This is a genomic window from Glutamicibacter sp. BW80, from assembly GCF_002332385.1.
Classification (GTDB): Bacteria; Actinomycetota; Actinomycetes; order Actinomycetales; family Micrococcaceae; genus Glutamicibacter.
Genome location: NZ_NRGV01000031.1, coordinates 317,403 through 374,238, shown reverse-complemented (window position 1 = coordinate 374,238; position 56,836 = coordinate 317,403). Strand labels below are relative to the sequence as shown.

At 62.4% G+C, this 56,836-nt stretch carries 52 protein-coding genes, 1 tRNA gene and 1 pseudogene (2 of these 54 only partly in view); 29 read left to right on the top strand and 25 right to left on the bottom strand.

The window, feature by feature from the left end:
• Nucleotides 1-155, bottom strand: the 5' portion of a protein-coding gene (locus CIK76_RS10105; RefSeq protein ID WP_096285947.1) for a hypothetical protein. The gene continues 511 nt to the left of window position 1, outside the view; the window shows 155 of its 666 coding nt (coding positions 1-155); it begins with the start codon at nt 153-155; its stop codon lies beyond the left edge, outside the window.
• A 315-nt stretch (nt 156-470) separates the two neighbouring features.
• Here CIK76_RS10105 and CIK76_RS10100 point away from each other — a divergent pair.
• Nucleotides 471-546: transfer RNA gene (locus CIK76_RS10100), tRNA-Lys, on the top strand.
• An 83-nt stretch (nt 547-629) separates the two neighbouring features.
• Here CIK76_RS10100 and CIK76_RS10095 read toward each other — a convergent pair.
• From CIK76_RS10095 to CIK76_RS10065, 7 genes are all read right to left on the bottom strand, one after another.
• Nucleotides 630-1,127, bottom strand: a complete 498-nt coding sequence (locus tag CIK76_RS10095; protein ID WP_096285945.1) for a hypothetical protein — start codon at nt 1,125-1,127, stop codon at nt 630-632.
• A gap of 112 nt (nt 1,128-1,239) precedes the next feature.
• A complete protein-coding gene (locus tag CIK76_RS10090) occupies nt 1,240-1,830 on the bottom strand; it encodes a dienelactone hydrolase family protein (RefSeq protein WP_096285943.1) in 591 nt (196 codons plus the stop codon).
• A gap of 73 nt (nt 1,831-1,903) precedes the next feature.
• Nucleotides 1,904-2,155 carry a hypothetical protein gene (locus CIK76_RS10085; protein ID WP_096285941.1) on the bottom strand — a complete coding sequence of 84 codons (252 nt, stop codon included), beginning with the start codon at nt 2,153-2,155 and terminating at the stop codon, nt 1,904-1,906.
• Nucleotides 2,156-2,227: 72 nt separating this feature from the next.
• Nucleotides 2,228-3,835: an ABC-F family ATP-binding cassette domain-containing protein gene (locus CIK76_RS10080; RefSeq protein WP_096285939.1), complete on the bottom strand. Its 1,608-nt coding sequence runs from the start codon at nt 3,833-3,835 to the stop codon at nt 2,228-2,230.
• Between the two features lie 274 nt (nt 3,836-4,109).
• Entirely contained in the window at nt 4,110-4,811 is a 702-nt protein-coding gene (locus CIK76_RS10075; RefSeq protein ID WP_096285937.1) for a demethylmenaquinone methyltransferase, read from the bottom strand.
• A 58-nt stretch (nt 4,812-4,869) separates the two neighbouring features.
• A complete protein-coding gene (locus CIK76_RS10070; protein ID WP_096285935.1) occupies nt 4,870-5,841 on the bottom strand; it encodes an SRPBCC family protein in 972 nt (323 codons plus the stop codon).
• 11 nt (nt 5,842-5,852) lie between these two features.
• Complete coding sequence (locus CIK76_RS10065) at nt 5,853-6,191, bottom strand: helix-turn-helix domain-containing protein (RefSeq protein WP_096285933.1); 339 nt, start codon at nt 6,189-6,191, stop codon at nt 5,853-5,855.
• A gap of 236 nt (nt 6,192-6,427) precedes the next feature.
• Between CIK76_RS10065 and CIK76_RS10060 the strand changes: the two genes are divergently transcribed.
• Complete coding sequence (locus tag CIK76_RS10060; RefSeq protein WP_096285931.1) at nt 6,428-7,648, top strand: transcriptional regulator; 1,221 nt, start codon at nt 6,428-6,430, stop codon at nt 7,646-7,648.
• Nucleotides 7,649-7,657: 9 nt separating this feature from the next.
• On the opposite strand, the gene CIK76_RS10055 is transcribed toward CIK76_RS10060, so the two are convergent.
• Complete coding sequence (locus tag CIK76_RS10055; protein ID WP_096286053.1) at nt 7,658-8,569, bottom strand: LysR family transcriptional regulator; 912 nt, start codon at nt 8,567-8,569, stop codon at nt 7,658-7,660.
• Between the two features lie 84 nt (nt 8,570-8,653).
• On the opposite strand from CIK76_RS10055, the gene CIK76_RS10050 reads away from it, so the two are divergent.
• From CIK76_RS10050 to CIK76_RS10030, 5 genes are all read left to right on the top strand, one after another.
• Entirely contained in the window at nt 8,654-9,565 is a 912-nt protein-coding gene (locus CIK76_RS10050; RefSeq protein WP_255248424.1) for an EamA family transporter, read from the top strand.
• A 127-nt stretch (nt 9,566-9,692) separates the two neighbouring features.
• On the top strand, nt 9,693-11,216 hold the full coding sequence (gene adh / locus CIK76_RS10045) for an aldehyde dehydrogenase (RefSeq protein WP_096285929.1): 1,524 nt from the start codon (nt 9,693-9,695) through the stop codon (nt 11,214-11,216).
• Nucleotides 11,217-11,366: 150 nt separating this feature from the next.
• Nucleotides 11,367-12,395, top strand: coding sequence for an alcohol dehydrogenase AdhP (gene adhP / locus CIK76_RS10040; protein ID WP_096285927.1), 1,029 nt, complete (start codon nt 11,367-11,369; stop codon nt 12,393-12,395).
• A 108-nt stretch (nt 12,396-12,503) separates the two neighbouring features.
• A complete protein-coding gene (locus CIK76_RS10035; protein WP_096285925.1) occupies nt 12,504-12,917 on the top strand; it encodes a DUF779 domain-containing protein in 414 nt (137 codons plus the stop codon).
• Between the two features lie 9 nt (nt 12,918-12,926).
• On the top strand, nt 12,927-13,388 hold the full coding sequence (locus CIK76_RS10030; protein ID WP_096285923.1) for a pyrimidine dimer DNA glycosylase/endonuclease V: 462 nt from the start codon (nt 12,927-12,929) through the stop codon (nt 13,386-13,388).
• A gap of 111 nt (nt 13,389-13,499) precedes the next feature.
• Here CIK76_RS10030 and CIK76_RS10025 read toward each other — a convergent pair whose 3' ends face one another.
• The 3 genes from CIK76_RS10025 to CIK76_RS19390 form a co-directional block, all read right to left on the bottom strand.
• Nucleotides 13,500-13,952, bottom strand: a complete 453-nt coding sequence (locus CIK76_RS10025; RefSeq protein WP_096285921.1) for a hypothetical protein — start codon at nt 13,950-13,952, stop codon at nt 13,500-13,502.
• Between the two features lie 238 nt (nt 13,953-14,190).
• Nucleotides 14,191-15,768, bottom strand: coding sequence for a BCCT family transporter (locus tag CIK76_RS10020; protein WP_096285919.1), 1,578 nt, complete (start codon nt 15,766-15,768; stop codon nt 14,191-14,193).
• 69 nt (nt 15,769-15,837) lie between these two features.
• Nucleotides 15,838-16,008: a hypothetical protein gene (locus CIK76_RS19390; protein ID WP_217990367.1), complete on the bottom strand. Its 171-nt coding sequence runs from the start codon at nt 16,006-16,008 to the stop codon at nt 15,838-15,840.
• Between the two features lie 424 nt (nt 16,009-16,432).
• Here CIK76_RS19390 and CIK76_RS10015 point away from each other — a divergent pair, with 424 nt between their 5' ends.
• The 8 genes and pseudogenes from CIK76_RS10015 to CIK76_RS09980 all read left to right on the top strand — a co-directional run bounded on the left by CIK76_RS10015 (nt 16,433) and on the right by CIK76_RS09980 (nt 22,497).
• Nucleotides 16,433-16,720: an LLM class flavin-dependent oxidoreductase gene (locus tag CIK76_RS10015; protein WP_141393527.1), complete on the top strand. Its 288-nt coding sequence runs from the start codon at nt 16,433-16,435 to the stop codon at nt 16,718-16,720.
• Nucleotides 16,721-17,185: 465 nt separating this feature from the next.
• Complete coding sequence (locus CIK76_RS10010; RefSeq protein ID WP_096285917.1) at nt 17,186-17,488, top strand: urease subunit gamma; 303 nt, start codon at nt 17,186-17,188, stop codon at nt 17,486-17,488.
• 14 nt (nt 17,489-17,502) lie between these two features.
• Nucleotides 17,503-17,799: pseudogene (locus tag CIK76_RS19810) on the top strand (urease subunit beta); the annotation flags it as partial.
• 254 nt (nt 17,800-18,053) lie between these two features.
• The gene (gene ureC, locus CIK76_RS10000) at nt 18,054-19,766 is read left to right on the top strand and encodes an urease subunit alpha (protein WP_096285913.1); all 1,713 of its coding nucleotides are present in this window, start codon (nt 18,054-18,056) and stop codon (nt 19,764-19,766) included.
• Nucleotides 19,767-19,801: 35 nt separating this feature from the next.
• On the top strand, nt 19,802-20,275 hold the full coding sequence (gene ureE, locus CIK76_RS09995; RefSeq protein WP_096285911.1) for an urease accessory protein UreE: 474 nt from the start codon (nt 19,802-19,804) through the stop codon (nt 20,273-20,275).
• Nucleotides 20,256-20,951, top strand: a complete 696-nt coding sequence (locus CIK76_RS09990) for an urease accessory protein UreF (protein ID WP_096285909.1) — start codon at nt 20,256-20,258, stop codon at nt 20,949-20,951. Before ureE ends, CIK76_RS09990 begins: the two co-directional genes overlap by 20 nt.
• Before the next feature lie 47 nt (nt 20,952-20,998).
• Nucleotides 20,999-21,610 (top strand): urease accessory protein UreG, encoded by a 612-nt coding sequence (gene ureG / locus CIK76_RS09985; RefSeq protein WP_096285907.1) that lies wholly within the window; start codon nt 20,999-21,001, stop codon nt 21,608-21,610.
• Entirely contained in the window at nt 21,610-22,497 is an 888-nt protein-coding gene (locus CIK76_RS09980; RefSeq protein ID WP_255248423.1) for an urease accessory protein UreD, read from the top strand. Before ureG ends, CIK76_RS09980 begins: the two co-directional genes overlap by 1 nt.
• Before the next feature lie 12 nt (nt 22,498-22,509).
• Here the strand turns inward: CIK76_RS09980 and CIK76_RS09975 are convergent, their stop codons facing one another.
• From CIK76_RS09975 to CIK76_RS09955, 5 genes are all read right to left on the bottom strand, one after another.
• Complete coding sequence (locus CIK76_RS09975; protein ID WP_096285905.1) at nt 22,510-23,493, bottom strand: diaminopimelate dehydrogenase; 984 nt, start codon at nt 23,491-23,493, stop codon at nt 22,510-22,512.
• Nucleotides 23,494-23,692: 199 nt separating this feature from the next.
• Nucleotides 23,693-24,409 carry an ATP-binding cassette domain-containing protein gene (locus CIK76_RS09970; RefSeq protein WP_096285903.1) on the bottom strand — a complete coding sequence of 239 codons (717 nt, stop codon included), beginning with the start codon at nt 24,407-24,409 and terminating at the stop codon, nt 23,693-23,695.
• Nucleotides 24,406-25,959: an ABC transporter permease subunit gene (locus CIK76_RS19385; RefSeq protein ID WP_176484162.1), complete on the bottom strand. Its 1,554-nt coding sequence runs from the start codon at nt 25,957-25,959 to the stop codon at nt 24,406-24,408. Before CIK76_RS19385 ends, CIK76_RS09970 begins: the two co-directional genes overlap by 4 nt.
• Nucleotides 25,952-26,959, bottom strand: a complete 1,008-nt coding sequence (locus CIK76_RS09960) for an ABC transporter permease (RefSeq protein WP_096286047.1) — start codon at nt 26,957-26,959, stop codon at nt 25,952-25,954. Before CIK76_RS09960 ends, CIK76_RS19385 begins: the two co-directional genes overlap by 8 nt.
• Nucleotides 26,956-28,629 carry an ABC transporter substrate-binding protein gene (locus CIK76_RS09955; protein ID WP_096285901.1) on the bottom strand — a complete coding sequence of 558 codons (1,674 nt, stop codon included), beginning with the start codon at nt 28,627-28,629 and terminating at the stop codon, nt 26,956-26,958. Before CIK76_RS09955 ends, CIK76_RS09960 begins: the two co-directional genes overlap by 4 nt.
• A gap of 60 nt (nt 28,630-28,689) precedes the next feature.
• On the opposite strand from CIK76_RS09955, the gene CIK76_RS09950 reads away from it, so the two are divergent.
• A complete protein-coding gene (locus CIK76_RS09950; RefSeq protein ID WP_255248422.1) occupies nt 28,690-29,049 on the top strand; it encodes a metalloregulator ArsR/SmtB family transcription factor in 360 nt (119 codons plus the stop codon).
• Between the two features lie 51 nt (nt 29,050-29,100).
• Here CIK76_RS09950 and CIK76_RS09945 read toward each other — a convergent pair whose 3' ends face one another.
• On the bottom strand, nt 29,101-29,766 hold the full coding sequence (locus tag CIK76_RS09945) for a GntR family transcriptional regulator (protein ID WP_096285897.1): 666 nt from the start codon (nt 29,764-29,766) through the stop codon (nt 29,101-29,103).
• Nucleotides 29,767-29,893: 127 nt separating this feature from the next.
• Here CIK76_RS09945 and CIK76_RS09940 point away from each other — a divergent pair, with 127 nt between their 5' ends.
• Nucleotides 29,894-32,728, top strand: a complete 2,835-nt coding sequence (locus tag CIK76_RS09940) for an FAD-binding and (Fe-S)-binding domain-containing protein (protein ID WP_096285895.1) — start codon at nt 29,894-29,896, stop codon at nt 32,726-32,728.
• Here CIK76_RS09940 and CIK76_RS09935 read toward each other — a convergent pair.
• The gene (locus tag CIK76_RS09935) at nt 32,725-33,921 is read right to left on the bottom strand and encodes an MFS transporter (protein ID WP_096285893.1); all 1,197 of its coding nucleotides are present in this window, start codon (nt 33,919-33,921) and stop codon (nt 32,725-32,727) included. The genes CIK76_RS09940 and CIK76_RS09935 overlap by 4 nt on opposite strands.
• 675 nt (nt 33,922-34,596) lie before the next feature.
• On the opposite strand from CIK76_RS09935, the gene CIK76_RS09930 reads away from it, so the two are divergent.
• From CIK76_RS09930 to CIK76_RS09920, 3 genes are all read left to right on the top strand, one after another.
• Complete coding sequence (locus CIK76_RS09930; RefSeq protein WP_141393526.1) at nt 34,597-35,640, top strand: ECF transporter S component; 1,044 nt, start codon at nt 34,597-34,599, stop codon at nt 35,638-35,640.
• A gap of 162 nt (nt 35,641-35,802) precedes the next feature.
• Complete coding sequence (locus CIK76_RS09925) at nt 35,803-37,455, top strand: thiamine pyrophosphate-binding protein (RefSeq protein ID WP_096285889.1); 1,653 nt, start codon at nt 35,803-35,805, stop codon at nt 37,453-37,455.
• A gap of 92 nt (nt 37,456-37,547) precedes the next feature.
• On the top strand, nt 37,548-38,582 hold the full coding sequence (locus tag CIK76_RS09920) for a hypothetical protein (protein WP_141393525.1): 1,035 nt from the start codon (nt 37,548-37,550) through the stop codon (nt 38,580-38,582).
• Here CIK76_RS09920 and CIK76_RS19805 read toward each other — a convergent pair.
• On the bottom strand, nt 38,579-38,734 hold the full coding sequence (locus CIK76_RS19805; protein WP_255248430.1) for a D-arabinono-1,4-lactone oxidase: 156 nt from the start codon (nt 38,732-38,734) through the stop codon (nt 38,579-38,581). The genes CIK76_RS09920 and CIK76_RS19805 overlap by 4 nt on opposite strands.
• Before the next feature lie 327 nt (nt 38,735-39,061).
• On the opposite strand from CIK76_RS19805, the gene CIK76_RS09910 reads away from it, so the two are divergent.
• Nucleotides 39,062-39,841: a hypothetical protein gene (locus CIK76_RS09910; RefSeq protein ID WP_096285883.1), complete on the top strand. Its 780-nt coding sequence runs from the start codon at nt 39,062-39,064 to the stop codon at nt 39,839-39,841.
• Here the strand turns inward: CIK76_RS09910 and CIK76_RS09905 are convergent.
• The 4 genes from CIK76_RS09905 to CIK76_RS09890 form a co-directional block, all read right to left on the bottom strand.
• The gene (locus tag CIK76_RS09905; protein WP_176484161.1) at nt 39,798-41,108 is read right to left on the bottom strand and encodes an MFS transporter; all 1,311 of its coding nucleotides are present in this window, start codon (nt 41,106-41,108) and stop codon (nt 39,798-39,800) included. The two genes, CIK76_RS09910 and CIK76_RS09905, sit on opposite strands and share 44 nt — an antisense overlap.
• A gap of 46 nt (nt 41,109-41,154) precedes the next feature.
• The gene (locus CIK76_RS09900; protein WP_096285879.1) at nt 41,155-41,751 is read right to left on the bottom strand and encodes a TetR/AcrR family transcriptional regulator; all 597 of its coding nucleotides are present in this window, start codon (nt 41,749-41,751) and stop codon (nt 41,155-41,157) included.
• Nucleotides 41,752-41,882: 131 nt separating this feature from the next.
• A complete protein-coding gene (locus tag CIK76_RS09895; RefSeq protein ID WP_096285877.1) occupies nt 41,883-43,367 on the bottom strand; it encodes a mannitol dehydrogenase family protein in 1,485 nt (494 codons plus the stop codon).
• Between the two features lie 50 nt (nt 43,368-43,417).
• Complete coding sequence (locus CIK76_RS09890) at nt 43,418-44,755, bottom strand: MFS transporter (protein ID WP_096285875.1); 1,338 nt, start codon at nt 44,753-44,755, stop codon at nt 43,418-43,420.
• 182 nt (nt 44,756-44,937) lie between these two features.
• Here CIK76_RS09890 and CIK76_RS09885 point away from each other — a divergent pair, with 182 nt between their 5' ends.
• Nucleotides 44,938-45,729 (top strand): DeoR/GlpR family DNA-binding transcription regulator, encoded by a 792-nt coding sequence (locus tag CIK76_RS09885; protein WP_096285873.1) that lies wholly within the window; start codon nt 44,938-44,940, stop codon nt 45,727-45,729.
• A 2-nt stretch (nt 45,730-45,731) separates the two neighbouring features.
• On the top strand, nt 45,732-47,120 hold the full coding sequence (xylB, locus tag CIK76_RS09880; protein WP_096285871.1) for a xylulokinase: 1,389 nt from the start codon (nt 45,732-45,734) through the stop codon (nt 47,118-47,120).
• Here xylB and CIK76_RS09875 read toward each other — a convergent pair.
• On the bottom strand, nt 47,117-48,367 hold the full coding sequence (locus CIK76_RS09875; protein ID WP_096285869.1) for a benzoate/H(+) symporter BenE family transporter: 1,251 nt from the start codon (nt 48,365-48,367) through the stop codon (nt 47,117-47,119). The genes xylB and CIK76_RS09875 overlap by 4 nt on opposite strands.
• A gap of 241 nt (nt 48,368-48,608) precedes the next feature.
• On the opposite strand from CIK76_RS09875, the gene benA reads away from it, so the two are divergent.
• From benA to CIK76_RS09845, 6 genes are all read left to right on the top strand, one after another.
• Nucleotides 48,609-49,967 carry a benzoate 1,2-dioxygenase large subunit gene (gene benA / locus CIK76_RS09870; protein WP_096285867.1) on the top strand — a complete coding sequence of 453 codons (1,359 nt, stop codon included), beginning with the start codon at nt 48,609-48,611 and terminating at the stop codon, nt 49,965-49,967.
• Between the two features lie 18 nt (nt 49,968-49,985).
• A complete protein-coding gene (gene benB, locus CIK76_RS09865; RefSeq protein WP_096285865.1) occupies nt 49,986-50,516 on the top strand; it encodes a benzoate 1,2-dioxygenase small subunit in 531 nt (176 codons plus the stop codon).
• A 98-nt stretch (nt 50,517-50,614) separates the two neighbouring features.
• Nucleotides 50,615-52,162: a benzoate 1,2-dioxygenase electron transfer component BenC gene (benC, locus tag CIK76_RS09860; RefSeq protein WP_255248421.1), complete on the top strand. Its 1,548-nt coding sequence runs from the start codon at nt 50,615-50,617 to the stop codon at nt 52,160-52,162.
• On the top strand, nt 52,162-53,001 hold the full coding sequence (locus CIK76_RS09855; RefSeq protein ID WP_255248420.1) for a 1,6-dihydroxycyclohexa-2,4-diene-1-carboxylate dehydrogenase: 840 nt from the start codon (nt 52,162-52,164) through the stop codon (nt 52,999-53,001). The genes benC and CIK76_RS09855 overlap by 1 nt, the downstream gene beginning before the upstream one ends.
• A gap of 190 nt (nt 53,002-53,191) precedes the next feature.
• Nucleotides 53,192-54,559: an aromatic acid/H+ symport family MFS transporter gene (locus CIK76_RS09850; RefSeq protein WP_255248419.1), complete on the top strand. Its 1,368-nt coding sequence runs from the start codon at nt 53,192-53,194 to the stop codon at nt 54,557-54,559.
• Nucleotides 54,560-54,610: 51 nt separating this feature from the next.
• Nucleotides 54,611-56,836, top strand: partial view of a LuxR family transcriptional regulator gene (locus tag CIK76_RS09845; protein WP_096285858.1) — the 5' portion only. Its footprint extends 456 nt past the window's final position; only the first 2,226 of its 2,682 coding nucleotides appear in the window; the start codon lies at nt 54,611-54,613; its stop codon lies off the right edge, out of view.

Genomic DNA, 56,836 nt, shown 5'->3' with positions numbered 1-56,836 from the left:
AAGGCCTGCGCCGAAAGATGAGCTGCTTCCGAGATGCGCGCCGGGTCGGCGCCGCCTTCGTAGGGGTCGAAATCTATGGGAGCGAAGGGCCGTGGCTTGTGATGTCTGAACCCTGCGACTTGGCCAACTTTGGATCCTGCGCGTGCACCTTTCATGGCTTCGAGACTACTCCTCTTTGGTGGACGGCGCCCCATCGGGCTGGGTGTGAAACGACGCATACCAAAATACTGGTTATTCGCGGAAGGCGTCGGGGTTTTCAGCGTGAGAGGGTGCTGGCGGAGAGGAAGCTTGCCCCGATATCTACAATGAATTGCATTCTTCACCGACACTATGAGGGGTCTGCAACTACCTGCGATAGCGCGTTCCAGAGCGGCCGCTGGCCGGCCATGGACCCCTTGCAACGCCACGAAAATTGGCTCGATTAAGGATGAATCGCTACTTCGGGTATTATGGATTTTGGCTTCGGCCGTGCGCCTTTAGCTCAGTTGGTAGAGCACTGGACTTTTAATCCATTGGTCGCGGGTTCGACCCCCGCAGGGCGCACCACATAAGAACCGGGGTCCACTTGCTCAGGCAAGTGGACCCCGGTTCTTTTTCATGTTGAATCAGGCCCGGGGCGGCCTGAGTCTTTACCAGCTCTCTATCTGCGTGAATTCCCGAATGAGGCGGAACGGATTGTCGTAGAAGACGATTTTGTGGGCACGTGTTCCGCCGCGCAGGGCGGGAACGATTTCGCAGCAGCCATATTCCCAAACGACGAGCGTCGTGGGTTGGTCGACCGAGGATTCATCCCAATCCTTCGGGATGGTTGGAGTGTAGATCCATAACTCGCTTTCGACGTCGTTGAGATTATTGGTGACAGATTTCCAGCCTCGACGACCGGCTAAGAGTTCCCCTGGTTCGGCGTTCAGGACGCTGGTAAGCATCTCTTCCTTATCCGGGGCGATCTTCTGCACCCGGCGTAATGCGGCACGGACCTCGTCGTACCCGTCAGCATTGCACAGATCATTGACGGCAACGGTGAAGCGATGTCGGCGATGAGTTGCGCGTTCCTGGACTTCGCAGCGTTCGCGTTGACGGCGCCGCTCGCGGTGGGTGTGCTGATGACGTTTCTTGCTGACGGCCATGGGGTGCTCCTGGAAGCTGAGTGGAAAGTTGCCAGTCCGCTTAGCCTAGAAGCAGCTTCAGAAGTCTGGGGCTACTTCAGAAGATCTGTGGATAACCAGTGCCTAGGTGCCATCATGCCCATGCTGCCAAGAACCCAAGGACGCGTTCCATAACCAGGGCCCGTGCCTTCGGATCGCAGGAACTAAGCGAGCTATCGGTGAAGAGGTGCTGATCTCCCGCGTAGGTGTAGAGTTCAGCGAGGCCGGTTCCGGGCCCCGCAACAAATTTTTGAGCGGCTGCCAGGTCACCTTCCGATGCAAAAAACGGATCGGCGTCCATGCCGTGGATCTGGGCCTTCACAGAGGCTGGCCAAGGTCCGAAACCCCATTCGGCATCCAGATCAACGAATGATTCTAAGAAGACGGCGGCCAAGGCTCCGGGACGTTGCTGGGCGTACCGTTGGGCCAATGCGGCTCCCCACGAGGTGCCGGCAAACACCAAGTTTTGGGGTAGCGAATCGAGCAGGGCAGAGACCTGCTGGTTGATCTCAGCTTCACCAATTGAGTTTGCCAATTGCAGTCCGGCCTCAAGGGATTCCGGCAGCGCGCCGTCATAGAGATCGAGAGCATGCACCAGGTGGCCGGCGGTTTCCAGCTCTTCGGCCATGGCTCGTACGCCGGGCGTGAGGCCCTGGACGTGGTGAAACAAGACAATCTCGGCCATCGAGGCTCCCAGCAGAGGCGGGTGATTACGCCACCGAGCCTATGACCCTAGATGCTTCGGGTCAATGAGAATCCTAGCGTTCGTCAACCAGATTCTCGATGCGTTGCGGCAGGTGCTCGATAGCCGAATCCCAGCCAGGCATCTGGCTGTTGATCTCTACGCTGTAGCCCTCGGTCAGCATGAACTCGGCACAGGTGAGGGTCTCCTGGCCGGATCCGGTTTCGTAAATGAATGCTCGTCGGATGTCGTTCCAGAGCAGAGTTGCAGACTGATCGATGACCAGGCCGGTGGTGACTACTTCGACGGTGCGCTGGGGGTAGGACATTTTCAACTTGCTTTCGGGGTCCTCGGCGGTGTGCTTTGATCAAGTGTAAACCGGCAACACGCCGCCGAGGTGCTACCGAACCGGCGTGGGATAGGACTTAGCCATGGTTCCTTCCGCAGACAGCTCCAACAGGTAGTCCAAATTCAGCTTGTCCAGAAAATGCTGATCGTGGCTGACCACCAATAAGGCGCCGCGATAGAGGGCCAGCGCCTCGCAGAGCTGGCGCACACTCTCGAGATCCAGATTATTTGTCGGTTCATCGAGAATGAGCAGTTGCACGGGTGGTTCGGCCAGCAGCAGCGAGGCCAGGTAGACGCGAAAACGCTCTCCGCCGGAAAGCGCAGACAACGGACGGTCAACGCTCGCTCCGCGGAGCAACAGGCGTGCGAGCATATTCCGTACCTGCCCGGGCGTAGCCGATGGGGCGACCTCGCCTACGTTCTCGATGGCACTACGCTCTTCGTCAAGCCCTGTTAGTTGCTGGGGCAGGTAACCGACCCGATCCAGATAGAGTCTTCCAGACGGTCCGGCACCGGCTTCGTCCCCGGAGAGCAGCTGCCGCAACAACGTGGTCTTGCCCGAACCGTTGGGACCGATGAGCGCCACGCGTTCGGGGCCTTGGATGATGTGAGTTCCGGCGGCCGAACTCAGTTGGGCAACCTGTTTACCGACAGGCAGTTTCGGGTCCGGTAATTCCAGATTGATGTGCTCTTGCGGTCGGACTCGTTCTTCGGCCCGATCGAGTTTGGACTGCGCGCTGTCAACCTTGCCGTCGAGGTTTGAACGCATCTTTCCGGCGTTGGCTTCGGACTTTTGGCGTAGATGATTGGCCAGAATCTTGGGGATGCCGCCTCCCAGCTGCTCGGCCCGCCCCTTGCGTTTGGCGCGGGCGAGTTTGGTTTCGGCTTCGACGCGTTGGCGTTTTTCCACCTTCAAGGAAGCGCTAGCCGTTTTTGCTGCCTGCTCGGCCGCATGCTGCTCGGTCTCCAACTGTTCGCGGTAGGCGCTGTAGGGTCCGCCGAAAACTCTGAGTTTTCCTGCGTACAGCTCCACCGTGTGATCCATGAGCTCAAGCATTTCGATGTCGTGGCTGACCACGATCAACGTACCCTTCCAGGAGCGGACGAGCCCGTACAGCAATTCGCGGGTTGGCTTGTCGAGGTTGTTCGTGGGTTCGTCGAGCAGCGTGATGGGTAGTGCGGCTAGCCGCAGGCCGATCACCGCAAGCAGCATCGCCTCGCCGCCCGATAGGGTGCCGACCTGGCGATCCAGATCCAGCATTCCGAGTCCCAAGGGGCTCAGTTCGGCCTCCAGCCGGGCCTCCAGATCCCAGCTGTCTCCGACCGCGTCAAAATCTTCGGGATCTACGCTTCCGGCTTCGATAGCTTTCAGCGCGCGATAGGTTTTATCGATCCCAAGCAGTTCGGTCACGGTGGTGTCCCGATGCAAGGTAAGGGTCTGCGGCAGGTAGGCGAGCTCTTCCGAAGCCTCTACCCTGCCTTCGCTAGGACTTAGCTGTCCGGCAATGAGTTTCAAAAGAGTTGATTTGCCGCTGCCGTTTGCCCCGGTAAGCCCCGTGCGTCCCGAAGGGAAAGTGCCTTCCAAGCTAGTGAGGGCGCACTCGCCGGTGGGCCAACTGAAGCTGAGGTTGTGCAGTGTGATCGGCGGAGTCGAAGACATAAGTGGCTCTCCCACGGATGTGACGAGGCTGCCGAGCTTAGGGATCGCGAGACTGGCTCAACTAATTAAAGGAGCCATAAAAAAGGGATACCGAAGCCGGTAGCCTAAATGAACGGATTGCACCGGAGATATGATGCTTGGTCATTGGCTGGCTTAGTAGGTATCCATGCCATCGAGTGTAACAGCAGGTGATGGGACGGGAAAAGGTGCGCTCGAGCACTTTCGGCCCGCATCCATTTGCGGATACGGGCCGAATGGCGGTTAGTGCTGAGGTTTACTTCCAGGCGCGGTGCACGGCGACGATGCCGCCGGTCAAGTTGCGGAATTCGACGTTCTTCCAACCGACATTGATGAACTTCTGGCCCAAGTCCTGCTGGTTTGGCCAGGCGGCGATCGACTCGGCCAGGTAGGCGTAGGCCGAAGGGTTCGAGGAGACCATGTAGCCCAACGCGGGGATAACGCGCGGCAGGAACTGCTGGTAGGCCACCTTGATCGGAGCGACGGTGGGGGTGGAGAATTCGGCTACCACGATGCGCCCGCCGGGCTTGGTGACGCGGTGCATCTCGGACAGGGCCTTTTCGGTGTCCGAGATATTGCGCAGACCGTAGGAGATGGTCACCGCGTCGAAGGAGTTGTCCTCGAACGGCAGGTCGGTTCCGTCACCGTAGACGAACTCAAGCTCCGGGTAGCGCTTGCGCCCCTCGGCCAGCATGCCCTCGGACATGTCGCAGGCGGTCACCGTGGCTCCGGCCTTGGCCAGCGGCATCGACGAAGTGCCGGTGCCGGCGGCCAGGTCCAGGATGCGCTCGCCGGCCTTGGGGGCGATCGCCTCGGTGGTGATCTTGCGCCAGTAATTCACGATGCCGCCGGTCATCAGGGTATTGAGTAGATCGTAGCGGGGAGCTACGTTATCGAACATCTCCTGGACCTGGTTGGCCTGCTTATCCAGGCCTGCGCGCACATTGTGGGAAGTCATGCTTCCAAGTGTTTCATATCTGACGATGCCCGAGCGCCGGATGTGGGGCGAATCGCGTTCAGAGCAGAGATTCCAGCCGCGCGTAGCTCGCCTCCATTCCGTCGGTCATTCCGGTAGCCAGCACCATGTCGCGCGTCTGGGCATCGGGATAGGTGATCACAATCGACAGCAGCGTCCCCGCGCTGCTGTCGGCGAATGTCGACTCGTTGATAGTCGGCGGATAGTCGGTGTCGATCATTTGTTCGGTGGTTCGCTCGTAGGACTTGGGCAGTCGTTCGAGCAGCTCGCCGGTGAAGCCGAAGCCCTGCCCCTCGGTGCCGGTCTCCGGTTCCCACCGGTAGCGGTAGCTTCCACCTACGGACTCGGGCAGAACGCATTCGGTCATCTTCCAACCGTCGGGGCCAAGCAGCCAGCGCTTCATAAGCGCCGCGTCATGGTGTGCCTGCCAAACCTGATCGCGGGTTCCGCGAATGATGCGGCTAACCCGAATTTGGGTATCCGAAAGAATCTGGGCTTCGGTGGCGAACGTTTGGGCATAGTTGCGCAGGTCCACCAGCACCTGTTCGATCTGGCTCATGGCCGAACGCGTCCCGTCGATCATGCCCATGTCGACGACTTGTTCCAGGTCTGCCGCGGAATCGAAATTCGCCGTGATGGTCAGCTTGGTGCCGTTTGGCTGCGGGTCGAAGCTGAAGACGGTGCGGGTGGTCGGCAGCTCGGAGTTGGGCGTGCCGTCTGCATTTGCAAAACCGTCGGTGACTTCGAAGAACTTCTGGTCGACGATTTCGTTCCATTCCCAGTAGCCGTGGAACTCCTCTCCTTCGGGCGAGGTCATGTGGTACTGGGTGCGGCCGCCTGGTGCGGCGTCGTGACGGGTGAATGTAGCCGGATATTCGACCGGTCCCCAGAACTTCTCGATCTGGCGCGGATCGAGGTAGGCATCCCAGAGCCGGGATACCTTGACCGGGAATTCGGCGTGGACCGTGAGGGTGAGGGATTCTGCGTCTTTGACAACTGATGTGACGGGCATGAGATTGCTCCTTAGGGAGTCTCGTCGGCGAGGAAATCATCAAGCCGGCTGATGCGCTGGCGCCAGATGTCCTCGAGGGATGAGAGTAGTTCCTGCGCGTGCCGGATGGTGTCCGGCTGCCCGCGAACTATGCGTTCGCGGCCACGTGCGATCTTGCTGACCAGGCCGGCGGCTTCCAGCGCGGCCACGTGCTTTTGCACTGCTGCAAAAGACATGTCGTAGCTGGCGGCCAGTTCGGAGATGCTGACCTCGGCGTGCAGGGTTCGCCTCACGATGTCTCTTCGTGTGGCATCTGCCAAGGCGCGGAAAACCTTGTTCGTCTGCTCTTCGCTCAACTTATATACAACCATTTGGTTGTACGATACTCCGATGCTTAGGGAAGGTAAAGAGGAATGGGCAGAAAAGTGGAAATTCAACCAGAATTCAGGCTACTTGTCGACTATGGGCAGCGTTATTCTAGATGATTTATCGCCTTGTTTTTGGGCCCCTCCATGCAATGCGAGGCAGGCTCTACTAAAGCCTTCGGAGTTCGCCTAAGCTGGGTGGAATTGCAAAAGCGATCCATTCATCCGGGTAGGGGAGGCATATGAGCGGGCCCGCCATAAATTGGACTGACGCGTCGCGCCAGGCCTTGCAGGCCCGCGAGCTCTTAGGCGCCCCCGACACCGGCGTGGGTGATCTTCCGTTGCGGCGCGATGTGCGCGAATCCTGGAAGAGATCATTGGCCCACGCCACGGCCGTCGAACAGCCCGCCGTGCTGAGCAACGAGCGGCTGCGCCTGGAGCGCGAGCGCAGCGAGCTGCAGCGCATCTGGCCCGTGTTCGAAAAGCTGCTCGTGCCCGCGGCTACGGATGCCAACCTGCTGGTCGCCTTGGCCGATGCTGGCGGGACCTTGCTGTGGGTTGCCGGCAGCAATGGTGCATTGAGCCAGGCCGAAGGGGTCGGTTTCATGGCGGGTGCCGACTGGGCCGAGAGATCCGTGGGGACTTCGGCTCCCGGAATGGCGCTGGCCACCGGCTCCGGGTCGCAGGTATCGGGCGCCGAGCACCTCTATGAGCAGGCACAGCAGTACAGTTGCTCGGCGGTCCCGATTCGGAACCCGCGAACCGGACAGGTAATTGGCGCGATCGATCTGACCGGCGGCCCGGATGCGATCGCTACGCATTCGATGCCGTTGCTGCGAGCGGCCGTCATGGCCGCCGAAACCCAGCTGCTCCTGCCGGGAGTCGGGGTCGTGGCGGACCCCGACTATCTGGATCTGGGCCGCTGCGACGGAGTGTATCTGGGATCGTTGCCCATCTCTCTGCGGCATGCCGAAATTCTCACGCTGCTGGCCCAGCACCGTGACGGCATGAATACCGCCCGGCTGGTGGAGGAGCTTTTCGAGCGGCCCGATGCGGCGGCCGAAGGCACGGTGCGCGCCGAAATGGTCAGATTGCGCAAGGTCCTGGCCGGACTTCCCGGACGGACGCTGACTTCCCGGCCCTACCGGCTGCAGTGGGCTCTGCAGACGACTTTGGGTCGACTGTGGGATGCGCTGGAGCTGGGGGACCTGGAAGCGGCGTTGCAATTGTATTCACCCGGACTATTGGTTCGCTCGCAGGCCCCGGGCGTCCTGGTGCTGCGTCATCGGACCGAAGCGGCGCTGCGCGAAATGGCGCTGGACCGGGGCCGGCCGCAGCAGCTGCTGAATCTCGGCCGGCAATTGGCCGATGCCGACCTGTTGCGCGCGGCCCTGCGCGAATTGCCAGCCGATTCGCCGGCGCGTTCGCTGATTGTTGCAGAGGTCCAAGAGCTGGAGGCGTAGGCGCCTCCATTATCCGTGCTGCCGTCCCTGGCGGATCTTCTCCAGCACCAGCGCGAGGGCCGGCCAGGCGCCACGCCCGGTGCGGGTCCGGGCGAAGGCGCGCAGCCGCAGGTCGGGGTTCTGCAGCGGCAGAATCGTGATCCCATCCCGCCCGGGCCGGTTTTCCGGCAGCAGTCCCACGCCGAGCCCGGCCAGGATCAGGTCTTCGACCAGATCCAGGCTGTCGGCCTGGTGGCGCATGGCCGGGGTGAATCCGGCCATCGAGGACAGCAGCCGCAGCACCGACTCGTCGGCGGTGTTGCGCGAGTTCCCGATCCAGTCGCGGTCGCGGAAAGCTGCCAGCACCGCCGGGGCATCGGTGCCCCTGCCGCCGGTGGCCAGCTGCGCGGCGTCGGTGGTGGGCACCCCTAGTCCCCAGGGGGTGCTCCACAGCTGAAGTGTTTCCACCCCGGGTCCGGCATCGTCCGGGGCCAGATTGTAGTCGTAGGTCAGGGCCAGATCGATCTCGTCCACCGCCAGCCGGGCCAGGGCCTCGGCGGGCTCGTGCTCCAGCACCACGATCCTCACTGCGGGGTGCGCTAGCGCCAGCTCCTCGAAAATGGGCATCAGCGTGGTGCGGATCGCGGTGGCGAATCCCGCGACCCGCAGGGTGCCCGAGGGAGCGGCTTCCGGGTCCAGATCCAGTTTCGCTGCGTCGACTGCGCCAAGAATGCTCTGCGCGTGCTCGGCTAGCCGGCGGCCGGCCGGGGTGAGCCGGACGCCGCGCCCGTCGGGTTCCAGCAACCGGGCTCCGGTTTCCTTGGCCAGCTGCGCGATCTGCTGGGAGACGGTCGAGGTGGTGGTTCCGAGCACATCCGCGACGGCCCGCATCGAGCCCATGCGGGCCAGCTCGTACAGGTATTGCAGGCGGCGGGTATCCATAAGTTCCATTGTGCAGGTTTCATTGACAATATGTTGATGATTCTCGCGTGGACATGGATGGCTTTTCTCGGCTCTACTGGAGCCATGAACTCAACTGCCGCGAACACTTCCAACTCCGCCGGGGCCGGCTCGCTGATGGCCTTTGCCGCGATGGGCTGCGTGCAGCTAGGCCTTGCCGCATCGATTGGACTTGCTGGAACTCTGGGCTCCGAGGGCGTCGCCTGGCTGCGCCTAGCCTGGGCCGCCGTCATCCTGGTGGCCATTGCCCGTCCCTGGCGCCTGCGCTACTCCCGAGCAACACTGGGGATTTGCGCCCTGCTGGGGTTGGCCACCGCGGGTATGACGCTGGCGTTCATGAAGGCGGTGGAGACGATCCCGCTGGGTACCGCTAGCGCGCTGGAGTTCATGGGTCCGCTGTCTGTCGCCATCATCCAGGGCCGGGGCCGCGGACGCTGGTGGGCGCTAGTCGCGGCCGCCGGAGTGCTCGGGCTGACCGAACCGTGGCAGGGTTCCGCGGATCTGACGGGCGTGCTTTTCGCGCTGGTCGGCGCAGCTTGCTGGGCCCTCTACGTCCTGCTTGCGCAGCGCGCCGGGGATGCGGTGGACGGCATTGGCGCCCTGGCCATCTCGATGCCCATCGCGGCCATTGCCGCCACGGTGGTGGTGGGCCCGGAGGTGATCGGCCGGATGGACCTGCCGGTGCTGGCCATCGGGCTTGGGCTCGGGCTGCTGCTGCCGGTCATCCCTTTCAGCCTCGAGCTGCTGGCACTGCGCCGACTGACTGCCTCGGCGTTCGGGACCCTGATGTGCCTTGAGCCTGCCATCGCCATGGTCGTCGGGTTGGTCTTCTTGCAGCAGATCCCGCGTCCGGCGGCCATTGCGGGCATTGTGCTGGTCATCTTGGCCGGCATCGGCGCCACGCGCACCGGGCGGCGCGATCCGGCTGCAGGCGCACCGGCGGCGGTGGACTCCCCGTCTCCGGCCATGCCGCACTGAACTTCCTTGGCTGCGGCGCAGGGCATGCAACCTAACCGCAACCTTTGAGTGACTAGAGTCACATTCATGGCCGGGTGGCGGAAACATTCCGCCACCGCACGGATGATGACGAAGGAGTCGTGAAGCAATGAGCGTCTACGCAAACCCGAACACCGATGGGGCACTAGTCAATTTCAAATCGCGCTACGAGAACTATATTGGTGGTGAGTGGGTTGCCCCGGTGAAGGGCATGTATTTCGAAAACGTCACCCCCATTACCGGAAAGTCCTTCTGCGAAGTGGCCCGTTCAACCGCCGAGGACATCGAACTAGCACTGGACGCCGCCCATGCGGCCGCACCAGCCTGGGGCAAGAGCAGCCCGGCGGCCCGCGCGGTCATCCTGAATAAGATTGCGGATCGAATCGAGGACAACCTCGAGATGCTTGCCGTCGCCGAGACCTGGGATAACGGCAAGGCGGTGCGTGAAACCCTGAATGCAGACCTCCCGCTGGCGGTAGACCACTTCCGCTACTTCGCCGGTGCGATCCGCGCCCAGGAGGGTTCGCTGTCGCAGCTGGATGAGGACACCACGGCCTATCACTTCCATGAGCCGCTGGGTGTGGTCGGTCAGATCATCCCGTGGAACTTCCCAATTCTGATGGCGGTCTGGAAGCTGGCTCCAGCGCTAGCTGCCGGCAACGCGGTAGTCCTCAAGCCCGCCGAACAAACCCCCGCCTCGATTCTGGTGCTCGCCGAACTCATCGGTGACCTGCTGCCTGCCGGTGTGCTGAACATCGTCAACGGTTTCGGCGTAGAGTGCGGCAAGCCGTTGGCGAGCAACAAGCGCATTCGCAAGATCGCGTTCACCGGCGAAACCACCACCGGCCGGCTGATCATGCAGTATGCCTCCGAGAACCTGATCCCGGTCACCTTGGAGCTCGGCGGAAAGTCCCCGAACATCTTCTTCGAGGACGTCGCGGCCAAGGCTGATGCGTTCTACGACAAGGCGCAAGAAGGGTTCACGCTTTTCGCGTTGAACCAGGGCGAGGTCTGCACCAGCCCATCGCGAGCACTCGTCCAGGAAAGCATCTACGGCGAGTTCATGGAAAAGGTCATCGCCCGCACCGAAGCCATCAAGCAGGGCAACCCGCTGGACACCGAGGTCATGATGGGGGCGCAGGCCTCCAACGACCAGCTGGAGAAGATCCTCTCCTACCTGGATATTGGCAAGGCCGAAGGCGCGAAGCTGCTGACCGGTGGTGCCCGGGCGGAACTCGGCGGTGACCTGGAAGGCGGCTACTACGTGCAGCCGACCATCTTCGAGGGCCAGAACAAGATGCGCATCTTCCAGGAAGAGATCTTCGGGCCGGTCGTAGCGGTGACGAAATTCAGCGACTACGACGACGCGCTGAGCATCGCCAACGACACCCTCTACGGTCTGGGCTCCGGCGTCTGGAGCCGCAACGGCAACACCGCCTACCGTGCAGGCCGCGATATCCAAGCGGGACGTGTCTGGGTAAACCAGTACCACGCCTACCCGGCGCACTCGGCCTTCGGTGGCTACAAATCCTCCGGTATCGGTCGAGAGAACCACCTGATGATGCTGGATCACTACCAGCAGACCAAGAACCTGCTCGTCTCCTACTCGGAGAACAAGCTCGGCTTCTTCTAAGCCGGCACACTGCCGCCGGCTACGCTAGAAAATTCAAGAGACCCCGAAGGCGTGGGGTCACCTAGGTGCTCGCCCGGGGCACGATTGGACTCATTCCCGGACATGCACGTGTGCTCCCACGCCTCCAAAACCATGCAAAGGAAAAATTACATGACTACGATGAAAGCCGCAACCGTTGAAGGCTTCGGAGAAGAGCTCCTGATCAAGGACGCGCCGATTCCCGAGCCCGGCCCAGGGCAGGCCCTGGTGAAGCTGATTGCCTCCGGTGTTTGCCACACTGACCTGCACGCGGCGGAAGGCGATTGGCCGGTCAAGCCGAAGCTTCCGCTGATCCCCGGCCACGAAGGTGTGGGAACAGTTGAAAAGATCGGCGAAGGCGTCATCGAGGTAGCGGTTGGAGACCTGGTTGGAAATGCCTGGCTGGCCAGCGCTTGCGGTAGCTGCGAGTTCTGCCGTACCGGCTGGGAGACCCTGTGCGAGTCCCAAGCCAACGGAGGCTACTCGCTGGACGGTTCCTTTGGCCAGTACATGCTAGTCGACGCTAAATTCGCCGCGCAGATTCCGGAAGGATCCGACCCGCATGAGATCGCTCCGGTGCTATGCGCTGGAGTGACCGTGTACAAAGGGCTGAAGATGACCGGGGTGCGCCCGGGCCAATGGGTCGCAATTTCCGGCATCGGAGGCTTGGGCCACATCGCCGTGCAGTACGCGGTTGCCATGGGAATGCGTGTGGTTGCCATTGATGTGGCAGACGAGAAACTCGCGCTGGCGACCAAGCATGGCGCGGAAATCACGGTCAACGCGTTCGCGCAGGAACCTGCCGACGTCATCCAGGAAAAGATCGGTGGAACTCACGGTGTGCTGGTTACCGCAGTGCACCCGGCAGCCTTTGGGCAGGCTATTGGCATGACCAGGCGCGGTGGAACGATCGTATTCAACGGTTTGCCTGCCGGTGATTTCCCCGCACCAATCTTCGACATTGTGCTCAAAGGCTTGACCATCCGTGGATCAATTGTTGGCACCCGCCAGGACATGATCGAGGCTCTGGAATTCTATGCGGATGGCAAAATCAAACCGACATTCCACACCCGGAAACTGGAAGATATCAATGCGGTCTTTGACGAGATGCGTCACGCCAAAATCGATGGACGAGTGGTCATAGACTACCTGGAGAAATAGTAGGACACTGGCCCTAACGGGTTTGCCGCAAGGACCGTTGCCCGGGTTCAACGAACCATCGTTGCATCCGGGCAGCGGTAATTAACCGCTATCGCAAAGGAGTACTCCATGAGCACCGTCACCGAATCCCGGGCTGCGATCGTTGGGGAAGAATTTTCCCGCGTCGCCTTTACGGACGAGACCCTGGAATTGCTGCGCAAACTCTGGAATATCCATGGACCATTGATGTTCCACCAATCTGGTGGTTGCTGCGACGGTTCATCGCCTATGTGCTATCCGGCAGGCGATTTCAAAACCGGCAATGCGGACATCCTGCTCGGGGTGCTGGAGCTAAAGGACGCGACGGGAGAAGAATTGGGGCAGATCGACTTTTGGATGTCCAAGGAACAATTCGAATACTGGAAGCACACCAAGCTCACCGTGGATGTGGTCGACGGGCGGGGATCGGGCTTTTCCGTGGAGGCTCCGGAAGGCAAACGTTTCCTCATCCGCAGCGAAATCATCGACTTCCCCACGGCGTAGGATCATTGAATGCGCCTCTGGTCCCTACATCCCGAACTGCTCGATGCCAAGGGTCTTGTCGCATGCTGGCGTGAAACACTGCTGGCCCAGAAAACTCTCGCCGGGCAGACCGCCGGCTATGTAAATCACCCGCAATTGGTCCGCTTCCGGGCGTCGGGCGCCCCGTTGCGGATGGTGGGGGCATACCTGCAGGGGCTTCACGATGAATCGTTGAAGCGCGGGTACCGGTTTGACCAGACGAAAATTCTGCACTCCGTGCCAGCAGGGAGCCGCGGTCAACTGGCTGTCACCAGCGGCCAATTGAATTTCGAGTACTGCCACCTGCTGCGCAAGCTGGAGATTCGTGCCCCAGAAAGCGCCAGCGCACTGATGGCGCGGGAGGTCGGCGGGCTGCCGCCTCATCCGCTATTTCGTGTGGTGCCCGGTCCGGTCGAAGCGTGGGAAAAAGACGTTCACGCCGCAGACGATTAGACCGTTCAAGATTCGGTACACGGCCTCGATAGGCAATTGCGTGAAAACTGAATCCGCAGGGACCGCTTGGTGCAGTCTTCTGTCCAACTGGCCGTTGCTGTGCGGTAGCCGCTAGAGCTTGGGCACGGCTTGCAGCCAAACCGAGATGCGCTCTAACTGCAAGGAGTCAAGCAGTAGAACGATCTCTAGCCCGTCGATTGCCGGCCGAAGCAGGACTGCGGAATCGGCGGGGAGCCCGGCTTGGGCCGATAGCGCTTTATCGGCCATGGAGCCTTTGGCGACGCCTGAGACCATGCAGAGGAAAAGTTCGGTATCGCTGCCATTCCAGGATTCAGCAATTGAATTTTTCCTATCGAAAAACCGTTGCAGATCATCTTGGTGGAACCACCCGGCGCCCAATTCGAATCTAATTTCCGCAACAGTAGCCAAGGAGCGGGACTTGAATCCTGCAGGCGCACTCGTAGCGCGCAGGATGAATCCCGGCCCTTCGAGCTGCGGGACTAGGGCTAAGCCAGGCTGAATTTTCTCCGGATCAACGGATTTCTTACGTCCAAACCAAGCCAAGCGGAATTCCTTTACCTCAGGTGCCGGGCTAGGTAGCCGACCTTTGAACCCAACCTTAGTTCAGTCCTTCGGCAGGTCCGCAAAAACACTTGAATCTGATTAGTGGCAGCATAAAGCAAGGCCGCCACAGCAGCGTCGCGCATTTCTGCGTGAGCCACCGTGGCGTAGATGCCTAAGGATTGGGCCCTTAGTCTTCGGCGCGAGCATTAGTTCGTAAGCAACTCGGCAACTATCGATCCTATGATTTAACCAAAACCGGGAGACCTGAATCTCTGCGCAGTTCCATCGTGAGCGAGATTCCCAGTAGCGCCACGATGATCGTAAATGGCAGCGCCGAAAGCATTGCCGCCTGTTGCAGGGCAGAGAGCCCGCCAACTAGCAGCAGCAGCACTGCGCTCAGGCCGGTGAGGATGCCCCAGATGCCCAGAACCGGACGCGTTGGGTTCAAATGCCCGTTGCTGGACATCATGCTCAAAACAAACGTGTTTGCGTCTGCGCCGGAGACGAAGAACAGCACGACCAAGATCATGGTCACCACGGAGGTGAGCTCTACCAGTGGAAGCTCGGCGAGCATCGCGAAGAACGCGGAGTTGAGATTCTCCGAGGTTTGCGCCGCGATCGGAGCACCATCCATTTCGAACTTGATTGCGCTTGCGCCGAAGATGGTGAACCATGCAAAGAACACCAAGCTTGGAATGCCCAAAACGCCTGCGACGAACTGACGAATGGTGCGGCCCTTGGATATCTTGGCAAGGAATACTCCGACAAATGCGCCCCAGCTAAGCCACCAGGCCATCATGAAGTACGTCCACCACTGCATCCACTGAAGGTCATCAGCTGTTGTCGGAGTAGTCAGTGAAACCTGGAAGAAATCATTGAAGTACTGGCCTACGGAGCGGAAGAAAATGTTTCCGATGAAGCTGGTGGGGCCGAAGATCAAGACGAACAGTGCCAGCAGCACCGACAATGACATCGTGATCTGGCTGATGTACTTGATGCCGCGATTGACCCCGGAAAGTGCAGACAAGGTGAACAGGACGGTGATGACCGCGATAATGACAATTTGCACGCCGACACCTGTGGCAAGACCGAATACTCGGTTCAGGCCCTCTTCGATTTGCGCAGCGCCCAGACCCAATGAAGTCGTGGTGCCGAACAGCGTCGCCAGAATGGCAAACACGTCAATCAGCTTGCCGAACCAGCCGTCCACGAGGCGTCCGAGAACCGGTCGCAACATCGGTGAGACGAGCCCCGGGCGGCCCTTCCGGTGCGTGGAGTAGCCGATTGCCAGGCCGAAGACGCCGAAGACCGCCCAAGCATGCGGGCCCCAGTCAAAGAAGCTGAACTGCAGCGCGCGAACTGCCGCGTTCAGGGTGCCGGGGTCTTCCAGTCCGTGTGGCGGGGCCATGAAGTGCGAGATCGGTTCTGCTACGCCGTAGCTGATCAGACCGATGCCCATTACGGCGGACAAGATCATTGCCAGCCAAGCCCAGGTGGAGTATTCGGGGCGTGAATCCTCGCTGCCCAGCCGGATGCCGCCGTAGCGGCTCGTTCCTAGGAAGATCATGAGTCCGATGCATCCTAGGGTCACCACCAGGTAGCTCCAACCGATGGTGCGCGTGACCCAGTCCATGCTGGAGGCCATCAGCTGGCCAAGGCTTTCCGGTGAAAGGCTAGCCCAGAGCAGGATCCCCGCCAGCAGAATCATGGCGGTATAGAATACGCTGCCCACGTGCGCTTTCTTGCCGAGAGGGATGTCTAGTTTCTTGGCCGAGGAGGCATTGCTGGACTCCTCGGCCAGGGTTTTTTCGACCATGATTTTCTCCGCTTCGATGTTCTGACATCGTTTGACACGGTGCCTAGGAGGTCGGCTGATTGACGGGTGCTAGAGCGTCTCTAGATTTGCGCCGTCGTAGAATCGACCGGCCTTGTAGACCATCGGTTCGATGTTGGAAACTTCTGCGTGACGAACGCGGCGCACGAAAATGGTGAGAGTTCTGACCTGGAAGCGTTCGCGAATTTCCGCCACAATCATTGCGATTGAAGAGTTGTTCAACGGGCTTCAGCCAGAATCTTCTTGCCAAACGATATCAGCGAACTTGTCAGCCGAATTGGAAAAGAAGGATGAAACAGGTGTCTATCTGCTCACGTGAAGGGGCACAGTTGGCTAAGTGAGCGGTCGCGAACAACGCAGAGCAGGTAGAAGGAATCTGATGTACGCACACCATAGCCAGCGAGGCTCAAAGGGATTGAAGAGTATACAGAGATGGCCAAATCCTTAGGTTTTCCGCTTTCAGGCGTAGTTCCCAGGAATAATCTGGTGCAGCGCGACCTGCCGGTCTGGGTTGCCGTGCGCAGCCCGGAATCCCATGACTGTGCCGTGGCCAACGGCTGCAACGTGATGGTCGCGCTGAAGAAGAGCCGGAGGGCTGGCGTGCGGCCGCCGAGGGCGTGCAGAAGTTCTACCGCACCTTCTAAGCGTGGTTTGGAAACAAGCAGGATCCGGTAGATGGGTTCATGGAGCCGAGCCCCATCGAAAATTCGCCGGACGAGAAGAATTCTCTCCCGAATCCCTGCACAAGTCCGCGATGATCGGCACCCCTGCCGAAGTTGTCGAGCGCTTGCGCCGTTATGAGGAGCTGGGAGTCACCGAGTTCAGCTTCTGGAACGACAACACGCTCAGCCATGCCGAAAAGAAGCGCTCGATCGAGTTGTTCATCGAGCAGGTAATGCCGCACTTTGCACAGGTTGAGGCGTTGCAAAAGTAGCAAGTGATCCGCGCCCGAGCCGGGAATCGACATCAATAATCGGATCCCGGCTTTTGGCGCGCCGCGGGCATTTGCATTCATCCAAAAGAATGCGGCACAACCCCGCGCCTCGGTTGCTCAGACCACCAGCAAATCGGGACTGCAGCTAAATAACCATTTTTGTTCGCCATCCCGCGGCCAGAATTATTTTTACCCGCGCCCGATACCCTGGAGGACGGCAAAAATCTGGCGCTGAAATGGTGTTGATTTTCCACCCTAATTGATACCTGACAAGGTGGTAGGTAGTTATTGCGACAAACGTTGGTGCAATCCAGGTGGTGCGACATCTTTCCCGAATTCCCGTGCTCCGAGCGCTTCGACTTTGCTCTGCTATCCTTGCCTTAAATGCAGGTCGAAAACCTGGCCTAGAGCAAATCCGACGGCATGAAATTACCGTCAATTTGTTAATTATTTGGAAGGGAACTGATGCATTTAACTCCCCGCGAGCAAGAGAAGCTTATGATCGTCGTCGCGGCCGATCTGGCCCGCCGCCGGCAAGAACGCGGTTTGAAGCTCAACCACCCCGAAGCGGTGGCCGTTATTACCTACGAACTTATCGAGGGGGCGCGCGACGGACGCACCGTTGCCGATCTGATGAGCTACGGTACAACGATCCTGACCCGCGAGGATGTCATGGACGGAATCTCAGAGATGATCCACGACGTCCAGGTCGAGGCAACGTTCCCCGACGGGACCAAGCTGGTCACCGTCCACAATCCGATTCGTTAAGTACAGGAGTAGAGATGAAACCGGGAGAGTACATACTTGCCGCTGACCCAATCGTCTGTAATGCGAGTCAACAGACCCGAATCCTGAACCTGGTCAATCGCGGGGACCGGCCGGTCCAGGTCGGCTCGCACTTCCACTTTGCAGAAGCCAACCCGCGGCTGGATTTTGACCGAGTCGCAGCCCGCGGATTCCGCCTGGACATCCCTGCGGGAACCGCCGTGCGCTTTGAACCGGGGGATGCGCGCACCGTGCACCTGGTGGAATACGCTGGCGCACGCGAAGTCCACGGCTTCCAGGACCGGGTGAACGGACCGCTGGGACGCACCGTCCCGGTTGTCGAAACCGACGCTATTGGCGGTACCGCGGGTATCGACCCGATCGTCGAGGCCGATCTAGTCGAGGATTACGATATCGATCTGCCCAACAAGAGCGAAGAAACAATTGGTTTCCATACCACCTTCGGCGTGGACCCGGTGGACGAGAGCTTGCCGCCCAAGCCGCATAAGGTCCGGCAGGCCGAGAAATCGCAGACGCCAGGCCCGGACGAAGAGCAGGATAGCTAAAGATGAGCTTCGAACTCAGCCGCAAGCAATATGCGGAAATGTACGGGCCTACCACCGGCGACGCCATCCGCCTGGCAGACACCGAACTGATCCTTGAAATTGAAAAGGACTACACCACCTACGGCGAGGAAGTCGTCTTCGGCGGCGGCAAGGTCATCCGCGACGGCATGGGCCAAAACGGACGGTTGACCCGTGACCAGGATGTGCCCGATACGGTGATCACCAACGTCGTTGTGCTTGACTACACCGGCATCTACAAGGCGGATGTGGCCCTGCGCGACGGGCATATCTTCAAGATCGGCAAGGCCGGCAACCCGGATATTTCCGATGGCGTGGATATCGTCATCGGCGCGGCCACCGACATCATTGCCGGCGAGCACAAGATCCTCACCGCGGGGGCCATCGATACCCATATCCACTTCGTCTCCCCGGACCAGGTTCCGGTGGCCCTATCCGCCGGCACCACCACGCTCATCGGTGGCGGAGCGGGCCCCTCCGACGCTTCCAAGGCCACCACGGTTACCCCCGGACCTTGGCATATCTCCCGGATGCTGCAGGCGGTGGAGAACCTGCCCATCAACATCGGTTTGCTCGGCAAGGGCCACGCCAGCGACCGTGCGCCGCTCGCCGAACAGGTGCGCGCGGGAGCCATCGGGTTGAAGATCCACGAGGACTGGGGCGCGACTGCCTCCTCCATCGACAACTCATTGAAGGTAGCCGATGAATTTGACGTGCAGGTAGCCATTCACGCGGATACGCTCAACGAAGGCGGCTTCGTGGAAGACACCATCGCCGCGATCGCCGGGCGAGTGATTCACACCTTCCACACCGAGGGTGCCGGCGGCGGCCACGCCCCTGACATCATCCGCATGGCGGGGCTGCCCAATGTGCTGCCGGCATCGACCAACCCGACGCTTCCCTACACCGTCAACACGGTGGACGAGCACCTGGACATGCTGATGGTCGCGCACCACCTGAATGCCGACATCCCCGAGGATGTGGCCTTCGCCGACTCGCGGATCCGCCCGGAGACCATCGCCGCCGAAGACGTGCTGCACGATATGGGAGTCTTTTCGATTACCTCTTCGGATTCACAGGCCATGGGCCGCGTGGGCGAAGTCGTCTTGCGCACCTGGCAGGTAGCCGACGCGATGAAGCGCCAGCGCGGCAAACTGGAGGGCGACGGCGTGGTGGGGGACAACTTCCGGCTCAAGCGCTACGTCGCGAAGTACACGATCAACCCGGCCATTGCCCACGGCATTGCAGACTCCATCGGCAGCGTCGAGGAAGGCAAATTCGCCGACCTGGTCCTCTGGGATCCGGCTTTCTTCGGGGTCAAGCCGGAGATGATCATCAAGGGCGGACAGATCATCCAGTCGGTGATGGGAGATGCAAACGGATCCATCCCGACCCCGCAGCCGCGCACCATGCGCATGAACTTCGGCGCCTTGGGCACCGCGGTGCAGGCTTCATCGATCACCTTCCTGTCCAAGGCGGCCATCGACGAGGGCGTGCCCGAGCGGTTGCGCCTGCGCAAGGTGATCCGCGCCTGCCAGGGCATCCGCGAGCTGTCCAAGGCGGATCTGAAATATAACAGCGGTACCCCGGAGATCCTGGTTGACCCGCAGACCTACCAGGTCACCGTGGACGGGGAGCTGGCCACCTGCGAACCTTCGGAGGTCCTGCCGATGGCTCAGCGCTACTTCCTGTTCTAAGCCGTTTGCGGCCCGGCAAATTCTAGAGGAGAACAATGATCATTGAACAACTTGTGGGCAATGTCCACGAGCTGCCGGCGGAGCGATACGCCGGCCGGCACCACGAAAAGGTGGTGCTGCCCAGCTCCGCGCTGGTCAAGAGAATCCAACGGGTCACCAGCGACCACGACCGGGAATTGGGGATCCGGCTGGCCCCCGGCCCGGACCTGCGTGACGGGGATATCCTGTATCTTTCGGACACCGAAATGATCACCGTGTCGGTGCTGCCCACCGATGTGCTGGTGATCGCCCCGCGCAGCATCCTGGAAATGGGGCAGGTCGCCCACGCGCTGGGCAACCGCCACCTGCAGGCGCAATTCTTCGGCGAAGAATCCGAATACGCGGCTCAGGTCATGGTGGTCCAGTACGACCACACCGTGTCCGGCTTCCTGGAACACCAGCGAACCCCGTACAACCGGCAAGAACGAGTGATGCCGGTACCGTTCCGCCATGCCGAACACACCCACTAGCGCCTCGCACCTGCTGACCCTGATGCAGCTTTCCGACTCGGCATTGCCCACCGGGGCATTCAGCCACTCCTTCGGGATGGAAAGCTATCTGGCGGACGGGCAGGTGCATGACGAGGGGAGCTTCGCCAAGTGGGTGGAGCTGTTCCTCACCCAATCGCTGAGCTACACCGACGGGCTTGTGGTGCGCCTGGCCCACGAGGCGATGAGTCCGGAGCGGATCATGGAGCTGGACGCGATGATCCACGCCGCGGCATTGCCGCGGCAGCTGCGCGAAGCCGCGGTCAAAATGGGCAAGCGGATGCTCGCGGTGGCTAGCGTCGTCTCTCCGAGCCAGGAACTCGAAGGCTATGTGCAGGCGGTCGAATCCGGGCACTGCGCCGGGCATCCGGGGATCGCCTTCGCGCTCGGTGCCCGCGCGGCCGGAGCCCCGGTGGCGGACACCGTGAACAGCTATCTGTTCTCCACCGTCACGAGCCTGACGCAGAACGCGATCCGCGCGATCCCGCTGGGCCAGAATGCGGGCCAACGGGTACTGCGGGCCATGCACGAACCGGTGACGCGCTCCGTGGCGAAGATCTTCAGCCTTGATGACCAAGATCTGGGCGCCGCGATCCCCGGTCTGGAGATCGCGCAAATGCGGCATGAACACCTGCGCGCCCGCATGTTCATGTCCTAGCACACCGGCCGCCGAGTGGCGGCCCCAATAATTTGAGGAGCACAGTTATGGAACCAATTCGTATTGGCGTCGGAGGACCGGTTGGGGCGGGAAAAACCCAGCTCATTGAGCGCATTACCCGCGCGCTTGATGGCCAGATCTCCATGGCGGCCATCACCAACGACATCTACACCATCGAGGACGCCAAGATCCTGGCCGCCAATGGGGTGCTGCCGCTGGATCGGATCGTCGGCATAGAGACCGGCGGCTGCCCGCACACCGCCATCCGGGAGGACACCTCGATGAACTCCGCCGCCATCGAGGAACTGAAAGCCAAGCACCCAGACCTGGAGATCATTTTCGTGGAATCCGGGGGAGATAACCTCTCGGCTACTTTCTCGCCGGAGCTGGTGGATTTCTCCATCTACATCATCGACGTAGCCCAGGGCGAGAAGATCCCGCGCAAGGCCGGGCAGGGCATGATCAAGTCCGACCTGTTCATCATCAACAAGACCGACCTGGCCCCATACGTCGGAGCGGATTTGTCGGTGATGGAGTCGGACTCCAAGCAGTTCCGCGCGGACAAGCCATTTTGCTTCACGAACCTGAAAACCGATGAAGGACTGGAGCAGGTTATTGGCTGGTTGCGCCGCGACGTGCTGATGACGGATCTGGGCTAGTGGCCGCTCCCACCGCGCGCCGCGTCCCGGCGCTGGCTCCCACTCCGTTCGCCGGCCGGCTGGTCGGGGAATTGCGGCTGCGCATCGGCCGGCGTTCGGGCAAGGACATCGCCACCGCGCAGTACCATCAGGGTGCCTTGCGGGTGCTGCGTCCGCACTACCTGGATGACAGCGCGCAGGTCTGCTACACCATCGTTAACCCCGGCGGCGGGTACCTGGGAGCCGATCGCTACGGCATCGAGGTGGAGGTGGAAGCCGGCAGCAGCCTGCTGCTGGCCACGCAGTCGGCCACCAAGGTCTACCGCACCCCGCAGGGCGAGGCCAGCCAGGAGATGCTGGTGCGCCTGGGCCCCGGTGCGGTACTTGAATACCTGCCCGACCAGCTGATCGCCTACCGGGATGCCAGCTACCGCCAGGAACTGGTGGTGGATATGGCCGCCGATGCCTCGTTGGTGCAGTTCGAGATCCTCACCCCGGGGTGGAGCCCGGACGGCACGCTCTTCCGCTATGACCAGTTGCGGCTTCGCACGCAGGTGCGGGTGGAGGGAAAGCTGGCGGTGCTGGACAACCTCTGGGTGAAGCCTGGCGACCAGTCGATCGACTCGCAGCTCTACCTCCAGCAAGCTACCCACGTGGGCATGCTGTTGGCGGTGGATGCGCGCATCGACGCCGTGCTGGTGGAGCAGCTGCGCGAGGTGGCCTACCGGATTGCCGGGCAGCAGCGCCAAGCGGTGCAGGTGGGCGTCTCACAGACGCCCACCGCCGGGGTGGCCGTGCGCACGCTTGGCACCTCGACCGAGTCCGCCACCGCGGTGATGCTGGGCATCGTCAACGAGCTGCGTGCGCGCTTGCGCGGCCAGGGACCGGTGAACCTGCGCAAGTACTAGCGCGGATTGACTTTAGAGCATGTCCGCGCGCAGCTGCGCCGCGGTGCGTGGCGAAAGCAGCCCCGGGGCCACATCGAAGACGGTCTGCGCGCCGGTGATCCCGGCGCGGTTCATGCGGTACACCGCACGGGCATAAGCCACCAGCACGCTGGAGGTGAACTCAGGGTTGGAGCCGAGCGCCAGCGAGTACTCGATAACCTGCTTCTGCGCGTCGCTGGTATTGCCCGAACGGATCACGAATCCGCCATGCGGCATGTCCGAGTGCTCCGCCGCCAGAGTCTGCGCGTCGATGAAGTGCACGGTGGTGTCATACTGGTCGAAATAGTGCTCCATGCTCACGATTGCCTGGCGCACGGTCTGCTCATCTGCGCCGTCTTGAAGGACCACGAAGCATTCGCGCTGGTGCTTCTCGCGGGTGCTCAGGCTCGGGCGCAGCCCGGCGCGCACCTGCTCGATCGCCTCGGGGCTTGGGATGGTGTACTGCACGCCGCCGGCGACTCCGGGCACGCGGCGCACCGCGTCGGAATGTCCCTGGCTCAGCCCGCGGCCCCAGAAGGTGTAGGTTTCCCCGTCCGGCAGCAGGGCTTCGCCATAGACCCGGTTGATGGAGAACATGCCCGGATCCCAACCGGCGGAGATGAGCGCGGTCTTGCCCGCGGCCTTCGCCGGGGCGTCCACGGACGCGTAGTACTCCGGGATGCGCGCGTGGGTGTCGAAGCTGTCCACGGTGTTGAACAGCGCCGCCAGCCGCGGGCCCTGCTCGGGCAAGTCGGATTTGGAACCGCCGCAGAGGATCAGCACGTCGATATCGTCGACGTGCTCGGCCAAGACGTCGACCGAGTAGCGCGCGGCTGGCTGGGCCAGCTCGAGGCTCTGCGGGTCGCGGCGGCTGTAGACACCGACCAGTTCCATATCCTGGTTCTTGGAAATTGCGGCCTGCACGCCGCGGCCGAGGTTGCCATAGCCGGCTATGCCAATACGGATTTTCGAAGACATTAGAATCACAGTCCCTTGATCTGGCTTGAGAGCCGCGGTCATTGGCCGGCAGGAGGTGGCTCACTGGCCGGAGAAGAAGTGGCGAAAGGCGCCGGTGGCCAAGCGCCACCACTTGGGATTATTCCAAAGAAGCACGCGGAACCCTAAACACCGGGCTCGCAGGCTAAATAGTGGGTCAAAGAGCCCGATTGGCGCAGCTTCACACGAAGTCCGGTGCGCCGGGTGCCACCGGGTCAGCGGCAGGAGGTGGCATAAATGAGCCGGGGAAGTCCCGTACCCGGTCGCAAATCGCGTGCAGGCTGGCGGCGTCGTGTGAGGCCAGCAGCACCGCCGTACCTGCCGCCGCCTGCGCCGTGAGCAGCCGCAGAACCGTTGCCTTGGTCGCCTCATCGAGTTGCGCGGTCGGTTCGTCGCACACCAGGACCCGAGGGTCCAGGCTCAGCGCGCGCGCCAGCAGCACCCGCTGGAGCTGGCCATCGGAAACCTCCGCCGCGCGGCGTTGGAGCAAGCCCGGGTCGAGCTCTACGAGCATGCATAGCCGATGCAATTGCTCGCGGTAGCGTTCGGGGCGGACCTTGATCGCGCCGTCGGCGAAGGCCAGCGGGGCCGCCAACAGGGCACCTAGACGTTGTCGGGGATCGGTGGCCGCGCGCGGGGACTGGGGCACGATGCCAATTTTGGTGCGGATTTCCAGCGGCGCCGGGCGGCGCGGGTCCACCGGTTGCCCGGCGACCACTACCCGCCCGCTGGCGGGGGACTTCAGCAACGCCGCAATGTTGAGCATGGTGCTTTTCCCGGCCCCGGAGTCCCCTCGGATACCCACTACTTCGCCCCGCTCGATTCGCAGATTCACCCCGCGAAGCAGCTGCGGCGCACTCGGATATCCAGAGCAGACGTCGACTAATTCCAGGCTCATTGGATCTTCTCCTGCCGCGTTTCTATGCTGCGCGCCACGCGGCCGTCTTGCACCACGCTCACCTCGTCCGCCAGCTCGGCGGCAAGTTCCAGATCATGGGTGACCATGACAACGGTGCGGCCCGCACGGGCCAGACCCTGCAGCACCTCGCCAAGCTGCTGCCGGCTCGCCGGGTCCAAGGCCGAGGTCGGTTCGTCGAGGAGAATCAGTTGCGCGTCGCCGAGCAATGCCAAGCCAAGCAGCACGCGTTGGGCCTGGCCGCCGGAGAGCTCATGCGGAAAGCGCATGCGCAATTGCGCATCCAGTCCGACCCGTTCCAAGGCCTGGCCCACCGCCTTGGCGGAGCTGCCGCGGCGCTGCCGGCGCAATTCGCGTCGCATCGTGGCGCCCACGGTGCGCACCGGATTGAGCGCGGTGGCCGCGGACCCCGGAACGAAGGCCAACCGCCCGCCGGTGGCATGAGGCGTGGTTCCCAACTGCAGCCGTGCCCCATGCAGAAACAGGGAACCGGTGGCCTGCAGCGCAGGCGGAAGCACCCCTGCCATGGCTCGCAGCAGCATGGTTTTGCCGACGCCGGAAGGCCCGAGGATGACGTTGACGCGTCCGGTTTTTGCCTGGTAGTTCAGCTCGTGCAGGATCTCGGTGCGCACCCCGGCCTTGGACTCGGACCAGAGCCGCAGGTCCCGGACCTCAATGGCGGGCTGGTTCGCTGCGGTGGGTGCGGATCCCCCGGAAGCGTTCTGCGGTGCCGGCCGCCGAGTCCGGGATCGCGGAACCGATTCGTGGGCCAGTGCGGAGAGCGCCGCGCTGAGCAGCACCAGCAAGCCCACGGGGATCACCAGCAGCCACCAGGCTCCGGAGAGCACCCCGCCGCGGGCGTCTTCCAGGATGAGCCCCAAGGACGCCGCCTGCGGGGGCAGTCCCACGCCCAGGAAGGACAATGCCGATTCATGCCAGATGGCATGGGGCAGCTGCAGCACCAAGGCGATGGCAGCCTGGGGAGCTACCGCGGGGATCAGATGATTTACCCAGATCGCCAGGGGCCGCGCGCCAGCCGCCCGGGACAGCGCCACATACTGTGATTCGCGTTCGCTGATCAAACGCGAACGGACAATGCGCGCGACCTGCGTCCAGTGCGTCAGCGCGATCGCGGCGACAATAGCCCACCACCGCCCGGGCCACATGGACAACACCACCACGCTCAGCAGCAGGTGCGGCACCGCGTTCAAGGTGTCCACCAGACGCATGGCGATCCGGTCGACGATTCCCCCTGCGTAGGCGGCCAGCACGCCGACTCCCACACCGATGAGCGTGGATGCGGCAGCGGAGGCCGCTGCCAGCAGCAGTGAGAGCCGCAGCGCCTGCGCCGAACGCACCCACAGGTCCCGTCCCAGCTGATCGGTGCCGAACAGGTGATCGAGGCTTGGGCGCTGATAGACGGCACCAAGGTCGGCGCCGTGAACTGCCTGCGGGTTCAGCCATGGCACGCACACCGCATAGAGCACCAGCGCGCCAACTATGAGTACGGCGGAAAGCTGTCGTCTAGACATCGCGCACCCGCGGATCCGCCAGGACGTACCCGGCGTCGGCCAACGCGTTGCCGGCAAAAACCATCAGGCAGGAACAAGCGGTGACGGCCGCGAGCAGGGCAAAATCTCCCGCCACCGCTGCATCGATGACGGCCGAGGCGATGCCCGGCCAGGCGAATACGCTCTCCACGAGGAGCGCCCCGGTGACTAGCTCGCCCAACCTGCTGCCCACCACGGTCAAAAAAGGCAAGGCCGCAACCGGCAATACCTCGTGGCGCAGGATCTGCGCTTCGGATACCCCGCGCCCACGCGCGGCGAGTACCGCATCCGATTCGAGGACCTCGAACATTGAGCTGCGCAGGTTCAGCAGCAGCCAGGGCAGGAGGCTCACGGCCAGGACCATCGCCGGAAGGATCAGATGCACCAGCACGGTGCCGGCGGTCGGGGCCGCTCCGGACGAGGAGGCCCCACCGGCGGGCATGCCCAACCCCAGTGCAAAGATTGCGATGGCGATCAAGGCCAGGACGAAGGGTGGAAGCGCCTGGGCACACTGCGCGAAGAGCACCGCCGCCCGGTCCAGGACGCCCCCTCGGTGCCGTGCGGCCAGCCAGGCCAGCAGCAGAGAAGCCACGACCGCAAGCAGCAAACCGGCCAGGGCCAGCAGCGCGGTATAGGGCAAACGTTCAAGCAGTACCTCGCGCACCGGTTGCGCGTAGAGCCGGGAGAATCCCCAGTTCCCTTGCACGGCATCTACTGCCCAGCGCCACCACATGAGGAACCAAGGATTGTCCAGCCCCAACTGTTCGTTCAGCGCTTCGCGCTGCGCGGCATCGGTGCGTACGTAGCGCGAGCCGAGATAGTTGGCTAACGGGTTGAAAGGAGCAACAGAGGCCAGCCAGAACACCAGTGCGGTGATGCCCGCGGTGACCGGAAGCGCCAGGAGCAACCGGCGCACGAGGATGCCTGAGGCGGTGCGCACCCGCAGCCGTTGGCCACCTGGCGGCCCGAGGCGCCGTGTCATTGCTTGCGGGTCCATTCATGGATCTTTGCCCAAGGACCCCAGGTGGTTCCGTGGTCGTGGGGCTCCAGGAGCAGCGAGGAAGTATCCCAGTGTTCGCTGACGTCGCTGCGCTGCACGTAGCTGTGGTCCAGGAAGGCGAGCAGAAGCATGGAGGGCTGCTGAACGTAGAGCTGCTGAACCTTCCGGTAGGCCGTGGACCGCGCGTCCGGGTCTAGACTGGTGCGTCCGATATGCAGCTGTTCATCCATCGCCGGGTCGGCATACCGGCTGGGGTTGTCGTAATAGGCCCCGGCGTCCGGGTAGGAGGAATGAAGCATTTTGTAGAGTTGGGTATCAACGTCGTAGGGGTCGTCGCCACCGCCGAGCATGATGGCATCGTAGTTGCTGCGCGGCTCGGCCTCGTCAAAGGTCGCTGCCCGAACATCCACCGTGATGCCAAGTTCGGCTAGTTGCGCGGCCACCGCCAGGGAGAGGTCGCGGCGCAAGGTGTCTCCCGGGTTGTGCAGCACGGTGAATGCCGCCTCGGTACCGTCCTTGCTGCGCACCCCGTGCTCCGACTCGACCCAGCCGGTTGCCTCGAGCAAGGCCGCGGCGCGTTCCGGGTCATGCGCGAAGGTCGCCTTCGCCGCGTAGCTCCGGCCGTATTCGGGGGAAACGAAGGTGTATGCCGGCCGGCCGCTGCCATCGAGCACGGCGTCGATCAGCTGCTCGCGGTCGACCGCGAGGTTCAGCGCCAGCCGTACCTCGGGCTCTGAGGTGAACGGATGCTCAGCGGGCAGGGAGATGCCGCGCCAGTCCGCCGAGGTAGCGGTGAGCACCTCGTAGCCTGCGCGGCCGGCAAAGCTGTGGGCCAGCCGCGGAGGCAGGACTGTGCCGGTGAATCCTCCCGTGGCCAGTCGTTGGCTCCGGGCGTTGTCATCGGGCGCCGCCTCGTAGATCACCGGGGACGCTTGGACCGGGCCGGTGCGGTAATTCGGATTGGCGGTGAGTACCAGCTGTGCGGAGGAGAAATCTTCCACGGCATACGGTCCGGTGCCAACCGGTGTGCGGCTGAGCGCCGATTCGGCGACGGGTTTCGCCGGGTCGGCGAGTTCTGCCGGAGCGATGCCGATCAGCAGCGAGGTCTTGAAGGACGTCTGCGCTTCCTTGAGCCTAAAGCGCACCGTATGTTCGTTGGGTGCGGAGACGGATTCCAGGTTTTCCAAGCTGCCGGCAAGGGGCGAGGCGGTTCGTGGATCGAGGATCGCCTGATAGCTGGCCACGACGTCTTGGGCGTCGAAGGAGGTGCCGTCGCTGAATTTGATGCCCTGGCTCAGCGAAATATCCCAGACCAGAGAGTCAGCGGAAATTGTCGGTTCTTTGGCAGCCAAGAGGGGCACGAGATTCGGAAGCTGATCCGGTTCGCCCTCGAGGGTGAACAGCGACTCGTTGATTTTCCCTAGGCCGTAGCTGTCGAAGCCGGACAGTGGATTCAGGGTTTCCGGCAGCGCCGCGGTGAGCAGGGAGATGGGTTGCTCGTCAGCAGCCTGTCCGCTGGCAGGCTGGCAGCCGGCGGTGAATAAAATCAGCGGAAGCGCCAAGAATGCGATGACGCGGCCGCGGCTGTTTGGCGTACGCAGGGAGGATCCTTTCGCTACTCTAGAGGATGGGGATATGTTCACAGGATACATGTGTCCAGCCGAACAGGTGTTGCGCCGCGGGGACCGAATTTCGGGGGAGGAAACGTATTGATGGAAAGCAAGCGCAGCCAGATCGCTGCCGATGCGGTCAATGATGCCCAACGACGCATTTCCCAGTGGGCAGAGGTGTTTTCCCTCTGCGCCGATCCGACCAGAATAAAAATACTTTTCGCCATTCATGCAGCCCCGGATTCCTCGGTGAATCAGCTCGCTGCGGCGGCCGGACTCAGCCCGAATACCGTCACCCAGGCCTTGGCGACACTGCAGCGGGCGCAGGTAGTTCAATCCACGCCTGACGGGCGTTTCCGGCGCTGGCGACTAGTTCACGCAGGAGTTCACCAACTCCTGCACCAGATGGATGCGCCGCATTCCGAATTACACCCCGAACACCTGCCGCCGCAAGCCGAATAAGCACTCGCATCGGCGTCCTCCGGCGGCGCTCGCCGGAAAGGCGGCAGGTGCCTACTTGGCGGTCTGCTGGATATGATCCAGATGCGCCTCGAGCTTGCTGCTGGCGCGGCTGAGGTGATCGGCCAAGGTGCTGGCGGCCCCCTGCGCGTCATTCGCCTCGATCTGCTCCAGCAGCTTTTGATGCTCTGCGGCAATGTCCTTGGTGCTTAGCAGCGTGGCATCCTGCACGTGCGTCATGCACAACCGAATCTCGTCACTGAGCTGGGCATAGCTTGCGCTGGTGCGCTGTGAGCCCAAGGCATTGACCAGCGCAGAATGGAATCTGACATCGGGTTCCACGATCTGCACCGGTGAGGCATTGGATAGTGCGGTGATTTGGGCGTTGGCCTCATATGCCGCCGCTGGAACTTGCCCGGTAGTTGCAAGCAGTCGCACCGCTTCGGCTTCGATGATTGCGCGCGTCCGGTAGATGTCTCGGGCGTCGGCCGAATTCAGCACGGTGACCCGGGCGCTCTGATGCGCGTTGCGGGTCAAGAGCCCGCTGGCCACCAAGTTTTCGAGTGCCGCCTTCGCGGTGGGCCTGGCCACGGTGTAATGCGCGGCGACGTCCGCCTCGCTCAGCGCAGTGCCGGGGGGCAGTTCTCCGGCGAAAATTCTGCTCCGCAGATCATTGATGATCGCCTGGACTACCGAGACGACACCGAGCCTTGCGGGCATGGAATTCCTTTCAAGAAACTTGCTGACCCCTCGAGTATCCCACGAAAGGCACTAACATAGCATGTGTACTTGTTAGACAATATTCTTATTCGGTAGGCTGGGCCTACCAACCGCACAGGAGCGCATCATGGCATTGAGCACGCCGGCACTCGGCGAAACCAAGGTTTCGCCGAGCATCCTTGACTTGGTCGCCGAGCCCGACCGCGTCAAAACCACGTCAATCGACCGGGTGGCATACGCCTCCGACGCTTCGCACTACCTCTACACCCCGCAGGCGGTGATCATCGCCAAGGACGCAGTCGAGGTTTCGCAGCTTCTTGCGGCCAGCATGCGCGCCGGTCAGCCGGTAACGCTTCGCTCCGGCGGCACCTCGCTCGCCGGCCAGGCGAGCGGTGACGGGTTGATGCTCGATGTGCGTCGAAACTTTCGCGGCATCACGGTGCTTGATCAGGGCAAGCGCGTGCGGGTGCAGCCCGGCGCGACGGTGCGTCAGGTCAATGCGCGGCTTTCGGCATACGGCTTCAAGCTTGGGCCAGACCCGGCCAGCGAGGCGGCCTGCACCATTGGTGGCGTAATCGCCAACAACTCGTCGGGCATGGCTTGTGGTACCGAGTTCAACACCTACCGCACGCTGGAATCGATGACCTTTGTGCTTCCCAGCGGCACCATGATCGACACCGCTGCCCCGGATGCCGACGCCAAGCTGGCCGCTGCCGAACCGGAACTTGTCGCCACCCTTGAGCGCTTGCGGGACCGCGTGCGCGGAAATAAGGATTCCGTGGCGCTGATCGAAAAGCACTTTGCCCTGAAGAACACCATGGGCTACGGCATCAATTCCTTCCTGGATCACCAGACGCCGGCGGATCTGCTCGCGCACCTGATTATCGGTTCCGAGGGCACCTTGGCTTTTGTCGCCGAGGCGGTCTTCTGGACCGTGCCGATTCGCAAGCTCGCGATCGCCACCCTGGCGGTCTTTGATTCCTTGGATCTGGCAACTCGCGCGCTACCGGATCTGCTGGACTCGGGCGCGGCGACTCTGGAGCTCATGGACTCCACCTCGCTGCGCGTGGGCCAGAGCCTGCCCGGGGTGCCCGAGGCAATTATGGGCTTCGAAATCAACGCCCAAGCGGCCCTGCTCGTGGAATACCACGCGGACTCGGAGGAAGAGCTTGCCGGGCTGCAAGGTGATGGGCAGCGCCTGCTGGACGCGGCGTCGCTCCGCGCCCCGGCCATGCTTTCAACCGATGCGGCGAACCGCCAGGCCGCGTGGAAGTTCCGCAAGGGGCTCTATGCTTCGGTGGCCGGCGCACGCGTGTCGGGAACTACCGCGTTGCTCGAGGACGTTGCGGTGCCCGTTGCCTCGTTGGCCGAAACCTGCGGAAGCCTGCAGGAGCTCTTTGAGGAGTACGAGTATGAAGATTCGGTGATCTTCGGCCACGCCAAGGATGGAAATATCCACTTCATGCTCACCGACCGCTTCGAGGGCGAGACGGCGTTGAACCGCTACAACGCGTTTAATGACAAGATGGTCGACCTGGTGCTCTCCAAGGGCGGCAATCTGAAAGCCGAGCACGGCACCGGGCGCGCCATGGCGCCCTTCGTCCGGCGCCAGTATGGCGATGAGCTCTACGAAGTCATGGTGCAGCTCAAGGCTGCCTGCGATCCGCGGCTGATGCTCAACCCGGGGGTCATCATCGATGAAGATCACGCAGCCCACATCCGCAACATCAAGCTGAACGAGACCATCGAGGTTGAAGCCGACCGATGCGTTGAGTGCGGCTACTGCGAGCCCGTTTGCCCGTCCAAAGACCTGACGCTGACCCCACGCCAGCGCATCGCCGTGCGCCGCGCGATCGCCAAGGCCGAGGCCGAGGGCAACCGGGAGCTCGCCGCAGAACTCGAGCGCGACTTCGAGTACTCTGCGGTAGAGACCTGTGCGGTGGATGGCATGTGCGTCACCGCCTGCCCGGTGCAGATCAATACCGGCTTGCTGGTCAAGCGACTGCGCCGCGAGGATGCGAACCCGGCGATGGCGGGCGGATTCAAGGCCGCGGCCAAGGGCTGGGGCGCGGCAACTCGCGTCGGCTCGGTGGCGTTGAGCGTCGCCGGCAAGTTCCCGGTGCCGCTGGTCCGTGGCGCCACCGACGTGGCCCGCAAGCTCGTGGGTAACGACACCATGCCGCGCTATGACGCAGATCTGCCGGCTGGCGGCAAGGCGCGCAAGCCGCTGACGGGAAATCTCGGTGCCGCAGGTACCGAGCCAAGCGCCATCTACCTGCCTGCCTGCGTGAACTCGATGTTCGGCCCAGGCGGTGAAGGGCAGGGGGTGGCTCCGGCCTTCGAACAGCTGCTGCGGCAGGCAGGCATTTCGGTGCTGGTCCCGGAAGGCATTGAATCGATGTGCTGCGGTACCCCATGGAGCTCGAAGGGCTACGAGGATGGGCATGCGGTGATGGCCAAACGCGTGCTCGAACAAGTCCATGCTGCCCAGCCGGCGTTCAGGCTACCGGTAATTTCCGATGCAACCAGCTGCACCGAGGGCTTCGCGCATACCTTGGAAGAGCAGGGCTTCGAGGTAGTCGACCTGCTGGCCTTCACCTCACGGCACCTGCTGGACAAGCTCCCGGAAGCCAAGCGGATCGATTCGCTGACCCTGCACCCCACCTGCTCGTCAACGCAGATGGGCCTGAACGGTGATCTGCAGAAGGTCGCCGAAGCGGTCGCGGACACCGTGCACGTTCCGGTGAATTGGGGTTGCTGCGCCTTTGCCGGAGACCGTGGCATGCTGCATCCGGAGCTCACCGCCTCGGCCACCGCGCGCGAAGCCGCCGAGGTGCGCGAGCTGGCCGCCAGCGCCCATGCCTCGTGCAACCGCACCTGCGAGCTGGGCATGAGCCGGGCTACCGGCAAGGACTACCGCCATGTGATCGAACTGTTGGCGCAAGGCACCGGGATCGCTTAGCCGCGCGCGACGAGACGGACCGCGGACAAGGTGCCGATGGTGAAGGCCAAGGTTGCGGCCAGCACCAGAGCCAGCGGCGCGTTCCAGCCCCCGGTGGTGGTATTGAGCCATCCGGCCAGCGGCGGAGCGATGGTAGCCGCGACATAGCCTCCGCCCTGGATTCGAGCCGAGGCGGAGGCCGCCTGCGCATTTGTGCTTGTTATTCGCGGGATGAGCGAGAAGATCGCGGTGAACCCTCCACCCTGGGCGACGCCGCCGATCACGGAAAAGGCGATGTAGGCCTCTGGTGCGGCCAGCAATCCCAACGGCAGGGCAATCCAGCAGATGGCTACGACGAGCGCCGGAACCCAGGGCCCGGTCCGGGCGGCCAGCAGCGGAACACCCAAGGCGCCCACCACCGCGGCGATCTGGAACAGCGAAGCGCTAGCGGCTGAAGAAGCAAGGGAAAGCCCCACGGTTTCGGCCAGCAGCAACGGAAGCCAGGTGGTGGTCGCGTAGTAGGCGGCCGATTGGCCGCAGAAACCGAAGACCAGCAGGGCGGTCACCTTGCGGTTCCGGGATCTCGCGGCAACCAGCATCGCGGCGTCGGCCTGGCTCGTAGGCCGTTTGGGAGCCGGCTCGGCTGGCAGCTCGGCGGGTTTCGCGCCCGCGCGGCGCATCCGGAGAAGCACCAGCCAGAAAACCAGCCCCAGGGCGGTGACAACCGTCCATGCGGCGATCGCGAGGCGCCAGCCGAAAGCGGCCGCGAGCGGGGCGGTACCAAGCAAGGTCACCATGGAACCGACATTCATGGCCGCGGAGTACACCCCCGTTGCCGCCGGGGCCCGTCGCCACGGCACATCGCGGCGAATGATGACCGGAACTACGATGTTTCCCAGGGTTATCGCGGCGCCGATCAGCACCGTGCCAGTCAGCAGGAGCGGGGCGGAACCCAGCGAGCGGATTATCGTTCCGATCAGCACGCCGACCAAGCACAGGATGACGGTGGCCTCGGCGCCGAAACGGCGTATGGTGCCGGTTGCCAGAGGCGTCGCGATGGCGAAGAGCAAAACTGGAAGACCAGTGAGCAACCCAGCGCCGGCGGCGCTGAGCCCGGTGTCGGATTGAATATCGGTGATTGCCGCGGTGGGCGAGATGATCGGCGCGCGCAGGCTCAGCGCCAAAATGGCGATTCCGGCGATGACCCAGAGCAAGGCCCATTTCTTCTTGGCTGGGTTGCGATGCGTGGCGATCTCCTTAGGTGCACGAGTCGGGGCTCACCTCAAACCCTAGAGCAGAAACGCTAGTGCTCTGGTTGTTCCTAAATATGACGCAACAACACGAGACCCCGATTGCCCGCAGGGATCGCTGGAATAGCACTCTGCCATCCGCTGCAACGCAAGTGTTCGGTGCCGGGGGTGAAATACGTCGAGCGCCTTCGAAGATTACGAAGGCGCTCGACTGTCCGACCCTTGCGGGAGGTCCAGAAAGTTTCCGTGGCTACCCAGCATTTGCCCCCAAAATGCAGATGCTGGTGCAGCGTCCACCTATGCGAGATTCGATTGACAGTGGCGTTTATCGAACTTCCGGAGCTAACTACGACGCATTAAACTGAAACTTCTAGCTACAATAATTTAGCCGTCCGCATCCTGCGTCGGCAACGGAAAGGGCGGGGTTCGGACAAATCCGGACAAGATTTGCCCTTTAGGGGAATGTGTATTATCAGCTCAGAGCTTATATTCTTGTAATGGAATATATGACCGCGCCCTTTGTCCGCGACGCGCATTGCGTGAAATGTTTCCCATGAATGTCTTGAATTCTCTGCATGCACCCTAGAGTTAATTCACAACGCGGAATAAAAGAAGGCGCGAAGAGCGAAGGCAGTGAAAGTGTCGGATTTCAAAGATCAATCCCAGAGGATGCTATCGCCGTTCGACCGCATCGTCGACGACCTGCAGCAGCTGCGCCTTGATGGCGGTGACGTTCCGTATGCAGAAATTGTTCGCAGGATCTCCCGAAATCGAATAGCCCAAGGCGTCGCACCAGATGCGTCCCGCCCTGCCAGATCAACTGTCTACGATGCCTTTCGGCGCGGACGAACTCGGCTCAATCTGGAACTGGTCTCTGAAATCGTCCGTGCACTGGATGGAACGGAGAAAGACATTGAGAGTTGGCGGCTGCGATGCTTGCAGGCTCGACGTGAACAGGCCGCAACAGAAGACACCGAATGCCCTGGATCTGAAGAACCCGTCGTACCCGAACGACCAAATGCCCCGTTGGCCGAGCCCGAGGCCGCCAAGGAGACGAAGCAGAAGATCGCAGTGCATGTCAGAAAGGTGATATTGGCCCTCGGCTGCGCCTTAGCCAACCTGCTGGGGTTCTGGCTGGTGGCGAATCTTGGAGTGCCACTGTACCTGGACATGCTCGGCACCGCGGTTGCGGCAATGATGCTGGGCCCTTGGGCAGGCGTTGGTGTCGCTGTGGCAACGAATCTCCTAGGATCTGGGATCACCGATTCCTCGTCGATACCTTTCGGGCTGGTCAACGTCACCGGTGCCTTGCTCTGGGGATATGGGGCGCTGTGGGTGCGTCGAAAGGGAGCTCTCAGGCGCTATTTTGCGCTGAACCTGCTGGTTGGCTTTGCATGCACTGTGGTTGCGACGAGTTTATTGGTGCTCCTCTTCGGCGGCGGTACCGGGCATGCCTCTGAGGGAACCCGGATGAACCTAGAGTCCTTTGGCTTGCCAATGTTTGTCGCAGTATTCCAATCGAATCTCTTGTATTCCTTGGCGGATAAAATGCTGGTCGGCTTTATCGCTTTGGCAGTCATGGCCCAGCTCAATGGCTGGCTTCGTGGATCCATTTTCGAGGATCTGGAATCAGACATCACGCGACGGCTCGATATCGATGCAGGACAGGAACAACGAGCTTGATCTAGCGCGTTGAGTGATTTGTGCCCTATTCTTGATCTTGTCAGGAGCCACCTCATAAGGCTCCGGCGCTCTCAAAAGGGGCGATACCCGTTGCCGAATGCAACTGGTAACGGCAGACATATATGGAATTTTCTTTAGTTTTCTTCAGGAAAAGAGTCCATTATGTCCAGCGTTTCAGCTGCCATTGCCCATGCCCTTAAGCCGATTGCTCCACAGATCTTTGGCCTGATGGGCAACGGCAACGCACACTTCCTCGATGCCGCCGTCCGCGCAGGCTTTAGCTACACCGCCGTGCGCCACGAGTCCGCAACGGTGTCCGCCGCCGACGCCTACTTCAGGATTTCAAACCGCCTCGCTATCGCCTCGACCACGTACGGCGCAGGTTATACCAACGCCGTCACCGCCTTGGCCGAAGCTGCGGCGGCGCGCACTCCGTTGCTGCTAGTCACCGGCGACGCGCCGACGACCGGCTTGCGCGGTTGGGACGTCGACCAGGCCGCCATGGACACCGGTGTGCGGGCCGTGCGCTACGAGGTGGACCGGCACACCCCGGGCGCAACGGCGCTCGCCGCGGCCGCCCACGCGCTGCGCGAACAGATCCCGGTGGTTCTGTCCATCCCCTATGACCTCGCCGCGGCACCAAACCTCGAAGTCGAGCTGCCGCAGTTCAACAGCTTCCGCAGTGTTCCGCCGGCGCCTGAACTCAATGCAACTCAACTACGGGCCATCACCGACCGGCTTTTGGCCGCCAAACGCCCGCATATCCTCTATGGTCGTGGAGCCATCGACGCGGCAGTGGGTATTGCCGAACTTGCCGAACGGCTCGGAGCCACCACCTCGGGAACACTGCTGGCCCGCGACCTGTTGGACTACCCGTACGATCTGGGAATCACCGGTGGCTTCGCCACCGAACGAAACGCCGAAATCATCGAGCAGGCCGATACCGTGCTGGTGCTCGGGGCCGGACTTAATCAGTTCACCATGCGCTTTGGGGATCTGGTCAACGTCGAGGCACAGGTAATGCAGATCGATCTTGCGGCTAACGCCACGAGCCCGCGAGTGGATTACTTCGCCACCGGAGACGTCTCCGCAGCGGTTGATCGTCTCTTGGGCGCCGTGGGCGCCCAGGATTCGGGCTGGGCCGGCTCGATAAACCTGGACGCGGTCCGCGACCGCCCGCTGGGGGAGGAGCGCGCCGCGGACGGTCTGCTCGATCCGCGTCGAGTGGCCAGCGAACTGGAGGAGATCTTGCCCGAGAACCGGGTTCTGGTTCAGGACGGTGGGCACTTCATCGGTTGGGGGCCCATGTATTGGTCAACTTCCGGGGCGCGAGCGCTGACCTGCGTAGGCACCGCCTACCAGTCCATTGGCCTAGGTATTGCATCCATGGTCGGCGCGGGGGCAGCGGCCGAGGGCCGCACCGTAGTGCTGGCCGCCGGAGACGGCGGATTCCTGATGGGCCTAGCCGATCTCGAATCGATCGTGCGCACCATCAGCAGCGGAGTCATCGTGATCTACAACGACTCAGCCTACGGGGCGGAGGTCCACCAATACGGTTCCATTGGCCTGCACGAGGATCCTATGCTCATCCCAACTGTCGACTTCGCGGCACTCGCCACCGCAGTGGGCGCAACGGGGCTTCGCATCGACTCGGTGGCCGATTTTTCCAAGGTTCGGCAGTGGGTAGATCAGGGGGCGAAGGGAATATGTCTGGTGGATGCGCGGATCTCACCGAACGTTCGGGCACCATATATGGAGGAAATACTGGCCGCGAACGCGCGGGCCACCGCGGCGCAGGCATCACAATCCGATTAAGGTGCTGGATTATGAGTGCTGATTCGGCGTAGGGTTGCAGAGTGCGCAAAGTCTTAGTAGGAACGGCAAGTCTAGGTTTGGGAGCGCTATTAGTGCTTCCCGCCACGGGCGCTATTGCCGCCCCTTGGGACGCGCAAGACCCCAACCCCGCGCCGAGCCAGGGGCTGTCTGAAACATCGTTGCGTGTAGCCACGCTAGCCACCGAGATGACTCGGGATGTTCCGGGGCAGCTCTCCGCAGACCTCATGCAGGGAGATGACCGCGAAGCCGCGCAGGCAGCGGACAGCATCACCGCAGCCAATGCCGACTTCGTGGTGCTTACCGGGATGGACGCAGACGAACAAGCCGTGCAGGCGTTCCAGGATCATTACCTGAACAATCCAGAGGACTCCCGGCGGGACGTTGAATACGACTACGTTTACCTAGGCCCGGGCAACAAGGGCAAACCAAGCGGTGCTGATCTCAACGGGGACCGGATTGTCGGCGGCCCAGAAGATGCTTGGGGGCAGGGCAACTTCGAAGGCCAAGGCGCCGTCGTTGTCCTTTCCAAATATCAGATTGACCAAGACTCAGTCACCGGAATATCGGAGCTGAAATGGTCCGCCGTCCCGGAGAGCAGGCTCGATGATTCTGGATTGAGTGGCGCACTGGCGGCTTCAATTCCCGTGATGAGCAGTGGGCTTTGGGATATCCCGATCGAGTACCGCGGCAAGCACGTTCATGTGCTCGCCGTGCAAACTGACGACGCTTCCGGCGGCTATTCCTTTGCCGAAGCGCGCCAACTCGACCAGCTGCGAGTCATCTCCGATTACCTCGGCGGCGAAGAATACCTGCGCGATGACCAGGGGATAAAAACCCGTGGAGTCGGAAAAAGCCCGTATGTCTTAGCCGGATCCCTAGGCCAGCAGCCATCCTCGCTGGCCGCGCGGGATGCGCTGCTGCATGAAGCCGACCGTCCCGAGGCGCTCAGCGATTCGGGAAATTATCTCCTTCCAAGTAGCGCCTGGCAGGTCCTTGGCCAGGGGCATATCGGGGACCGTGCACCGCTCCAAGCGCAAACTATCGACGGCCCGGCCCAAATCAACGATTCGGCTCCCGCCCTGATCTGGACCGATATTCAGTTCTAAACTTCTTCCACCAACAGCTGCCGCAGGTGCCCGTTGAGGAACAACCCCTGCGGGTCTGCCTTAGAGCGCATCGCCTGGAAATCGGCGAATCGCGGGTACAGCTGCGAAGCTCCCAAGAAATGCGCTTTGCCCCAGTGCGGTCGCTCTGGCAGGGAAGTATTCTGGAACTTCGTCGCGGACTTAGCGATGCACCACGAGATAGCTCGTATGGAGATGTTCCCCGCTCGTTCGCGCAGAGCGATCGCATTCTGGTCGAAGGCTTTTTAATCGAGTAAACAGACCTGGCGTTCACGCATTCCGGCCTTTTCCAGTGCCAGGTTATAACGTGTGGCCTGCGCATTCTTCATAGGCCACCTCTTGCGCCGCGACGCGAGCGTATCAAGGAAAAGCTCGGTTCTGGCTTGGTATTGATAATTCGCGGCGAGAATCCGGCATTTTCCCGGGAACTATCAGGCTGGAGCTACTAGTCTGGGATTATCATGAGCAAAGATCCCATTTCGATGACATTCATAGACTCGAGCGGCAAACCTCGTTCGGCCGTCCAAGACGCCATCATGCGGGGCGTCGGTGTGCAGCGGCCGTTGGTCCTTGCATATCTCAAGCGATTGCGCGCGAAACATCCCCAGGCATCTGCGGCCGAGCTGGCCAAGATCGTTGAACGCGATTATTTGGTCGTGGTCACCGGCTCTGGAGCTGCCGTGGGTGGTACCGCGGCGGTGCCGGCGGTAGGTACCGCTGTAGCGCTGGGGCTCTCGCTGGCCGCCACGATCGGGTTCCTGGAAGCCTCTGCGCTTTATGCGCAGTCCTTGGCCGAACTTCATGGCATTGCCATTGACGACCCGGACCGATCGCGCTTGCTGGTCATGGGCGTGCTGATGGGCGAGGAAGGCAGTTCGATGATTTCGGCACTGACCAGTCAGGCGGCAGGTCGCGGCTCCGGACCGGTCAAGGGCTGGGCAAGATCATTTGGCTCGAACAAGTCAACGAGCCTGATGGCCACGGCGCAGAAGAGCTTGCAGAAGAAGTTCATTCGCAAGATCGTTGGCACCCAAGGTGCCAGCATGCTTGGCCGGCTGGTGCCTTTCGGCATCGGGGCCGTTATCGGCGGGGCCGGCAACCGCTATCTGGCCAAGCGGGTTATTGAAAACGCGGCGGTAGCGTTCGAGGGAATCGATACCGTGGCTCCAAGCCAGCTTGAGCTGGATGACCCGGATATTATCGACACCGATGTTGTGGAGAAACCGCGGAAGCGCAAATAGTCCGAAACTGAAAAACAACCGCAGGATGTNNACATCCTGCGGTTGTTTTTCGTTCTGAATCGGAAGCTGCCGGTCTGCTCTTCCTGGAAGTTCCGGCGATCAATGCCAGGGCAATGACAGAGAGCAGGACAACTAGTCCGGCGTAGCCGTAGGTGACGTTTTTTAGTCCGTGGGTTGGGATCAGCAGTCCGCCGATCAGTGTGGGCAGGCCGAAGGCTAAGTAGCTCACCAGATATACCGAGGAGAGCGTGCCGCCGCGTTGCAGCGTGGGGACGTTCTCCACGAGGGTCCGAAGCCCACCTTGGAAGGCGCCGCCCAAGCCGATGCCGCCGATGATGCTGGAGATGAAATAGATCGCCGTGTTTTCCGTGTAAACAGCTAGTACGAGCCCGCCCGATCCAACGATCAGCGAGATGCATCCAAGGGTCATGACCTTCAAGGCGTCGAACCGGAAGGTGACGGCGCCGAGCACCGCACTCGCGCCGGTCAGCGCAAAGATGGCTAGGCCGCTCAACGTCGGTGCTTGAATATTCATCAACGTTTTGGTGATGCTCGCGCCCAATCCCAGATACATTCCAACCAGCGCCCAGCTGGCGAGCAATGCGCCGACTGCGACGAGGAACTCGCGGCGCACCTCCTTGGGGATCATTACCGAGGGGATGAGCGAACGCCATACACCGTGACGGCGTGGGTGGCGCTCCTTGAGCAAGCTCGCCGGAATCAGCGCCAGAATCAACAATGCGGCGACCACCAGATAAGGGATCTGGAAGGGGTGCGGTGCGAACTGCACGAGAATGCCACTGAGCAGGGCGCCGAGGCCGATTGCCGCAGGTGGCACGGCGCCGTTGAGCATGGCGACGGTCCGGTGGCGCGAGGCGGGGGAGTAATCGAGCAAGGCTGCGCCCAGGGTGCCGAATCCGAGGCCCGAGGCAATACCCTGCAGGATCCGGGCGATCAGCAGCGCATTCAATGAATCGGCGAATGCCATGACGAGCATCGAAGCCGCGGCAATCAGCAACGCGCTAAAGGCGACGGGACGGCGTCCAATATGATCGGACAGTGCCCCGCAGGTCAGCAGGGTAACCAACAAACCGAAGATATATACGGCGAAGACGCTGCTGACTTCAAGGGAAGACAGTCCCCATTGCTCGGAGTACAGCGGGAAGATCGGTGACGGCGTGCCGGAGTGTGCTGCGATGAGGCAAAGGCCAATGAGTGCGGTGGTGAAGCCGAGTTTGTCGGCGACGTAGTTGTTGGCGTGTGCCACGAGATCTCTTCTGTGTTGTAGCGAATGGGTCGTGTGCGTGATGCTCCTAGGGCTGCTCAGCCAATAATCCTCGCACGGACCAGCGGACGGTTTCTTCAATGGAGGCCAGGTCAACGCTTTCGGCCTCGCGCATCAGCCGGAACACCGCTGCACCAAAGGCCACGTCCATGGCAACGTCGACATCCAGGCCTTCGGCCAACTGGCCCGAAGCGAGTGCGCGCGCAAAGAGGGGTTTGAGAGTTTTACGCCGCGGAGCTAGATAAAACTGCTCGAAATACGCGGCGCCGTGCGGCTCCAAGGAGCAGGCGGCCAGCAGCTGAAAGAATACGCGCCCGCTTTGGATGCTGTGGAAGGTTAACGATTCGACAGTACAGTCGATGAGATTCGCCAAGGGGTCTCCGTCGGTGGGGATCTTCAGCGCTTTTGTTGCGACACGTCCGAAAGCTTCGGCAACGATTGCATTCTTGGAGGGCCAGTGCTTGTACAGCGTCGCGGTGCTGACGCCTGAATGCTCGGCGATGCGCTCAATCGAAATCCCGCGGAAACCCGTGTCGCGGAGTAGTTCATTGGTGGAGTCCAAGACCTTGTGATGGGTTGCCACGCTGCGTGGGCGCGTACTAACCGGCAAGATTCCATCATTCATAGCGATTCCTAAACTAAAGTGTCACTTTAGTTTAGCAACATTCATCCGGTTCCAAGGATTTCGGGTACAAAATGACCGAGCGGCTCCTTAATGGGGAGCCGCTCGGCAAGGTGAGATTCTTTTCCGGCGAACTAACGGGCGGCGCTCTGCGCCATAATCCGTTCCAGAGTGGCAATCGCTCCCTGTGAATGCAGGGATGCGAGGGTCTCCAAATATGGTTTGGTGAACCGTTCATCGTTGATGACGTCGCCAAACAGGTCTCGCTGGCGCAGGAATGCCAAGGGATCTTCGCTGTGCTTCGCAGCGGCGGCGGAGACTTCCTGAGCCAGACGGTCAACGATCTGGATCGGCTCGCCCATTTCGTCGGTGCCCTCGGCATAGCGTGCCCAGCTGGCCACGATGGCGGCCGAAAGGCGCACGTCGCGATCGGCGGCGAGGTTTTCGCGGACCACCGGCATGAGCCACTTGGGGATGCGATCCGAGGAGTCAGCGCAAAGCCGCGCAATCGTGTCGGCCACGTGCTCGTTGCGGTACCGCTCGATCAGCTTGTCCTGATAGGCGGCCAGGTCCACTCCGGGCAAGGCCGCCAGCGTAGGCTGCGCCTCGGTGCGCATGTAGCGCAGCAAGAATTGGGCGAAGAGCTCATTGCGTGCCGCATCATGCACCGCGCGGTATCCGGCCAGATGGCCGAAATAGCACAGGCCCTGATGGGTGGCATTGAGCAGACGCAACTTCATCAGTTCAAAAGGCACCACATCTGCAACTACCTGGACTCCGACCTGCTCGAATTCCGGGCGGCCGGATACGAACTTGTCCTCTAGCGCCCACTGCACGAAGTCTTCGCACACTACCGGCCAGGCATCTTCGATGCCATAGCGCTCGGTCACGTCGCGCCGATCAGCGTCCGTGGTGACCGGGGTGATGCGGTCGACCATCGAGTTGGGAAACGGAACATTTGCCTGCACCCAGGCACCGAATTCTGCATCCAGCGCGGTGGCGAAGGCGCCAAACATCTTATGCGCCACCTCGCCGTTGCCTTGGATGTTGTCGCAGCTCATGACGGTAAAAGGCGCGAGGCCACGCTCGCGGCGAAGCTTCAGCCCGGCACTGATCAGGCCGAAGGCGGTTTTCGGGTTTTCCGGATCGGCCAGATCCGCGGCGATGGCGCGGTTCTGCAGGTCGAATTCCCCGGTGACCGGGTTGACGTTGTATCCGCCCTCGGTGACGGTCAGCGACACGATGCGGATCGCGGGATCAGCCAGCTTCTCGATAGCCGCACGGGTGTCATCCGGAGCGTACAGGTAATCGATAATTGAACCGATGACCCGCACCTCACGGCTGCCGTCCGGATTCTTGACTACCAGGGTATATAGTCCGTCGCTGTCGCTGAGCGTATCGCGCATGCGCGTGTCCGAGGGCATGATTCCCATGCCGCAGATACCCCAGTCGAGGGCTCGGCCCTCGTTCATGAGCCGATCGAGATACATGGCCTGATGGGCGCGGTGGAATCCGCCGACGCCGAAGTGGACGATTCCAGCGGAAACCTTGCTGCGGTCATAGGCCGGTACCTGTACCTCTGGCGGGATTTCTGCCAGCGTCTGATTAGAGAGTTTCATGAATTCGCAGTCTCCTTATGGGGGAAATGTCAGTTGCTCAAGCGCTCGCCTTAGGCGACGCGCTGCGGGGCGGGGGTGGGAACGCCGTTGAATCCGGGTTGGGTTCCGCGCAGCAAGTGCGACATCAGCGCCGCGACCAAGTACAGCGTGGCGAACAGATACACCATTCCTGCGGCGCCCAGGGTGGTGTAGAGCAAGGCGACCAGCAACGGTCCGGCGAAGACCGCGGCACCGATGCCAAGGTTGTAGGAAGCCATCGCGGCTCCTGGATGCTCCGGCGCCAGCGAGACGGCGATGGCCGAAAGCGGCACGAACCCGGCCAGGCCGATGCCGAAGACCGCACCGATCAGCAGGGTCAGCAGATAAGCGTGTTCGATCCCGTTGTCTACCGCCCAGGCGGGCACCAGATAGAGCCCCGCCATGGACAGCGCACAGAGCACCGCGCCGAACCAGACCACGGTCTTTGACCAGCCCAGCTTGTCGCCCAGGGCCCCGAAGAAGAGGTTGAAGGGAATGTTCACCGCGTAGATCACCGTGGTCAGGATCAAGAACTGGCCCACGCTCCAGCCGAAGCGATCCACGAACAAGGCAGGGAAGAAGACCGCCATGCCGTAGGTGGGTACCGAATTGATGGTGCGGGTGAGCATCACCATCAACGCCTTGCGGTCGCTCACCAAAAGGCGAAGCCCGAAGCTCATGGTCTTCCACACCTGCTCCGGGTTATCCACCAGCGGGGCACGTCCGGTTTTCTCCTTGACGCCGAGCAACGCCACCGCGGCACCGAGGATCACCAGGGCCAGCGAGATCCAAAGGGTCTGGTAGTAGTTGAGCCCGAAGATTTCCAGCGAGGCGGTCGCGGTCAGCGCGCCGAGCGTGGGCAGCCCGGCGCTGAAGGCCACGTAGAACCAGCCGATGGCAACCGCGAGGCGTTTGGCGTTGGCGGTTGCGGAGATCCAGACGAGGAAGCCGTAGGCGAAGAAGGGGTAGCCGAAGCCGCGCAGTCCGTAGGCGATGAAGATCAGCACCACGTTGGAGGAGTTCAGCGCGACGAGCAGGAAGAGCAGCTCGAAGGCCACCCAGATTCCGGCGCCAATGAACATCACCTTGCGCGGGCCCCACAAATCGGACAGCGAGGCGGAAAGGAATGCGGCAATGGCCACCGCGACCCCGTAGATGGTGATCAGGGTTCCTGCCAGCGGGATGGAAAAGCCGTGTTCGCCGGTCAGGTAGGGCGTGAGGATATTGGTTTCCACGCCGTCGCCGATCATGAACAGGGTTAAGCCGATGAAGCCCCAGAAGAGCGGGCGCGGGAGTCCCATGCGGTCTAGCAACCCGGTGCCGCCCCTGGTCGTTGGGGGTGGACTTGGGTTCGAGGGTTCCGAGATCATGGCGCTCCTTTGCGTGGGGCATTGCTGCCGCTCGTGATGCCACTAATCTAACACCAAATAAACAAATTCAACAGATTTTCTGTTAAATATTGTTTTGGTCATGATGTTTTGAGAGTGCAAGCACAGCATCTATCATCGAAGATGTGAGAAATGATGAACTTGCCGAAGGGAGATCAGCAGTGATGCGATCCAGCGGGCTGCCTCCGGAGAGTCGACGCGACGAGCTGACCAGCTACGTCAATCAGGTTCACACCGCGCGCGTGGAAGAAATGGCTGACGCCTTCGGGGTCAGTGCCATGACCATCCACCGCGACCTGGATGTCCTTGCTGGCGAGGGGCGCCTAGAGCGCATCCGCGGCGGCGCACGAGCGATCACCGCACGGCTGGCCGAACGCGACGTGCGGCTGCGCCGCCACCTCAACGCGCGCACCAAGCAGCGGCTCGCGCGCACCGCAGCCGAACTCATTGAGCCGGGCGCGGTCATTGCCCTGGATGACTCCACCACCGTCGGCGAGTTGGGGCAGCATCTGGAACGCCGCCGGCCCTCGACGGTCATTACCCATTCGCTGGCGCTGATGAACACCGTATCTGCCCAGTCATCCATCGCGTTGGTGGGGCTGGGCGGCCAATACTATGCAGAAACCGATTCCTTCCTCGGCTCGGTGGTGGTCGAACAGGCTCAACGGCTCACCGCAGATGCGGTGTTCGTCTCGACCACCGCGGTGAGAAATCAGGCGCTGCTGCACCCGGATGCCGAGGCGGCGCTGACCAAGCGCGCTCTGCTGAAAACCGGTGGCCGAAAAATTTTGATCGTTGACTCAAGCAAATTCGAGGGCGCAGGGCTCTACCACGTGATGGGGTTGGCTGAATTTGACGACATCGTCATCGACGACCAGCTGGCTCCCGAGCTCTTGGCCCTGTTGAAGTCGCTGAACCTCACTATCCATCTCGCCGAAAGCTCACCGAAGGACTAGCCATGCCATCGACTTATGTCTTGGGAATCGACTCGTCGACTCAATCGTGCAAAGCGCTGCTCGTTGATGCGCAGAGCGGCGAGGTGAAAGCCTCGGGGCGCGCGCCTCACCCCGGCGGGACCCAGGTGGATCCGGCTGAGTGGATCAGGGCCCTTGAAGCCAGCACCGAGGGGCTGCTCGAGCGGGCATCCGTGCTCTCGGTCGCCGGCCAGCAGCACGGCATGGTTGCCTTGGATGAGCACGGTGCTCCGGTGCGTAAGGCCATGCTGTGGAATGACACCTCCTCCGCCGGGCAGGCGCAGGAGCTGATCGGCGAGCTTGGCGGAGCACGGGGATGCGCGCAACTTGTCGGCAGCGTGATGGTCGCCTCGCTGACCGCCTCGAAACTGCGCTGGCTGCGCGAGAACGAGCCGGAAAACGCGAACCGCACCACCCGGGTACTGCTCCCGCACGACTATCTGACCTGGCATCTGGGTGGACGCAAGGAAGCGACCACCGACCACGGAGACGCCTCGGGCACCGGATACTACTCGACCGCGCAGCGTCGTTTTCTGCCCGAGGTGGCGCGCCGGGCGCTCGGCAAGCCGGTGGCACTGCCGCGGCTCGCGGCCGCAAATGAAATAGTCGGTGAAACATCTGCGGGCCTGAAGATTGCGGCCGGCACCGGAGACAATATGGCCGCCTCGCTGGGACTGGATCTGCAGCCCGGGGACGTGTGCGTCTCCATGGGAACCTCGGGGGTGGCCTCCGCGGTGGTGGATCACAGCATCCACGATGGCACCGGGATGGTGAGCGGATTTGTGGATGCCACGAATAGGTACCTGCCGCTGGCCTGCACCCTCAACGGCGCTCCGGTACTCGATTTTGGCGCCCGGCTGCTCGGTGTAGGCCAAAAAGAATTCTCTGACCTTGCGCTGGCCGCGGAGCCCGGCTCCGGGGGAGCGGTGCTGCTGCCATACTTCGGCGGGGAACGCACCCCGAACCGGCCCGACGCGACGGGGCTGATGCATGGGCTGCGCACCACGACCACACGTGAACAGATCGCCCGTGCATATGTCGAAGGGTTGCTGTGTTCCATGAAGGACGCGGTCGCTGCCCTCGAAGGCGCCACCGGCGTGGAAACCCGGCGCATTCTGCTGATCGGCGGCGGCGCGCAGTCCGAAGCGGTGCGCCGCATCGCACCGCAGATCTTTGGCGTAGCGGTCGATGTTCCGCAGACTGCCGAATATGTGGCGTTGGGTGCCGCGCGGCAGGCCGCCTGGGCGCTGAGCGGAGAAGAAGAACCACCGGTCTGGAACGTCGCGGAGTCCACCCGCTACCAGGGTGAGCCGCGCCCCGAGATCTATGCGCGCTATGTGGAAACCCGGGATGCAACTGCGGGGTGGAACTAACCGGAGGTCACGGCCGTATTTGGATTCCTTATGGAGTAGGCTGGGCGTCGCTTGTGCAGCGCCAGGTAGCACAGGGTGCCTCCTGCGATGCCCCAGAAGGGCGAGACGATTCCCAGCGGCGCCACCCCGGACGCGGTGATGATCAGGGTGCAGATCGCGGCCTCTGCCGCCCCGGGGGCCGGGCCGTCAAACATATCCTGCATCGATCCCTGCATGGCAGGAAGCAGGGCCACGCCCGCGACAGCGATGACCAGCTCGGCCGGCACCGCCGCAAAAAGCTGCAAAAATGTCTGGCTGAACAGCCCGAAGAAGATGAAAAGCGCGCCGCATGAAATGCCCGCCACATAGCGTCGCGCCGGATCCCGGTGGGCCTGGGCAGTGGTGCAGATCCCTGCGGTAATTGCTGCAAGGTTGATCGCATGCGAACCGAAGGGTGCGAAAAGAATGCTCGCAAGCGAGCCCCCGCTGAGCAGGAGCCGATCATTTGGCCGGTAATTGCTGCTGCGCAGCATGGCCAGGCCCGGACCGTTTTGGCCTGCCATGGTGACGATCAGCAGCGGAAGGGAAATGCCCATGATGGCGGAGAGCGAAAATTCCGGAACCGTGAATACCGGAGTGGTGAGCATGAACGAGAGCGGTGCGTTCGAAATCTGGCCAGAACCCGCCGCAAGCGCGATTCCGGCGCAGAGCGCTAGCGGGACCGCGTAGCCCGGAGACCAGCGGCGGGCCAGGAAGTAGGCGGCCACCAGGCCGCCGGCGATCAGCGGCGCATCAAGAACCGCCTGGACCACCTCCATCACAAAGGGCAGCAGCACCCCGGCGAGCACCGCGGCCAAAACGGGTTTCGGCACGCGGGCCAGCAGCCAACCCAGCAATCCGCTGAGGCTCAAGAGCAACCCAAGCAGCCCGGCCACGAGGTACGCGCCGATGGCTTCGGAATAGCTGTAGTCGCCGAGGACCGTCAGCAAGAGGGCGGCTCCCGGCACGGACCATGCGACGATAATTGGTTGGCGAGTGAACAGGCTGAGCAGCAAGCCGGTGATTCCGCTGCCGACCGAGACCGCCCATACCCAGGAACTGCTCTGCGCCTCGCTGAGCCCGGCGCGCTGGGCTGCTTGCAGTATCACCAGCATCGGGCCGGCGTAGGACACGGCCATGGCGATGAATCCGGCGCAAATTGCGGAAAAGGAAATGTCATTTCCGAGCCTGCGCAACCCACGCGGTTGGACCGCTTTTTCTTCTGGCATGACCTGGCTCCCGTTTCGCTGACCGCAACGTCTGCCCACGTTACGCAGGTCACAGGCGAACGACAAATACTTAAAGCCCCGTCATTGATATGCAAAAACTCATAGTTGAGATGCCTGGGCTAAGCCTAGGCAGATGCCTAGTGTGACGGTGCGCACAGCCTGACAGGATAGAGATCTTGAATGGCCGCCTCGAGCGGTTGCGCCCTCCCGGGCCCAGATGAAGGATGGAGCAAAGCACATCATGACCGAGACTTTGAACGCCGTATCAGAGGTGCTCGACAACGCGCTTGTCGACAGCCCAGAGACCGGCGTATACCGTACCAACCGAAACATTTTCACCGACGAAGAAGTTTTCGAGCTGGAAATGAAGCACATCTGGGAGGGCAACTGGGTTTACCTGGCCCACGAATCCCAGATCCCCAACATCGGTGACTACTTCACCACCAACATCGGCCGCCAGCCGATCATCATTTCGCGCAATAAGCAGGATGAGCTGAACGCCATCATCAACGCGTGCAGCCACCGCGGCGCGATGCTCTGCCGCCGCAAGACCGATAACCGCACCACCTTCACCTGCCCGTTCCACGGCTGGACCTTCAACAACTCGGGCAAGCTGCTCAAGGTCAAGGATTCCCGCGGCGCCGGCTACCCGGAGCAGTTCAACAAGGACGGCTCGCACGACCTGACCAAGGTCGCCCGTTTCGAGAACTACCGCGGCTTCCTCTTCGGCTCGCTGAACCCCGACGTCCTTCCCCTTCAAGAGCACCTGGGCGAAGCGGCGAAGATCATCGACATGATCGTCGACCAGTCCGAGGAAGGCCTGGAGGTGCTGCGCGGCTCCTCGACCTACACCTACGACGGCAACTGGAAGCTGCAGGCGGAAAACGGCGCCGACGGCTACCACGTCTCGGCGACCCACTGGAACTACGCCGCCACCCAGGCTCGCCGCAGCGCCGGCGAATCGACCAACGACACCAAGACCATGGATGCCGGCGGCTGGGACAAGCAGGAAGGCGGCTTCTACTCATTCGACAACGGCCACCTGCTGCTGTGGACCGAATGGCTGGACGCCGCAAACCGCCCGCTGGCCGAGAAGCGCGATGAGCTGGTCGCCAAGTACGGCGAGGCCAAGGCCGACTGGATGATCGGTGTCTCACGCAACCTCTGCCTGTACCCGAACGTGTACCTGATGGACCAGTTCTCTTCGCAGATCCGCGTGTTCCGCCCGGTCGCCGTGGACAAGACCGAGGTCACCATCTACTGCATCGCACCCAAGGGCGAGTCCGACACCGCACGCGCCAACCGCATCCGCCAGTACGAGGACTTCTTCAACGCCTCGGGCATGGCCACCCCGGATGACCTGGAAGAATTCCGCTCCTGCCAGAAGACCTACATGGCCACCGCGGCCAAGTGGAACGACATGAGCCGCGGCTCGGCGCACCAGATCACCGGTGCCGACGAGAACGCCAAGAAGATCGGCCTGGAGCCCATCGCCTCCGGTGCGCGCACCGAGGACGAGGGCCTGTACCCGATCCAGCATGGCTACTGGCTGAACACCATGCGCAAGGCGCTGGCCGCCGAACTCGAAACCAAGAACTAAGGCCGAAGGGAAAGCCACATGAGCACCATTGCATTGACCGAGGCCCAAACCAGCAACGGCACCGTCACCACCGGGGACGTCGAGCAGTTCCTCTACCAGGAAGCCCGCTTCCTGGATGACCGCGACTTCGACCGCTGGATCGACTGCTACCACCCGGAGGCGACCTTCTGGATGCCGGCATGGGCCGACGACGACAAGCTCACCGAGGACCCGCAGCGCGAGATCTCGCTGATCTACTACGCAAACCGCGGTGGCCTGGAAGACCGCGTCTTCCGCATCAAGACCGACCGCTCCTCGGCTACCAGCCTGCCGGAGCCGCGCACCGGGCACAACATCACCAATGTGGAGATCGTCGCCGTGGACGGCGACAAGGTTGAGGTCCGCTTCAACTGGTTCACGCTGTACTACCGCTACCAGAACGTCGACACCTACTTCGGCAACTCCTTCTACACGATCGACTACTCCGGCACCCAGCCGGTGATCACCGCGAAGAAGGTAGTGCTGAAGAACGACTTCATCCACCACGTCGTGGATATCTACCACATCTAATTCGGCCGCATCATCCAGGCCGACCTGCGCTGCGCCGGGAGCCAGCCCGGCACAGCGCGGCAAAGAACTTACTGCTGCCCCACCAGCACAATTTTGAAATGAGCACCCTTATGACTTACCAGGTCGCCTTAGCTTTTGAGGACGGGATCACCCGCTTCATCAAAGTAGGCCCCCGCGAAACCGTCGCCGACGCCTCCTACAAGGCCCGGATCAACATCCCACTTGACTGCCGCGACGGCGCCTGCGGCACCTGCAAGTCCTTCTGCGAATCGGGCAAATTCGACGGCGGCGACTACATCGAGGAAGCGCTGACCGACGACGAGGCCGAAAAGGGATTCTGCCTGCCCTGCCAGATGGTCCCCGAATCCGACCTCGTGCTGCAGATCCCCACCACCTCGGATGTGGCCAAGACCGCCGCGACCGTCTTCGAGTCGACGCTGACCGAGATCCGCCGCATCTCCGAGACCACCTACGCCTTCAGCCTGGAGGTTGATAACCGCGAAGAGCTGTCCTTCCTGCCCGGCCAGTACGTGAACATTGAGGTTCCCGGCTCCGGCGGCCAGACCCGCTCGTACTCCTTCAGCTCGGGCCCCGAGGTCCAGACCATCTCCTTCCTGATCCGCATCACCGACGGCGGATTGATGTCCACCTACATGCGCGATACCGCGCAGGTCGGGGACCGGATCACCTTCACCGGCCCGATGGGCAGCTTCTTCCTGCGCGAACCCAAGCGCCAGTCCCTGCTGCTGGCCGGCGGCACCGGCCTGGCCCCGCTGCTGTCCATCCTGGAGAAGCTGGTCGGCATGGAAAACCCGCACCCGGTCCACCTGATCTACGGCGTGAACACCGATACCGATCTGGTCGAGCTGGACGTGCTCGAATCCTACACCCAGCGCATCGCGGGCTTCAGCTTCGATGCCGTGGTCGGCGACCCGGCCAGCGCCGCGGAAAAGAAGGGCTACGTCACCAACCACTTCGAGCCGCAGCACCTGGCCGAGGGCGACGTGGACATCTACCTCTGCGGTCCGCCACCGATGGTTGAGGGCGTGCGCCGCCACCTGGAAGGCGAAGGCATCAAGCCGCAGAACTTCTACTTCGAGAAGTTCGCCCTGGCCGTCGTGCCGGAGGCCGCACCGGCAGCGGAAGCCGCGGCGCCGGTGGCCGAACCCACCCAGGCACCGGCAGCCGGCTACGAAATCGGCGAGGAGCACGCAACCTTCGGCGCCCAGTTCGATGCCCGCATGGCCCTTGAACTGGCCATTGTGGAACTGACCATGGGCAAGTTGACCGACGGCCAGCTGGGCGAATTCAAGGTCCTCGCAGAGCTTGCGGGCAAGACCTTGGACGGCGAAAAGTTTGTCAACGCCGCCGAATTCACCGTCACCAACGACGCCTTCCACGAGTTCCTGTTCACCTGCGTCGGCAACGAACACCTGCTCCAGGCCTACACCCGCCTGGAGGTTCCGGCGCTCATGGCAAAGGTGCTGCGCCAGGAGCACTGGATCGACGGCGCGGTGGACGCCGACCACTTCGCCATCGTCGCGGCCTTCGAGCAGCAGGACATCGCGGCGGCCCGTGCGGCGATCATCTCGCACAACGAGCACGCCAAGGCCACCATGGCCGCGGCCTCGCAGGAACAAAGCTAGTGAGCGCGGACAACGCCCCGGCCAACGAGACCGCAGCCGCCGGATACCCCGAGTCCTTCCACCCCGGACGCTTCGCCGGCCAGGTCGTCATGGTCACCGGCGCAGCCCAGGGCATCGGCTGGTCCGTGGCCCGGCGCATCGCCGCCGAGGGCGGGGAACTGGTTCTGGTTGACCGCGCCGGGTTGATCCACGACGTCGCCGAGGGCTTGCGCGCCCACGGCGCGCACGCGCTGAGCGTGACCGCAGACCTCGAAACCTACGAGGGGGCGCTGGCGGCAGTGACCGCGGCAATGGATGAATTCGGCCGGATCGATGTGCTCATCAACAACGTCGGCGGGACCATCTGGGCCAAGCCCTACGAGCACTACGCGCCGGAAGAAATCAGCAAGGAAATCCAGCGTTCGCTCTTCCCGACCCTGTGGATGTGCCGCGCGGCCTTCGAGGAGATGGCCAAGGCCGGCTCCGGCACCATCGTGAACGTGTCCTCGGTGGCCACCCGCGGGGTGAACCGGGTGCCTTATGCGGCGGCGAAGGGCGGAGTCAAGGCGATCACCTCGGCGCTGGCCATGGAAGGGGTCGCCCACGGAATCCGTGTGGTGGCTACCGCCCCGGGCGGCACCGAAGCCCCTGAGCGGGTAGTCAAGCGCGGCCCGGCGCCCACCGGCGAACAGGAAAAAGCCTGGTATCAGGCCATCGTGGAGCAGACCGTCGACTCGACGCTGTTCAAGCGCTACGGCACCCTGGACGAACAGTCCGCGCCGATCGTGTTCCTGGCCTCTGCGGAAGCCTCCTACATCACCGGCGCCACCCTCGCGGTGGCCGGCGGAGATCTCGGCTAGCCAACGCCCCAGAACCCAGTGAGCGCTTGCAGGCGGCGGGATCCCCGCCGCCTGTGTGCCCTCCAAAACCCGCCGCCCGACGATCTTTCGGGCCACGGTTCCCACGCCGCGCCCTCGCGCCGCGGTATTTCCCAGTGCCTTGATACCCGCACGATGACGTGCGCCCGGGCCAATGAAAATGGAGCAACTCGTGAAAACTTCCGAAGCAAGCAGCAACAGAAAACAGCAAAGCACGGTCCGCTGGGTCGTGGCCATCGCCACCCTGGCGCTGATCTTCGACGGATACGACCTGGTCGTCTACGGAACCATCGTTCCGCTGCTGCTGGGCGATCCGACGCAGCTCGGAGAAGTCACCCCGACCACCGCCGGCGCGCTGGGCAGCTGGGCGCTGGCCGGCATGATGGTCGGCGCGCTGGTTGCCGGCGCCATCGGCGACTACCTGGGCCGGCGCAAGATCATGATCACCGGAATTATCTGGTTCTCCGTGGCCATGGGTCTGACCGCCCTGACCAATGACGTCACTTCCTTCGGCGCCCTGCGTTTCGCCACCGGAATCGGGGTGGGCGCACTGGTTGCCACCGCCGGTGCGGTGGTCGCCGAGTTCGCCCCCAAGGGCAAGCGCAATTTCTACAACGCGATCGTCTACTCTGGTGTTCCCATCGGCGGCGTGCTCGCCTCCCTGCTGGCCATCATCCTACTCGACGCCATCGGCTGGCGCGGCCTGTTCCTGATCGGCGCGACCCCGCTGCTCTTCCTGCTCCCAATGGCGCTGGTCAAGCTCCCGGAATCCCCCGAATGGCTGATGGCCCGCGGCCGCACCGCGGAAGCAGAACGCGTCTCGATCCGCACCGGTGTCCCGATCCACGTACTGGAACCCGTTGCCGGCAGCACCGAAGCCGCACCGGCAGAGACCAAGATCGGGTTCCGTGCGCTGGCCTCCAAGAAGTACGCGTTCCCGACCCTGCTGCTCGGATTCATGAGCTTCACCGGCCTGATGCTGACCTACGGGCTGAACACCTGGCTGCCGCAGATTATGTCGCAGTTCGGCTACGGCAAGGACTTCGCGCTCACCTTCCTGCTGGTCTTCAACGCCGGCGCGATCTTCGGCGGGCTGATCGCCTCCGTTGGCGCCGACCGGTTCGGCGTGAAGCGCACCGTATGCACCACCTTCTTCCTTGCCGCGGTGGCCATGGTGCTGCTGACCATGCACCTGCCGCTGGGCATCCTGCTTGCGCTGGTTGCCGTGGCGGGCGTGGGAACCATCGGCACCCAGGTGCTGATCTACGGTTTCGTGTCCAATTACTACAACAGCGCCGCCCGCGGCGCCGGGGTGGCCTGGTGCGCCGGGTTCGGCCGTCTGGGCGGCATCTTCGGGCCGCTGTTCGGCGGGCTGCTGATGGCGGCCGGCGTTCAAAACCATGTCGCTTTCTATGTCTTCTCCGGGGTTGCTATCGTTGGTGCATTGATCACCCTCGGCGTTCCGTTGCGCAATTCCGAGATCACCGCCAAGCTGCGGCCCGCGCGGGTCGAGCTCGCAGCCGCGGACGCAGAGAAGTAGAGACGCAGCGAGAAACTACGCGGCAACGCTGAAAGGTCGGTGAACGCATAAATGAGCCAACAAGTTGCCCAGGATGCGCTCGCCGACCTTTTGCGCGAAGTGCAGCAGCAGCGCAGCGCCCTGGCCGTCCTGCAAGGACCGCAAGGAAGCGGCAAAAGCACCGTGATAAAGCAATTGCTGCGCCGTTCCAACATGGCGTCGGTCACCGTGGTTACCGCCTCGCGCTGGGAATCCAGGCGCCCTGGCGCGGCTCTGGGGCCACTGCTGGAACGCGGAAACCCCGGGCCAAGCGAAGAGCTCGGCCCGGCGTTGCTGGAATACCTGCGCGCGGATCCGGAGCAAACCCGGGTGCTGGTCATCGAAAATGCCCAATGGGCAGATGCCGCAAGCTTCGAGGCGGTACGCTACGCCTGGCGCCGGCTGCACACCGAACGCGTACTTATCGTCTTGGTTCTGCGAGACCAGGACATCGCGATGCTTCCCGCCGAAACACGTGAGTTCCTAGGCGACACCGATCTAGAGGTCCTGCACGTTGATGTGCCGACGGCTGCCCAGGCCCGTGAAATCGTCTCTACCAGGCTGGGAATCGAGCTGCCGTCCATGGCGGCCGAGCATCTGATGCGCTACACGCAAGGCAATCTGCATGCGGTGCTCGAACTGGCGCAGGAAAATCCGGAACATAGCTGGGAACAATGGGATCGCTGGCCGCCGGCGCCGCGCGCGTTGTCGCTGCATATCAAGCAGCTGCTCGACGAGTTGGAGCCGCGCGCCCGCGCGCTCGTCGAGGCGGCCGCGGTGCTTGGCCGCCAAGCTCGGATTGACCTCATTTCCAGGCTTGCCAAGGAAGATTCCCCGCTGGCCTGCATCCAGCAGATTGTTGATGCATCGCTGGCGCGCACCCAGGGGCATAGCGGAAAGGTGCGGCTGGGTTTTGACAGCGAGCTGACCCAGATGGCCGTCTATCATCAGATTCCGTTGAGCACCCGCATTCGCCTGCATGCGGCAGCTGCCGAGATTGCCGAAGACCGCGGGGTCGTACTGGGCCATCGAGCCGACGCGAGCCTCTTGCCGGATATCGGGCTTTCGCGCGAACTGGAGGGGTACGCGGTGGCCCAAGGGCAGCGCGGTGAATGGTCCTCGGCGGCAACCGCGTTCTTCCGTGCCATGCATCTGACACCTGAACCTGCGCAACGCGAGGCATTGCTGCTCAAGGCGGTAGACGCGGTGGTTGCCGCCGGAGAGATTCCACGGGCGCTGACCTTTTCCCACCAGCTGGCAAGCTTGGGAAGCAGCGCCGAACGCGACGTGCTTTCGGGGTACATCGCCATTCTCCAGGGCCGGGCGCAGACCGCTAACCGCTGGTTGACCAGCGCCTGGCAGAGCGCGGTACGCCTGCAGCTCGGCGACACGATGGCGGTCATTTCGCAACGCCGCGTGTTGCATTCCCTCTGCCAGCTCGAAGGCCAGAAAATTCTCGATTGGGCCGAACAGTCGCTGCGCCTCGCGCAGGCAGGCAGTCCGCAGGCCATCGAAAGCGCTGCCATCCAGGGCCTTGGCCTGGCCATGATGGGCCGCAGGGAGGAAGGCGAAAGGGTATTGCTTCAGTTGCTGGGCAAGCTTCCCACCGGCGCCCAGCGGCAACGCGCAGAGATGTCCCTCGGCTGGGTGTATTTGGCAAGCGGGCGGATCGAGCTGGCCCGCCACGAATTGGCGGCAGCCAGTTCCACCGACTTCAGCGAGGGTTCGCTGCGAATCTCGTTGTGGGCCAAGGCCTGGCTGGCACGGGCCGAATTCCTCGTGGGCGACTGGGATCAGGCGCTGGAGACGGTCCGTGGGGCGCAAGCAATCCAGGAGCGCTTCGGGATTCAGGTGCAGCGGCCGCTGATCCAGTACACGGCGGTGCAGATTCATGCGCTGCGGGGAAACACGGAACTTGTCGAGGTCCACTTGGCCAAATCGTGGGTGCGAGTGGGCAGCTACCAGGTGATGGAGGTGCCGTATCGCATGGCGCGGGCCGAAGCCGCGCGCGCCCAGGCCAATCACGAGGAAGTGCTGCTGGCCCTGGAACCCATCCTCCGCCTTGACCGCAGCCAGGGCATCGACGAACCAGGCTTCTGGACCTGGCAAGACATGTATGCCGAAGCGCTGATTCGCAGCGAGCGGCTGGAGGAAGCCGAAGAATTCATCGCCCCCTTGCTGGAGGCCGCGGAGAAGGCCGGGCACAACAACGGCATCGGAGCCTTCCTCGGGGTGCGCGGCATGCTGCTGGCGGCCTTG

Excerpts from the sequence above, each read along its gene's own strand:
- CIK76_RS10030 (WP_096285923.1), top strand. The coding sequence starts at position 12,927 with ATGCGCCTCTGGTCCCTACATCCCGAACTGCTCGATGCCAAGGGTCTT.
- CIK76_RS10065 (WP_096285933.1), bottom strand. The coding sequence starts at position 6,191 with ATGGTTGTATATAAGTTGAGCGAAGAGCAGACGAACAAGGTTTTCCGC.
- CIK76_RS10075 (WP_096285937.1), bottom strand. The coding sequence starts at position 4,811 with ATGACTTCCCACAATGTGCGCGCAGGCCTGGATAAGCAGGCCAACCAG.
- CIK76_RS19385 (WP_176484162.1), bottom strand. The coding sequence starts at position 25,959 with ATGTCTAGACGACAGCTTTCCGCCGTACTCATAGTTGGCGCGCTGGTG.
- CIK76_RS09970 (WP_096285903.1), bottom strand. The coding sequence starts at position 24,409 with ATGAGCCTGGAATTAGTCGACGTCTGCTCTGGATATCCGAGTGCGCCG.
- CIK76_RS09945 (WP_096285897.1), bottom strand. The coding sequence starts at position 29,766 with ATGCCCGCAAGGCTCGGTGTCGTCTCGGTAGTCCAGGCGATCATCAAT.
- CIK76_RS10095 (WP_096285945.1), bottom strand. The coding sequence starts at position 1,127 with ATGGCCGTCAGCAAGAAACGTCATCAGCACACCCACCGCGAGCGGCGC.
- CIK76_RS09890 (WP_096285875.1), bottom strand. The coding sequence starts at position 44,755 with ATGATCTCGGAACCCTCGAACCCAAGTCCACCCCCAACGACCAGGGGC.
- benA (WP_096285867.1), top strand. The coding sequence starts at position 48,609 with ATGACCGAGACTTTGAACGCCGTATCAGAGGTGCTCGACAACGCGCTT.
- CIK76_RS09875 (WP_096285869.1), bottom strand. The coding sequence starts at position 48,367 with ATGCCAGAAGAAAAAGCGGTCCAACCGCGTGGGTTGCGCAGGCTCGGA.
- CIK76_RS10055 (WP_096286053.1), bottom strand. The coding sequence starts at position 8,569 with ATGGATACCCGCCGCCTGCAATACCTGTACGAGCTGGCCCGCATGGGC.
- CIK76_RS09975 (WP_096285905.1), bottom strand. The coding sequence starts at position 23,493 with ATGTCTTCGAAAATCCGTATTGGCATAGCCGGCTATGGCAACCTCGGC.
- CIK76_RS09900 (WP_096285879.1), bottom strand. The coding sequence starts at position 41,751 with ATGAATGATGGAATCTTGCCGGTTAGTACGCGCCCACGCAGCGTGGCA.
- CIK76_RS09960 (WP_096286047.1), bottom strand. The coding sequence starts at position 26,959 with ATGACACGGCGCCTCGGGCCGCCAGGTGGCCAACGGCTGCGGGTGCGC.
- xylB (WP_096285871.1), top strand. The coding sequence starts at position 45,732 with ATGCCATCGACTTATGTCTTGGGAATCGACTCGTCGACTCAATCGTGC.
- adhP (WP_096285927.1), top strand. The coding sequence starts at position 11,367 with ATGACTACGATGAAAGCCGCAACCGTTGAAGGCTTCGGAGAAGAGCTC.
- CIK76_RS09950 (WP_255248422.1), top strand. The coding sequence starts at position 28,690 with ATGGAAAGCAAGCGCAGCCAGATCGCTGCCGATGCGGTCAATGATGCC.
- CIK76_RS09885 (WP_096285873.1), top strand. The coding sequence starts at position 44,938 with ATGCGATCCAGCGGGCTGCCTCCGGAGAGTCGACGCGACGAGCTGACC.
- CIK76_RS10060 (WP_096285931.1), top strand. The coding sequence starts at position 6,428 with ATGAGCGGGCCCGCCATAAATTGGACTGACGCGTCGCGCCAGGCCTTG.
- CIK76_RS09925 (WP_096285889.1), top strand. The coding sequence starts at position 35,803 with ATGTCCAGCGTTTCAGCTGCCATTGCCCATGCCCTTAAGCCGATTGCT.
- CIK76_RS09910 (WP_096285883.1), top strand. The coding sequence starts at position 39,062 with ATGAGCAAAGATCCCATTTCGATGACATTCATAGACTCGAGCGGCAAA.
- CIK76_RS10070 (WP_096285935.1), bottom strand. The coding sequence starts at position 5,841 with ATGCCCGTCACATCAGTTGTCAAAGACGCAGAATCCCTCACCCTCACG.
- CIK76_RS09940 (WP_096285895.1), top strand. The coding sequence starts at position 29,894 with ATGGCATTGAGCACGCCGGCACTCGGCGAAACCAAGGTTTCGCCGAGC.
- CIK76_RS10090 (WP_096285943.1), bottom strand. The coding sequence starts at position 1,830 with ATGGCCGAGATTGTCTTGTTTCACCACGTCCAGGGCCTCACGCCCGGC.
- ureE (WP_096285911.1), top strand. The coding sequence starts at position 19,802 with ATGATCATTGAACAACTTGTGGGCAATGTCCACGAGCTGCCGGCGGAG.
- benC (WP_255248421.1), top strand. The coding sequence starts at position 50,615 with ATGAGCACCCTTATGACTTACCAGGTCGCCTTAGCTTTTGAGGACGGG.
- CIK76_RS10050 (WP_255248424.1), top strand. The coding sequence starts at position 8,654 with ATGAACTCAACTGCCGCGAACACTTCCAACTCCGCCGGGGCCGGCTCG.
- CIK76_RS09990 (WP_096285909.1), top strand. The coding sequence starts at position 20,256 with ATGCCGAACACACCCACTAGCGCCTCGCACCTGCTGACCCTGATGCAG.
- CIK76_RS10020 (WP_096285919.1), bottom strand. The coding sequence starts at position 15,768 with ATGGTCGAAAAAACCCTGGCCGAGGAGTCCAGCAATGCCTCCTCGGCC.
- CIK76_RS09895 (WP_096285877.1), bottom strand. The coding sequence starts at position 43,367 with ATGAAACTCTCTAATCAGACGCTGGCAGAAATCCCGCCAGAGGTACAG.
- CIK76_RS10010 (WP_096285917.1), top strand. The coding sequence starts at position 17,186 with ATGCATTTAACTCCCCGCGAGCAAGAGAAGCTTATGATCGTCGTCGCG.
- CIK76_RS10085 (WP_096285941.1), bottom strand. The coding sequence starts at position 2,155 with ATGTCCTACCCCCAGCGCACCGTCGAAGTAGTCACCACCGGCCTGGTC.
- CIK76_RS09955 (WP_096285901.1), bottom strand. The coding sequence starts at position 28,629 with ATGTATCCTGTGAACATATCCCCATCCTCTAGAGTAGCGAAAGGATCC.
- CIK76_RS10080 (WP_096285939.1), bottom strand. The coding sequence starts at position 3,835 with ATGTCTTCGACTCCGCCGATCACACTGCACAACCTCAGCTTCAGTTGG.
- ureG (WP_096285907.1), top strand. The coding sequence starts at position 20,999 with ATGGAACCAATTCGTATTGGCGTCGGAGGACCGGTTGGGGCGGGAAAA.
- adh (WP_096285929.1), top strand. The coding sequence starts at position 9,693 with ATGAGCGTCTACGCAAACCCGAACACCGATGGGGCACTAGTCAATTTC.
- ureC (WP_096285913.1), top strand. The coding sequence starts at position 18,054 with ATGAGCTTCGAACTCAGCCGCAAGCAATATGCGGAAATGTACGGGCCT.
- benB (WP_096285865.1), top strand. The coding sequence starts at position 49,986 with ATGAGCACCATTGCATTGACCGAGGCCCAAACCAGCAACGGCACCGTC.
- CIK76_RS10035 (WP_096285925.1), top strand. The coding sequence starts at position 12,504 with ATGAGCACCGTCACCGAATCCCGGGCTGCGATCGTTGGGGAAGAATTT.